The sequence below is a fragment of the Mesorhizobium sp. B2-3-14 genome (assembly GCF_006442175.1).
In the GTDB taxonomy this organism is placed as follows: domain Bacteria; phylum Pseudomonadota; class Alphaproteobacteria; order Rhizobiales; family Rhizobiaceae; genus Mesorhizobium; species Mesorhizobium australicum.
Window position 1 is genome coordinate 1 of the sequence record NZ_VFVP01000014.1, and the last position, 57671, is coordinate 57671.

Annotated in this window: 45 protein-coding genes; 17 read left to right on the forward strand and 28 right to left on the reverse strand. The window is 64.4% G+C overall.

Annotated features, from left to right (window positions below; translation table 11 throughout):
* Nucleotides 1-3 precede the first annotated feature (3 nt).
* The 13 genes from FJ950_RS26270 to FJ950_RS26335 all read right to left on the reverse strand — a co-directional run bounded on the left by FJ950_RS26270 (nucleotide 4) and on the right by FJ950_RS26335 (nucleotide 13597).
* Nucleotides 4-996, reverse strand: a complete 993-nt coding sequence (locus FJ950_RS26270) for a branched-chain amino acid ABC transporter permease (protein ID WP_181171442.1) — start codon at nucleotides 994-996, stop codon at nucleotides 4-6.
* Nucleotide 997: 1 nt separating this feature from the next.
* Entirely contained in the window at nucleotides 998-1885 is an 888-nt protein-coding gene (locus FJ950_RS26275) for a branched-chain amino acid ABC transporter permease (protein WP_140619728.1), read from the reverse strand.
* A 7-nt stretch (nucleotides 1886-1892) separates the two neighbouring features.
* Entirely contained in the window at nucleotides 1893-2603 is a 711-nt protein-coding gene (locus tag FJ950_RS26280) for an ABC transporter ATP-binding protein (RefSeq protein ID WP_015314622.1), read from the reverse strand.
* Nucleotides 2596-3390: an ABC transporter ATP-binding protein gene (locus tag FJ950_RS26285; RefSeq protein WP_181171444.1), complete on the reverse strand. Its 795-nt coding sequence runs from the start codon at nucleotides 3388-3390 to the stop codon at nucleotides 2596-2598. The genes FJ950_RS26280 and FJ950_RS26285 overlap by 8 nt, the downstream gene beginning before the upstream one ends.
* The gene (locus FJ950_RS26290) at nucleotides 3387-4595 is read right to left on the reverse strand and encodes an ABC transporter substrate-binding protein (protein ID WP_140619730.1); all 1209 of its coding nucleotides are present in this window, start codon (nucleotides 4593-4595) and stop codon (nucleotides 3387-3389) included. Before FJ950_RS26290 ends, FJ950_RS26285 begins: the two co-directional genes overlap by 4 nt.
* A 201-nt stretch (nucleotides 4596-4796) precedes the next feature.
* The gene (locus FJ950_RS26295) at nucleotides 4797-6560 is read right to left on the reverse strand and encodes an ABC transporter ATP-binding protein (protein ID WP_140619732.1); all 1764 of its coding nucleotides are present in this window, start codon (nucleotides 6558-6560) and stop codon (nucleotides 4797-4799) included.
* A gap of 208 nt (nucleotides 6561-6768) precedes the next feature.
* Nucleotides 6769-7713, reverse strand: a complete 945-nt coding sequence (locus FJ950_RS26305; protein ID WP_140619735.1) for an acetamidase/formamidase family protein — start codon at nucleotides 7711-7713, stop codon at nucleotides 6769-6771.
* On the reverse strand, nucleotides 7703-9346 hold the full coding sequence (locus FJ950_RS26310; RefSeq protein ID WP_015314627.1) for an ABC transporter substrate-binding protein: 1644 nt from the start codon (nucleotides 9344-9346) through the stop codon (nucleotides 7703-7705). Before FJ950_RS26310 ends, FJ950_RS26305 begins: the two co-directional genes overlap by 11 nt.
* Before the next feature lie 33 nt (nucleotides 9347-9379).
* Nucleotides 9380-10300 carry an ABC transporter permease gene (locus FJ950_RS26315; RefSeq protein WP_015314628.1) on the reverse strand — a complete coding sequence of 307 codons (921 nt, stop codon included), beginning with the start codon at nucleotides 10298-10300 and terminating at the stop codon, nucleotides 9380-9382.
* Entirely contained in the window at nucleotides 10297-11202 is a 906-nt protein-coding gene (locus tag FJ950_RS26320) for an ABC transporter permease (RefSeq protein ID WP_140619737.1), read from the reverse strand. The genes FJ950_RS26315 and FJ950_RS26320 overlap by 4 nt, the downstream gene beginning before the upstream one ends.
* On the reverse strand, nucleotides 11180-11827 hold the full coding sequence (locus tag FJ950_RS26325; RefSeq protein WP_140619738.1) for an ANTAR domain-containing protein: 648 nt from the start codon (nucleotides 11825-11827) through the stop codon (nucleotides 11180-11182). Before FJ950_RS26325 ends, FJ950_RS26320 begins: the two co-directional genes overlap by 23 nt.
* Nucleotides 11824-12918, reverse strand: a complete 1095-nt coding sequence (locus FJ950_RS26330; RefSeq protein WP_015314631.1) for a transporter substrate-binding protein — start codon at nucleotides 12916-12918, stop codon at nucleotides 11824-11826. The genes FJ950_RS26325 and FJ950_RS26330 overlap by 4 nt, the downstream gene beginning before the upstream one ends.
* A gap of 196 nt (nucleotides 12919-13114) precedes the next feature.
* Nucleotides 13115-13597 carry a hypothetical protein gene (locus tag FJ950_RS26335; protein WP_140619740.1) on the reverse strand — a complete coding sequence of 161 codons (483 nt, stop codon included), beginning with the start codon at nucleotides 13595-13597 and terminating at the stop codon, nucleotides 13115-13117.
* Nucleotides 13598-14062: 465 nt separating this feature from the next.
* Between FJ950_RS26335 and FJ950_RS26340 the strand changes: the two genes are divergently transcribed.
* The 4 genes from FJ950_RS26340 to FJ950_RS26355 all read left to right on the forward strand — a co-directional run bounded on the left by FJ950_RS26340 (nucleotide 14063) and on the right by FJ950_RS26355 (nucleotide 19070).
* On the forward strand, nucleotides 14063-14917 hold the full coding sequence (locus tag FJ950_RS26340; RefSeq protein ID WP_140619742.1) for a MetQ/NlpA family lipoprotein: 855 nt from the start codon (nucleotides 14063-14065) through the stop codon (nucleotides 14915-14917).
* Between the two features lie 82 nt (nucleotides 14918-14999).
* The gene (locus FJ950_RS26345; protein ID WP_140619744.1) at nucleotides 15000-16082 is read left to right on the forward strand and encodes a methionine ABC transporter ATP-binding protein; all 1083 of its coding nucleotides are present in this window, start codon (nucleotides 15000-15002) and stop codon (nucleotides 16080-16082) included.
* Nucleotides 16063-16719: a methionine ABC transporter permease gene (locus tag FJ950_RS26350; RefSeq protein ID WP_140619746.1), complete on the forward strand. Its 657-nt coding sequence runs from the start codon at nucleotides 16063-16065 to the stop codon at nucleotides 16717-16719. The genes FJ950_RS26345 and FJ950_RS26350 overlap by 20 nt, the downstream gene beginning before the upstream one ends.
* A 446-nt stretch (nucleotides 16720-17165) precedes the next feature.
* Nucleotides 17166-19070: a BTAD domain-containing putative transcriptional regulator gene (locus tag FJ950_RS26355; protein ID WP_140619748.1), complete on the forward strand. Its 1905-nt coding sequence runs from the start codon at nucleotides 17166-17168 to the stop codon at nucleotides 19068-19070.
* 28 nt (nucleotides 19071-19098) lie between these two features.
* Here FJ950_RS26355 and FJ950_RS26360 read toward each other — a convergent pair whose 3' ends face one another.
* The 4 genes from FJ950_RS26360 to FJ950_RS26375 form a co-directional block, all read right to left on the reverse strand.
* Nucleotides 19099-20229 carry an aminomethyltransferase family protein gene (locus FJ950_RS26360; RefSeq protein ID WP_140619750.1) on the reverse strand — a complete coding sequence of 377 codons (1131 nt, stop codon included), beginning with the start codon at nucleotides 20227-20229 and terminating at the stop codon, nucleotides 19099-19101.
* A 54-nt stretch (nucleotides 20230-20283) separates the two neighbouring features.
* Nucleotides 20284-21060: an ABC transporter substrate-binding protein gene (locus FJ950_RS26365; protein ID WP_140619751.1), complete on the reverse strand. Its 777-nt coding sequence runs from the start codon at nucleotides 21058-21060 to the stop codon at nucleotides 20284-20286.
* A gap of 107 nt (nucleotides 21061-21167) precedes the next feature.
* The gene (locus FJ950_RS26370; protein WP_140619753.1) at nucleotides 21168-22877 is read right to left on the reverse strand and encodes a hydantoinase B/oxoprolinase family protein; all 1710 of its coding nucleotides are present in this window, start codon (nucleotides 22875-22877) and stop codon (nucleotides 21168-21170) included.
* A 1-nt stretch (nucleotide 22878) separates the two neighbouring features.
* Nucleotides 22879-24963, reverse strand: coding sequence for a hydantoinase/oxoprolinase family protein (locus FJ950_RS26375; RefSeq protein ID WP_140619755.1), 2085 nt, complete (start codon nucleotides 24961-24963; stop codon nucleotides 22879-22881).
* Between the two features lie 220 nt (nucleotides 24964-25183).
* On the opposite strand from FJ950_RS26375, the gene FJ950_RS26380 reads away from it, so the two are divergent.
* From FJ950_RS26380 to FJ950_RS26400, 5 genes are all read left to right on the forward strand, one after another.
* On the forward strand, nucleotides 25184-26011 hold the full coding sequence (locus FJ950_RS26380; RefSeq protein ID WP_140619757.1) for a ferredoxin--NADP reductase: 828 nt from the start codon (nucleotides 25184-25186) through the stop codon (nucleotides 26009-26011).
* Between the two features lie 203 nt (nucleotides 26012-26214).
* Complete coding sequence (deoC, locus tag FJ950_RS26385) at nucleotides 26215-27261, forward strand: deoxyribose-phosphate aldolase (RefSeq protein ID WP_140619759.1); 1047 nt, start codon at nucleotides 26215-26217, stop codon at nucleotides 27259-27261.
* 69 nt (nucleotides 27262-27330) lie between these two features.
* Nucleotides 27331-29703, forward strand: a complete 2373-nt coding sequence (locus FJ950_RS26390) for an aldehyde dehydrogenase family protein (protein ID WP_140619761.1) — start codon at nucleotides 27331-27333, stop codon at nucleotides 29701-29703.
* 288 nt (nucleotides 29704-29991) lie between these two features.
* Nucleotides 29992-30723, forward strand: coding sequence for an SDR family oxidoreductase (locus FJ950_RS26395; protein ID WP_140619763.1), 732 nt, complete (start codon nucleotides 29992-29994; stop codon nucleotides 30721-30723).
* Nucleotides 30724-30887: 164 nt separating this feature from the next.
* Entirely contained in the window at nucleotides 30888-31733 is an 846-nt protein-coding gene (locus FJ950_RS26400) for a fumarylacetoacetate hydrolase family protein (protein ID WP_015314647.1), read from the forward strand.
* A 190-nt stretch (nucleotides 31734-31923) separates the two neighbouring features.
* On the opposite strand, the gene FJ950_RS26405 is transcribed toward FJ950_RS26400, so the two are convergent.
* The 6 genes from FJ950_RS26405 to FJ950_RS26430 form a co-directional block, all read right to left on the reverse strand.
* Nucleotides 31924-32922 carry an ABC transporter ATP-binding protein gene (locus FJ950_RS26405; protein ID WP_140619765.1) on the reverse strand — a complete coding sequence of 333 codons (999 nt, stop codon included), beginning with the start codon at nucleotides 32920-32922 and terminating at the stop codon, nucleotides 31924-31926.
* A gap of 64 nt (nucleotides 32923-32986) precedes the next feature.
* Complete coding sequence (locus tag FJ950_RS26410; RefSeq protein ID WP_140619767.1) at nucleotides 32987-34048, reverse strand: Gfo/Idh/MocA family oxidoreductase; 1062 nt, start codon at nucleotides 34046-34048, stop codon at nucleotides 32987-32989.
* The gene (locus tag FJ950_RS26415) at nucleotides 34045-34884 is read right to left on the reverse strand and encodes a carbohydrate ABC transporter permease (protein ID WP_140619769.1); all 840 of its coding nucleotides are present in this window, start codon (nucleotides 34882-34884) and stop codon (nucleotides 34045-34047) included. The genes FJ950_RS26410 and FJ950_RS26415 overlap by 4 nt, the downstream gene beginning before the upstream one ends.
* Nucleotides 34885-34894: 10 nt before the next feature.
* Nucleotides 34895-35824: a sugar ABC transporter permease gene (locus tag FJ950_RS26420; RefSeq protein WP_140619771.1), complete on the reverse strand. Its 930-nt coding sequence runs from the start codon at nucleotides 35822-35824 to the stop codon at nucleotides 34895-34897.
* 232 nt (nucleotides 35825-36056) lie between these two features.
* Entirely contained in the window at nucleotides 36057-37316 is a 1260-nt protein-coding gene (locus FJ950_RS26425) for an ABC transporter substrate-binding protein (protein WP_140619773.1), read from the reverse strand.
* 116 nt (nucleotides 37317-37432) lie between these two features.
* The gene (locus FJ950_RS26430; RefSeq protein ID WP_140619775.1) at nucleotides 37433-38383 is read right to left on the reverse strand and encodes an N-acetylmuramic acid 6-phosphate etherase; all 951 of its coding nucleotides are present in this window, start codon (nucleotides 38381-38383) and stop codon (nucleotides 37433-37435) included.
* Nucleotides 38384-38583: 200 nt separating this feature from the next.
* Here FJ950_RS26430 and FJ950_RS26435 point away from each other — a divergent pair, with 200 nt between their 5' ends.
* Genes FJ950_RS26435 through FJ950_RS26455 form a run of 5 tightly spaced genes read left to right on the forward strand, consistent with a single transcriptional unit; the run spans nucleotide 38584 to nucleotide 43567 of the window.
* Nucleotides 38584-39465 (forward strand): N-acetylglucosamine kinase, encoded by an 882-nt coding sequence (locus tag FJ950_RS26435; protein ID WP_140619777.1) that lies wholly within the window; start codon nucleotides 38584-38586, stop codon nucleotides 39463-39465.
* Nucleotides 39462-40244 (forward strand): GntR family transcriptional regulator, encoded by a 783-nt coding sequence (locus tag FJ950_RS26440; protein ID WP_140619779.1) that lies wholly within the window; start codon nucleotides 39462-39464, stop codon nucleotides 40242-40244. The genes FJ950_RS26435 and FJ950_RS26440 overlap by 4 nt, the downstream gene beginning before the upstream one ends.
* Entirely contained in the window at nucleotides 40241-41275 is a 1035-nt protein-coding gene (locus tag FJ950_RS26445) for an SIS domain-containing protein (RefSeq protein ID WP_140619781.1), read from the forward strand. Before FJ950_RS26440 ends, FJ950_RS26445 begins: the two co-directional genes overlap by 4 nt.
* Complete coding sequence (gene nagA / locus FJ950_RS26450) at nucleotides 41272-42444, forward strand: N-acetylglucosamine-6-phosphate deacetylase (protein ID WP_140619783.1); 1173 nt, start codon at nucleotides 41272-41274, stop codon at nucleotides 42442-42444. Before FJ950_RS26445 ends, nagA begins: the two co-directional genes overlap by 4 nt.
* A gap of 10 nt (nucleotides 42445-42454) precedes the next feature.
* Complete coding sequence (locus FJ950_RS26455; protein WP_140619785.1) at nucleotides 42455-43567, forward strand: NAD(P)/FAD-dependent oxidoreductase; 1113 nt, start codon at nucleotides 42455-42457, stop codon at nucleotides 43565-43567.
* Nucleotides 43568-43602: 35 nt separating this feature from the next.
* On the opposite strand, the gene FJ950_RS26460 is transcribed toward FJ950_RS26455, so the two are convergent.
* The 5 genes from FJ950_RS26460 to FJ950_RS26480 all read right to left on the reverse strand — a co-directional run bounded on the left by FJ950_RS26460 (nucleotide 43603) and on the right by FJ950_RS26480 (nucleotide 53377).
* Entirely contained in the window at nucleotides 43603-45129 is a 1527-nt protein-coding gene (locus tag FJ950_RS26460; RefSeq protein WP_140619787.1) for a malonyl-CoA synthase, read from the reverse strand.
* A 154-nt stretch (nucleotides 45130-45283) separates the two neighbouring features.
* Nucleotides 45284-46021 carry a GntR family transcriptional regulator gene (locus FJ950_RS26465; protein ID WP_015314660.1) on the reverse strand — a complete coding sequence of 246 codons (738 nt, stop codon included), beginning with the start codon at nucleotides 46019-46021 and terminating at the stop codon, nucleotides 45284-45286.
* A gap of 385 nt (nucleotides 46022-46406) precedes the next feature.
* Nucleotides 46407-47084, reverse strand: a complete 678-nt coding sequence (gene rpe / locus FJ950_RS26470) for a ribulose-phosphate 3-epimerase (protein WP_015314661.1) — start codon at nucleotides 47082-47084, stop codon at nucleotides 46407-46409.
* Nucleotides 47085-47304: 220 nt separating this feature from the next.
* The gene (locus FJ950_RS26475) at nucleotides 47305-51153 is read right to left on the reverse strand and encodes a hypothetical protein (RefSeq protein ID WP_140619788.1); all 3849 of its coding nucleotides are present in this window, start codon (nucleotides 51151-51153) and stop codon (nucleotides 47305-47307) included.
* A gap of 10 nt (nucleotides 51154-51163) precedes the next feature.
* Complete coding sequence (locus tag FJ950_RS26480; RefSeq protein ID WP_181171446.1) at nucleotides 51164-53377, reverse strand: hypothetical protein; 2214 nt, start codon at nucleotides 53375-53377, stop codon at nucleotides 51164-51166.
* 241 nt (nucleotides 53378-53618) lie between these two features.
* On the opposite strand from FJ950_RS26480, the gene dnaK reads away from it, so the two are divergent.
* The 3 genes from dnaK (at nucleotide 53619) to pmtA (ending at nucleotide 57596) form a co-directional block, all read left to right on the forward strand.
* Nucleotides 53619-55535, forward strand: a complete 1917-nt coding sequence (gene dnaK, locus FJ950_RS26485; RefSeq protein ID WP_140619792.1) for a molecular chaperone DnaK — start codon at nucleotides 53619-53621, stop codon at nucleotides 55533-55535.
* A 223-nt stretch (nucleotides 55536-55758) separates the two neighbouring features.
* Nucleotides 55759-56886, forward strand: coding sequence for a molecular chaperone DnaJ (gene dnaJ, locus FJ950_RS26490; protein ID WP_015314665.1), 1128 nt, complete (start codon nucleotides 55759-55761; stop codon nucleotides 56884-56886).
* A 104-nt stretch (nucleotides 56887-56990) separates the two neighbouring features.
* Nucleotides 56991-57596, forward strand: a complete 606-nt coding sequence (gene pmtA / locus FJ950_RS26495; RefSeq protein ID WP_140619794.1) for a phospholipid N-methyltransferase PmtA — start codon at nucleotides 56991-56993, stop codon at nucleotides 57594-57596.
* Nucleotides 57597-57671: the final 75 nt, after the last annotated feature.

Genomic DNA, 57671 nt, shown 5'->3' on the forward strand with positions numbered 1-57671 from the left:
AAGTCACCCCTTCCCCGCCCGCCCCAGCACCCGCGCATAAACCTCCCCGACGATCCCGCGCCGAAACACCAGCACGCAGACCATGAAGATCAGCCCGGTGGCGATGGTCACGGGGAAACCTGACGTGGCGAGCGTGTTTTCCAGGCCGACGACGAGGCTGGCGCCGATGATGGGGCCGACCATGGTGCCGATGCCGCCGAGCAGGGTCATCAGGATGACCTCGCCCGACATCTGCCAGGTGACGTCGGTGAGGGTGGCGAACTGGAAGACGATCGCCTTCAGCGAACCGGCGAGCCCGGCCAGCGCCGCCGACATAACGAAGGCGGCGAGCTTGTAGCCGGCTACGGAATAGCCCAGCGAAATGGCGCGGTTCTCGTTTTCGCGGATCGAGCGCAGGATCATGCCGAAGGGCGAATTGACGATGCGCCAGATGGCGAAGATGCCGAGAAGGACCACGACAAGCACGAAATAATAGATGTTCATCGGGGCGTTGAGGTCGAGGACACCGAACAGGACGCCCCGCGGCACGCCCTGGATGCCGTCCTCGCCTTGCGTGAACGGCGCCTGCACGCAAAAGAAGAAGAACATCTGCGACAGCGCCAGCGTGATCATGGCGAAATAGATGCCTTGCCGGCGAATGGCGAAGAAACCCATGACGAGGCCGAGCAGTGCGGCGCCCGCCATGCCGAGCAGGATGCCGGCTTCCGGCGGCCAGCCCCAGACCTTGACGGCGTGCGCGGTGAAATAGGCGGCGCCGCCGAAGAAGGTGGCGTGGCCGAAAGACAACAGGCCGGTGTAGCCGAGCAGGAGATTGAAGGCGCAAGCAAACAGCGCGAAGCACAGCATCTTCATCAGGAAGATCGGGTAGACGAAGAACGGGGCCGCCAGCAGCGCCGCTATGCCGAGCCCGACCAGCACCCATTCGAGCCTTGGCGAGGGTTTGGCCGATGCCTCGCGCAGCGAAAGCCCGGCCATGTCGGATGTCTCCTCCGCCATCTCAGGCGTCCTTTCCGAACAGGCCGGCCGGCCGGACCAAAAGCACGATCGCCATGATGACGAAGACCACCAGGTTGGAGGCCTCGGGGTAAAAAACCTTGGTCAGGCCCTCGGCGAGGCCAAGCATGTAGCCGGTGACGATGGCGCCGAGGATCGAGCCCATGCCGCCGACCACGACGACCGCGAAGACGACGATGATGAGATCCGATCCCATCAGCGGGCTGACCTGGTAGATCGGCGCGGCCAGGATGCCGGCGAGCCCGGCCAGCGCCGAGCCGAGGCCGTAGGTGAGGGTCAAAAGCAACGGCACGTTGACGCCGAAGGCCTGGACGAGGCGGGGATTCTCGGTCGCGGCGCGCAGATAGGAACCGAGCCTGGTCTTCTCGATCAGCGCCCAGGTGCCGAAGCAGACGATCAGCGAGGCGACCACGACCCAGCCGCGATAAATGGGCAGGAACATGAAGCCGAGATTGGTGCCGCCGGCCAGCAGCGGCGGCACGGCGTAGGGGTTTCCCGACACGCCGTAATAGTAGCGGAAGATGCCTTCGAGCACGAGCGCGAGGCCGAAAGTGAAGAGCAGGCCGTAGAGCGGATCGGTGTCGTAGAGCCGCGACAGCGCCAGGCGCTCGACCACGACGCCGAAGATGCCGACAATCAGCGGCGCCAGGACCAGCGCCGGCCAATAGCCGATGCCGAGATGGGTGAGCAGGAGATAGCCAATGAAGGCGCCCAGCATATACTGGGCGCCATGGGCGAAGTTGATGACGCGCAGCAGGCCGAAAATCACGGCCAGACCAAGGCTCAGCATGGCGTAGAAGGAGCCGTTGATCAGCCCGACCAGCAATTGGCCGAGCAATGCCTGGACGGGGATGCCGAAGATCATCGTCATGGCGCCATCATACACCCAGGATTTCGTGGAGCAGCGTCATGCGGTCCGCCAGTTCGCCGGTGGGAAACCCGGCCACGACCTTGCCGTGCTCCATCAGGTAGAAACGGTCGGCGACACGGCTGGCGAAGCGGAAATTCTGCTCGACCAGCAGGATGGTCATGCCGCGCTGCTTCAGCGTCGCCAGCAGCTCGCCGATGCGCTGGACGATGACAGGCGCGAGGCCCTCGGTCGGTTCGTCCAAGAGCAGCATCTTGACGCCGGTCCGCAGCATGCGCGCGATCGCCAGCATCTGCTGTTCGCCGCCCGACAGCCGCGTGCCGGGACTGTTGCGCCGCTCCTTCAGATTGGGGAACAGATCGAAGATTTCCTCGACGCTCATGCCGCCCGGGGCGACGACCGGCGGCAGCACCAGGTTCTCGTCGACGGTCAGCGTCGAGAAGATGCCGCGTTCCTCCGGCACGAAGCCGATGCCCTGGTGCGCGGTGCGGTGCAGCGGTAGCCGCATCAGGTCGGCGCCGTCGAAAACGACCTTGCCGGTGCGCCGGCGGATCAGGCCCATGATGGCGCGCAGCGTCGTCGTCTTGCCGACGCCGTTGCGGCCGAGCAATGTGACCGTCTCGCCGGCAAACACTTCGAGGTCGACGCCGTGCAGCGCATGGCCCTCGCCATACCAGGCATTGAGGCCGCGGACCGCGAGCAGGGGCGAAGCGCTAGTCATCGGCGGTGCCCATATAGGCCACCTTGACGCGCTCGTCGCGGCTGACGGTGGCGTAGTCGCCGGCCGCGAGCACCTCGCCGCGCTGCATCACCGTTATCCAGTCGCAGAGATCGGCCACCACGGTCAGATTGTGCTCGACCATCAGAACCGCGCGGTCGCTCGCCACCGAGCGGATGAGGGCGGAAACCGTGGCCACGTCCTCATGGCCCATGCCGGCCATCGGCTCGTCGAGCAGCAGCACTTTGGGATCCAGCGCCAGCGTCGTGGCGATCTCCAGCACGCGTTTCCTGCCATAGGAAAGATCGCCGGCCAGCCTGTTCGTGGCATCGTCGAGGCCGACGGACCGCAGCAGTTCCATGGCACGCGGCGTCAGCCGGTCGAGCGCCGCCAGCGAGCGCCAGAACTGGATGCCGAGCCCAGCCGACCGCTGCAGCGCGATGCGTACATTGTCGAGCACGCTGAGGTGCGGAAAGATCGCCGATATCTGGAACGAGCGCACCAGCCCCATGCGCGCCACTTTGGCCGGCGAGGTGCGGGTGATGTCGTGGCCGAGCAGTTCGATCCTGCCGCTGGTCGGCGCCAGGAATTTGGTCAGCAGGTTGAAAACGGTCGTCTTGCCGGCGCCGTTGGGGCCGATCAGCGCATGGATGTTGCCATGGCGGACATGGAGATCGACATTCCTGACGGCGACGAAGCCGGCAAAGTCACGCCGCAGGCCCCGGGCGGAAAGCACCACCCGCGGCTCTTCCGCGTTCAGATCAGGCGGCACCGTGGCCGCGCCGGTCACTGGGCGGCCGTCGCGCAGCCGCTGTCCTTCTCGCTCAGGAACGCCTCCTTGCCGGGGATGGTGGCGAGGTATTTGTAATAGTCCCAATCCTTGCTGCTCTCGCTGGGCGCCTTGACCTGATAGAGATACATGTCGTGGACCATGTTGCCATCGGCCTGGACCTTGCCGCCGGTGATGACGGCGTCGTCCACCGGCAGCGAATGGAGTTGCTTGGCGACCGCTTCGGTCTCGTCCGTGCCGGCCTTGTCGATCGCCTTCAAATACTGCGTCACCGCCGAATAGGTCGCGGCCTGGATCATGTTCGGCATGCGGTTGGTACGCTTGAAGAAGCGCTGCCCGAATTCGCGGCTCTTGTCGTCGCGGTCCCAATAATAGCCCTCGGTCAGCACGACGCCCTGCGCCGCCTGCAGCCCGAGCCCATGCACCTCGGCCAGCGTGAACAGGAGCGCCGCCAGGCGCTGGCCGCCCTGGACGATGCCGAATTCGGCCGCCTGTTTGATGGAATTGGAGGTGTCGAGGCCGGCATTGGCCAGCCCGATGACCTTGGCGCCCGAAGATTGCGCCTGCAGCAGGAAGGACGAATAGTCGGTCGCGCCGAGGGGATAACGCACCTCGCCCAGCACCTTGCCGCCATGGCTCTCGACGAACTTGGCGGTCTGCTCCTTCAGCGAATAGCCGAACGCATAGTCGACGGTGACGAAGAACCAGCTGTCGCCGCCCTGCTGCACCAGCGAGCCGCCGGTGCCCACCGCCTGCGAGTGGGTGTCATAGGCCCAGTGGAAGCCGTAGGGCGAGCACTGCTTGCCGGTGAGGTCGGTGGTCGCCGCACCGGTGACGATGTCGATCTTCTTCTTTTCCTTGGAAATCCCCTGCACGGCGAGCGCGACCGAAGAGGTCGTCAGCTCCATGATGGCGTCGACCTGCTCGGTGTCATACCACTGGCGGGCGATGTTGGAGGCGATATCGGGCTTGTTCTGGTGGTCAGCGCTGATGATCTCGACCGGCGCTCCCTGCACCTTGCCGCCGAAATCCTCGACCGCCATCCTGGCCGCCTCGACCGACCATTTGCCGCCGAAATCGGCGTAGACGCCGGATTGATCGTTGAGGATGCCGATCTTGACCTTGCCATCGGAAATCTCGGCGGCCGAGGCGGGGATAGTGGTGGCCGCGAGAAGCGCGGCGGAAACGACATAGCGTAGCTTCATGAGTTTACTTCCTCCCAATGTGGATGAATCCGCCCGCCCCCTACGATCGTCATCCGCAAGCACTATGCAACATTAGGAAAATGAGGCGGAAGGGCAAGGGGCGGCCCCGGATTTCATGACGGCGAGACGGCCCATGGCGTGCGACACGACTATGTGAAGCTCGACCTGCCGCAGACCGAGCTTGTCTGGGCCCGGATGGCCTCAGCCCTCGGCGGCGACGAGATGGCCGTTGCCGACGTCGCTGAGCGCCAGTTTCAGCGGCGCCTCGCCGATGCGGCGGGTGGCGCTGGGGATTTCCTGGTCGAGGCGGGCGAAACGGCTTCGGCGACGCGCCGGATCCGGCACCGGCACGGCTTCGATCAGGCGCCTGGTGTAGGGATGGCGGGGGTTGGAAAAAACCTGGTCGCGTGTGCCCATCTCGACGATCTGGCCCAGATACATGACGGCGACACGGTCGGAGATATTCTCGACCACCGCCATGTCGTGCGAGATGAAGAGATAGGCGACGCCGAATTCGCGCTGCAATTCCTTCAGGAGGTCGAGCACGCGCGCCTGCACCGAGACGTCCAGCGCCGAGACGCTCTCGTCGGCGATGATCAGCTTTGGCCTGAGCGCCAGCGCACGCGCGATGCAGACGCGCTGGCGCTGGCCGCCGGAAAATTCGTGCGGGTAAAGCTCCATCTGGTCCGATGACAGGCCGACGCGATCGAACAGCGCGGCGACGCGCTCGCGGCGCTGTTCCTTCGAGGCGATGCCGTGGATCAGCAGCGGCTCGGCGACAAGGTCGCCGACGCGCATGCGCGGGTCGAGCGAGGCGTAGGGGTCCTGGAAGATCATCTGCACGTCGCGGCGCACCGCCTTGCGCTCGTCCCGGCCGAGGCCGGACAAATTGCGGCCGCCGACGACGATGTCGCCGCTATACGGCACCAGCCCGGCCAGCGCCTTGGCGGTGGTCGACTTGCCGCAGCCGGATTCACCGACCAGCGCCAGCGTTTCGTTGGGCGCGATCGAAAAGCTGACGCCCTCGACGGCGTGAACGCGGCGGGTGACCCGGCCGAAGACGCCGCCGCGCAAGTCGAAGCGGACGTGGAGATCGGTGACCTCGGCGACCTTCGCCGGCGTTGCGGCTTCGGCTTCCCTAGATTTCTGACGGCCGGCGCCGCTGCCGATGCGCGGCACTGCGGCCAGCAGCTCGCGCGTGTATTCGGCTTGCGGGTGGGCGAAAATGTCCGACGTCTTGCCTTCCTCGACCATGCGTCCATGCCGCATGACGATGACGCGATCGGCCATTTCGGCGACAACGCCCATGTCGTGGGTGATCAGGATGACGCTGGTGCCGTGCTTCTGCTGCAGGTCGCGCAGCAGTTCCAGCACCTCGCCCTGCACGGTGACGTCGAGCGCGGTGGTCGGCTCGTCGGCGATCAGCACGTCCGGTTCCAGCGCTAGCGCCATGGCGATCATCACCCGCTGGCGCATGCCGCCGGAGAGCTCGTGCGGAAATTGCCTTAGCCGGCTTTCGGCCTCCGAAATGCGCACCGCCTTCAACGCCTCGATGGCGCGCTGGCGGGCCTCGTCCCGCGACAGGCTGGTGTGCGCCTCGATGGATTCGGTCAATTGCCGGCCGATCGACAGCACCGGGTTGAGCGAGGTCATCGGTTCCTGGAAGATCATGGCGATGCGGTCGCCGCGAACCCGCCGCATCCGGCGTTCGTCGAGGGCGGTCAGCTCGGTGGCGCCAAGGTGGATGGTGCCGGCCGAGATACGCGCGGCGGGCTGCGGCAGGAGCTGCATGATCGCAAGCGCGGTCATCGATTTGCCGGAGCCGGATTCGCCGGCGATGCAGAGCGTCTCGCCACGCTTGAGTGTCAGCGACAGGTCGGAGACGACCTCGCGGGAGCCCTCCTCGCCGCGCACGGAGACGCAGAGGTTGGCGATGGTGAGGATGGTTTCGGGAGTTGAGGTCATTGGGGAGGCAGCCCGGAAAGGGATTTACTCCGGCACACCCCCCTCTGCCCTGCCGGGCATCTCCCCCGCAAGGGGGGAGATTGGCAGTTCCCACGCCCCGCCTCTCTTCCAACGGTGACGATTGGCGAAAGCCCAAGCGCGATCCGATCTCCCCCCTTGCGGGGGAGATGGCCGGCAGGCCAGAGGGGGGTGCCTAGACGCTGACCTGTCATTCAAACACGCAGCGCGGGAAGTAGAACGACACCACCCAGTTGGGCATGTCGACGATCTCGCTGATGCGCAGGTCGCCGCAGACCGAGGCCAGCATGTAGGCTTCGACCGGGTCGATCTGGTAGCGGCCGGCGAGCAGGTCGACCATCTGCGCCACGGCCTCCTTCGCGCCCGCCATCAGGTCCGGCCCGATGCCGGTCGTCACCTCGTAGCCCTTGGCGTCGAGATGGCGTGTCACCGGACCCGGCGTGGTGAAGCGCGGCGTTTTCAGCCGCGCATCTTTCACCAGGTCGAGTTTCAGCACGACGTTCATCGGGCTTTCGATCGCCGTGCCGCAGACCTCGCCGTCGCCTTGCGCGGCATGCGTGTCGCCAACCGAGAACAGCGCGCCCGCCACCTCCACCGGCAAATAGAGCGTGGTGCCGGCGGCGAGATCGCGGATGTCGAGATTGCCGCCGACGCAGCGCGGCGGCACCACCGAGTGGTGGCCCATTTCGGCCGGCGCGTTGCCGATGGTGCCGGCGAATGGCTTTAGCGGCACGCGGGCGTTTTTGCCGAACAACGCCGGCTCGAGCGAGGCGGCATCGTATTTCCAGATGTTGAGCGCCGGCTCCTGGAAATCGTCGGCGAGCAGGCCGAAACCGGGAATGTTCGCCGTCCAGCCGAAGCCGGACGGTTTGAACATCTCGATCGTCACCTTCAGCGCGTCACCCGGCTCGGCGCCCTCGACGAAGATCGGCCCGGTGACCGGGTTGATCTGGCCAAAGTCGAGCTTGGCGATGTCGGCGACGGTGCTGCCGGGCTGCAACTGGCCGCCCGAGGAATCCAGGCACTGGAACTCGATGGTCGAGCCGGGCGCCAGCCGCTCAGCCGGGACAAACGAATTGTCCCAGCCGAAATGGTGATGGCGCCCGTGGATGGTGTAGTCGCAGTTATTGCACATCTTTTACGTACACATTGTCATAGTTGATCGGGATATGGACCGGGTCGACATAGAGGTTGTCGGCGCCGCCCATGCGGGCCGACTTCATGGTGAAGCGCTGTTCGTTGAAGACCGGCGCCCAGGGGGCGTCCTCCATCACCTTGTCGTAGATGGCGCTCCACATCTTGTCGCGCTCGGCGGCCTTGGCCGGGTCGACCACCGAATCGGCCTCGGCCGCCTTGGCGTCGAGATCCTTGTTGCAATACCACGACCAGTTCCAGCCGCCCGGTACCGCACCGGCGCAGCCGAGGATCGGGCCGTAGAAGTTGGACGGATCCGGGAAGTCGGCGATCCAGGCCATGCCGCCCGACCAGATCATCGGCGCGCCGGCCTTGTCGCCGCCGGCGGCGATGACGTTGGCCTGGGCCAGCGACTGGATGCTGGCCTTGATGCCGATCGCCGCCAGGTCCTGCTGGATCGCCTGGGCGATGCGCGGGTTGGGGTCGGTGTTCATGGCGAACAATTGCGTGTCGAAGCCATCGGGATGACCGGCCTCGGCCAGCAGCGCCTTGGCCTTGGCAACGTCATAGGGGTAGCCCTTGTACGCCTTGTCGTAGCCGGGCATCGACGGCGGCAGCGGCTGGTTGGCCGGCACGGCGCGGCCGTTGATGATCTGAATGATGCGCGCCTTGTTGAGCGCCATGTTGACAGCCTGTCGCACCTTCACATTGTCGAACGGCGCCATGGTGGTGTTCATGGTGACATAGCCGGTGTGCAGCTGGCCTCCTTCGACGACACGCGCCTTCTGCTCGGGATCGGCCATCACCTCCTGGAATTTGGCCGGCGGAATGCCGTCGCCGGGCACGTCGATCTCGCCCTTCTGCAGGCGCAGCAGCGCCACGATCGGCTCCTGGCCGATCTCGAAGGTGATCTTGTCGAGATGCGGCAGGCCCTTGTGCCAATAGTCCGCGTTGCGTTCGAACACGATGCGCTGGCCAAGGGTCCATTCCGCCAGCTTGAAGGCGCCGGTCCCGACCGGATGCTTGCCGAAATCGGCGCCGTATTTCTCGACCTCTTCCTTCGGCACGACATGGGAAAAGTTGATGGCCATGACATGCAGGAAGGTGGCGTCCGGGCGGGTCAGCTCGAACTTGACAGTGTAGGGGTCGACGACGGTGACGCCGGAAAGCGTCTCGGCCTTGCCGGCGGCGACATCGTCATAGCCCTTGATCGAGCCGAAGAAGCCGGCGCCGGGGCTCTGCGTCTTCGGATTGGTGACGCGGTCGAGCGAATATTTCACGTCTTCGGCGGTCATCTCGCGGCCATTGTGGAACTTCACGCCATGGCGCAGCTTGAAGGTGAAGGTCTTGCCGTCGGGCGAAATCTCGTAGCTTTCGGCGAGGTCGGGCTTGAGGTTGGTGGTGCCGGGCTCGTAGTCCATCAAGCCGTCGAACAGGCTCTTGATCATCGACCAGTTCTGCCAGTCATAGCCGATGGCCGGGTCGAGGGTCGCGACGTCGTCCTTGTAGGTGATGGTGATGGCGCCGCCCTGCTTGGCGTTCGGGTCGACGGTGTCCTCGGCGCGGGCGCTTGTCATGCCGAGCATCAGCGCCAGCGCCGATGCCGCGACGGTCGATGCGAGAAACTTCTTCATTGTCCTGTTCCCTTTCTCTGTTTGTTTTCTGGTTCATCTGAGCTTGATGCGGGGATCTATGAAGGGCGCGATGATGTCGGCCAGGAGATTGCCGAGCACGATGGCGAAGGCCGAGACCAGCGTGACGCCCATGATGATCGGGATGTCGACGCGCTGAATGGCTTGCCAGGCGAGCTGGCCGATGCCGGGCCAGCCAAACACGCTTTCGACCACGACGATGCCGCCCATGAAGATGCCGATGTCGATGCCGATCATGGCGACGACCGGCAGGATGGCGTTGGGCAGCGCATGGCGGAAAATGATGGCGCCCCGAGCCAGGCCCTTGGCACGCGCGGTGCGGACGTAGTCCTGGCGCAGCACGTCGATCATCGACGAGCGCATCATGCGCGCGTACCAGCCGGCGCCGAGGATGCCCATGGTGAGCGACGGCAGCACGAGATGGCGCCATGTGCCATAGCCGCCGATCGGGAACCAGCTCAATCTGACCGCGAAGACATAGAGCAGCAGCAGGCCGACGACGAATTGCGGCGCCGAGACGCCGATGAAGGAGGCGACCATCAGGGTCTGGTCGGTGGCGGTGCCGCGCTTGACGGCGGCGATCAGGCCCATCGAGAGGCCGATCAGCAGCTCGCACAGGATGGCCCCGACCATCAGAAGCAGGCTCGCCGGCAGCCGCGAGACGATGAGTTCGGTCACCTCCGAGCGCTGGATGTAGGAGCGGCCGAGATCGCCGCTGACGAGCTTCGTCAGATAGTGCCAGTACTGGACGACGAAGGGCTGGTCGAGGCCGAGCTGCTGGCGGATGTTCTCGACCGTCTGCGGCGTGGCGCTGCGGCCGGCGATCTGGCGCACCGGATCGGCGGGCAGGAGATAGAGCAGCGCGAAGGTGATCAGCGAGACGCCGAGCAGGATGAGCAGCGACTGGATCAGCCGGCGGCCGAGATAGGCGATCATGCCCGGCCCCTTTGCGTCGGATCGAGAATGTCGCGCAGCGCGTCGCCGATCAGGTTGAAGGCCAGCGCCAGGGCCAGGATCGCGGCGCCGGGGAAGAACACCAGCCAGGGTGCCGCCTGGAAATAGGTCTGGTTCTCGAAGATGATATTGCCCCATGACGCCGTCGGCGGCTGCACGCCGATGCCGAGGAAGGAGAGCGTGGCCTCGAGCAGCACCGTGGTCGAGATGCCGAGCGTGCCCCAGACGATGATGGTCGGCAGGAGATGCGGCAGGATGTGGCGAAACAGGATGCGCGGCGCGCCGGCCCCGATGGTGCGTTCGGCATCGATGAACTCGCGTTCGGCGAGTGACGAGGTCTCGGTGTAGACGACGCGGGCGGTCTGCACCCAGTTGACCAGCGCGATGACCATGGCGACGATCCACAGGCTCGGCTGGAACACCGCCGCCAGGCAGATGGCGAGCAGCAGCGCCGGAAACGCCATCATCAAATCGGTGAAGCGCATCAGCGCGCCGCCGATCCAGCCGCGGAAATAGCCGGCGGTGACGCCGACCAGCGTGCCGATCAAAAGCGCGACGCCGTTGGCGACGATGCCGATGATCAGCGAGGTGCGCGCGCCGTAGAGGATGCGGGTCAACAGGTCACGCCCGAGCAGGTCGGTGCCCAGCCAAAATTTCGCGCTCGGCGGCAGAGGCGAGCCCTCGATGGTGAGACCGTCGAACATCTGTTCGTTGGGATCGTAGCCGGTCAGCCATGGCGCCAGGATCGCACCGGCAACGACAATGGCGACGATAACCAGGCCGAGCAGCGCCAGGCGGCGCTTGACCAGCCGGCGCCAGACACCGGCGCGCGGTCTGGCCGGCATGCGCCCTGCCATGAGATCAGGCGCGATGGGGCTGGTCATCGCCGCTCTCATCTCCGATGTGGTCTTCCCCGGTCCTGGCTTCCCCGGTCTTGGCTTCCTCCATCATCGCCACGATCCGGCGCGCGGCGTCCTCGACGCTGATCTGCCAGCTCATTGCCAGCGAGCGCAGCTGTGCATAGGCGCGGTCGTCGTCGCCGCCTTTCGACAAAGCCGAGACAGCCCGCACGACGGTCTGGCGTTCGGCGACCCGCTGGCGCAATGCGGCAATTTCGCCGGCTAAATGTTTTCTCGCCTCGAAACTCTGGCGCGCGATCAGCAGCGCGCTGTAGACGCCGGCATTGCCGACCGGCTTCAGGAGCTGGGCGTCGGCCTTGTGCGACAGCGCCCATTCGATGCGGCCCGGCGCCTCGGAGCCGATCAGCGCCACCAGCGGCATCGGCGCCTCGCCCGGCTTCCAGGGGAATTGCTCGTCGAAGCCGAGATCGGCGTCGAAGAAGACGAAGTCGGCGGCCAGCGCCTCCGGTGCCAGTTCCGGCCAGCAACCCACGGTGACAAGGCCGATGGCCGACAACTGCCTGGTGATCGCTTGCGTCGTCGGGTGCGGGCGATGCAGGACAAAGGCCCTGGCGCCGCCGAGATTGGGGATGCGCGGGGTTCTGGTCACGACACCACCCGCAAGCGCGGCCGGCCGAATGTCTTTGCGGGGTCATAGCGCGACAGGTACGGGTCCGGCGCGACCTCGTGCTGCCGGCTGACGACTTCGAAATAGCCGTCCGCGATCCGGCCGATGATGACAGGCAGCGTGGCGTGCTGGGAATGGGCGTCGATGGCGATCGGGCCGAGCCGCGTGGAGAAGCGCCGCTCGGCGAAGGCCTTGGAAAATTCCGCCGGGCCGGCGTCGGGATCGCGCGACAGCACGTCGGCCATTACCTGCACCGAGGCATAGGCGGAGGCTTCGAAGGACGACGCGAAGGCGGCCGGCCGCGGCGCGAAATACGGTCCGACCGACAGATGACCCTTGCCCGTTTCGCCGATCGCCGGCAGTTCGCCCTCGGTCAGGTTGCAGGAGATCACCGGGCAAGATTCAGGACTGAAAGCCGCATCCTCGCCCGCCAGATCACGATAGGCCGCCAGGAAGGCATAGGACGAGGTGCCGATCAGGTTGTTGAGGATGAAGTTCGGTCGCGTCGCGCGTATCTCGGCGATCAGCCGCGACACGTCGGTCTCGCCGATGCGCAGATAGCGCTCGCCCAGCACCTTGCCGCCGGCATCGGCGATGAGGTCGCGCGCAACACGGTTCATCTCCCAGCCCCAGATGTAGTTCGACCCGAGCAGGAAACCGTTGGCGCCGAAGCGCGGCACGACATGAGCCATAAGCGGCACCAGATGCTGGTTGGGACAAGCGTGCATGTAGACGACATGCTCGTTGGCCTCGAAGCCCTCATAGGGGCAGGCGTACCAGAGCATGCCGCCCGCCTTCTCCAGCACAGGGATTGTCTCCTTGCGGCTCCAGGAGGTGACGCAGCCGACGACATGGCGTGCACTGCTGGTCCTGAAGATGTCTTCGCACAGCGTCGCGTAACGGTCGGCATTGCTTTGCGGGTCGCGCTCGACCGGCACCAGTTCGATGCCTGAGCTCCTGTCGGCGTTGATGTCGGCGATGGCGCGCATGGCGCCCATCCGGCACGCGTCGGAGACGAGCTGATAGCTTCCCGAGCGGGAATAGAGGATGCCGATCTCGATGCGCCGTTTCAAACCGATCCCCAAAATGACAATGCCCCGCAGCCAGCGCCGCAAGGGCGAGGCATACGAGGCATATTTGCCGCCCGGCGATCAGAGCCGGTATTTTGCCCTAGCGTATTCGGTCCGGCGGGTCAGTCAAGCCCTCAACGCCATCCGCGTCAAACACCGAGTGTCCGGCCATCGCTGGTTCCCGCGAAATCCGCTGCCGCTATCTGGCCGCCGGCCTGTGTTGGCGGGCATAGGCCACGCAGGCATCCACGGTGCTGACACAAAGCGCGTCGCGCTTGTTCGGCAGGTTGTTGTCGCCGGCGTAGGCAACTTCGGCGACACGGCCGCCGACCATGCGAACCTGCGTGTCGCAGTAACCGCCGGGAGCGACATTGACGGAACCGCCGACCGTCGGGATCGCCCCCACGGCCAAGGCAGGAACGACGACGCTGAGATTGCCGCGCTGGACGACGCGCTTATAGGCCCAGATCTGCCCGAACTGGCCGACATCCGCGGTGGCGGTCGGAAATCCCGCGCACATTCGAACATCGGCTTCGCTGAGGCCGACCATCTCCTTGCGTGCCGCAGCCGCCGTTGGATCGACCTTGGCGATGCGCGACGTGTCGTCGGGAACGACGCAGGAGGACTGGATGACGACGAGGAGGCCAGAAAGGGCAAGCTTTCGAATGCAGGAAAATGTCATACCGGTTATTGAGATCGCGTGGCGCCCGGCCGCCCTCTCTACCTAGGCAAGCCAGCGGTCGGATCAACCCGCACAGCTTCACGAAAAAGTGGCTGAGCAAGCCGCAAAGCTTTTTGACTTCGCCGTGGATGAACCCGGCAGCCAACGAGGGCCGTCCATCATTTTCGGGCGATGTCCTCGAAGCTCAAATCGACCGTATGAGATGTTTGCGCAGCCCGCCGGCAGAGGCGGGCTCGTTGAAAACTTGACTGCCTTCCCGACATCTCCGGATGGCGGCGCGGCGCCGTCATGGTCGACCCGGCGGCGTCCTGTGCTCACATCCCTGAGTTTTTTGAGAGAATATTCCCGGCTTTGCCGAGAACGGCGAAACACGTTCTTTGATAAAATCAGTAGAATTTCTGACGATGTGAACAAGCCTCGGCAATCCGCCTTGCTGCCATGACTTCACAATCGCAGAGATCAATCATGTCCGATCCCAACAACACTTTGCCCTCTTCCCCACGGTCACCCCTCACCCGCCGCAGCGGCCTCGCTCTGCTGTTCGCGTCGGCCGTCGCGATCGGCAGCCTGATGGCGCCGCATGCGTCCTTGGCCGAGGACAAGAAGGCGATCAAGGTCGGCATCATCAGCGGCGAGGACGAGGATGTCTGGCGTGTCGTCGTCGCGCAAGCAGCCGAAAAGGGCCTCAGCATCGAGACCGTGGTGTTCAACGACTACACCCAGCCCAACGAGGCGCTGGAGCGCGGCGAGCTCGACGCCAACGCCTTTCAGCACCAGCCCTATCTCGACAACCAGATCAAGACGCAGGGCTACCACATCGTGCGTGTCGGCTATACCGGCGTGTGGCCGATCGGCCTCTACTCCAAGAAGTACACCAAGGTTGCCGATCTGCCGGAGGGCGCGGTGATCGGCGTGCCGAACGACCCGTCCAACGAAGGCCGGGCGCTGCGCGTGCTGCAGAATGAGGGCGTGATCAAGCTCAGGGATGGCACCGGCATTCTCGCCACCACCGCCGACATCGCCGAAAATGCGAAAAAGGTCGAGATCAAGGAGTTGGATGCCGGCATCGTCGGCCGCTCGGTCGAGGATCTCGACGCCGCCGTGGTCAACACCGACTGGGCGCTGAAGAGCGGCCTGACGCCGGAGAACCGCATCGCTCAGGAGCCGATCGCGGACAATCCGTACCGCAACTTCATCGCGGTCAAGGTCGGCAATGAAGACGAGGCCTGGGTGAAGACGCTGGTCGCGTCCTACCAGAACGAGGCTGTGAAGGCCGAGTTCGACAAGGTCTACAAGGGCACCGGCCTCAGCGCCTATTGAGTTATGCGGGCACCGACGTGCCTTTGACAGCTTAAGCGGTCCGCGCGATGCGCGGGCCGCGATCGCGTTTCGGGACCTGCCCATGAACCAGCATTTTATCGCAACCACCGAGGCCGCGGATCAGGCCGCCACGCAGGACGTGGTGCGCCTTGTCGACCTGAAGCGCCGCTTCGGCCAGACGGCGGCGCTCGACGGCATTTCCTTGACGGTGCGCAAGGGCGAGGTTCTCGGCATCATCGGCCGCAGCGGTGCAGGCAAGTCCACCCTGATCCGCTGCCTGAACGGACTGGAGCGGCCTGACACCGGCGAGGTGTTCATCGAAGGTCGCGAGATCAGCCGACTTGGCGAGCGCGAGTTGCAGCCGCTGCGACGGCGCATCGGCATGATCTTCCAGCATTTCAACCTGCTGTCGGCCAAGACCGTCCAGGACAATGTGACGTTGCCGCTCAAGATCGAGGGCCGGCCGAAGGCGGAGCGGCTGAAGCGGGCGGCGGAGCTGCTCGATCTCGTCGGCCTGTCGGAGAAGGCAAAAGCCTATCCGGCTTCGCTGTCCGGCGGCCAGAAACAGCGCGTCGGCATTGCCCGAGCGCTTGCCGCGCGGCCAGCACTGCTTCTGTCGGACGAGGCGACCTCGGCACTCGACCCGGAGACGACGCGCTCCATTCTCGCCCTGCTGAAGGATATCAACCGCCAGCTTGGCCTGACCATCCTTTTGATCACCCACGAGATGGAGGTGATCCGCTCGATCGCCGACCGCGTGGCGGTGATCGACGCCGGGCGCATCGTCGAGGAAGGGCCGGTCTGGTCGGTATTTGCCGATCCGCAATCGGACATTACAAGACGCCTGCTCGGGACCATCCGGCCGCAACTTCCGCCGGAGCTGGCGGCGCGGCTGCTGCCGGGAGCCGGCACCGAAACGGTCTTGCGCGTCGACGTGGCGGGCGAGGCGGCGCGCGAGCCGCTGCTGTCCGACCTTGCGGCCGCCGTGCCCGGTCCCTTCCGCCTCGTCCATGGCGGCATCGACCACATCCAGCAGCAGCCGGTCGGAACGCTGTTCATTTCCGTTCCCGGCAGCGATGCGAACCATCTCGCAGAAATCATCACATTCCTGAAATCCCGCCAGGCGCGGGTGGAGGTGCTTGGCCATGTCGCCGGTCCTGTTTGAGCTTCTGTTGCGATCGATCTGGGAGACGGTGCTGATGACGGCCGCCTCCGGCCTGATCTCGCTGGTGTTCGGCCTGCCGCTCGGGCTGGCCCTGATTGCCACCGAACGCGGCGGCATCGCCGAAAACCCTTGGGTGAACCGCGTGCTCGGCGCCGTGATCAACGGCTTCCGCTCGGTGCCGTTCATCATCCTTCTGGTGGCGCTGATCCCGGTGACGCGGCTGATCGTCGGCACCTCGATCGGCACATGGGCGGCCATCGTGCCGCTGTCGATCGCCGCCACGCCCTACTATGCGCGGATCGCCGAAGTGTCATTGCGCGAAGTCGACCACGGACTGATCGAGGCGGCGCGCGCCATGGGCGGCAATCGCTGGACCATCATCCGCGAAGTGCTGGTGCCCGAGGCGCTCCCCGGCATCGTTGCCGGCTTCACCGTGACGCTGGTGACGCTGGTCGGCGCCTCGGCGATGGCAGGAGCCATCGGTGCCGGCGGCCTCGGCGACCTTGCCATCCGTTACGGCTACCAGCGCTTCGAGACGTCGGTGATGATCGCCGTGGTGATCGTGCTGACCATCCTGGTCTGCGGCGTCCAGTGGGTCGGTGACCGGCTGGTGGCGCGGCTGGATCGAAGAGGTTGATGACTGCCGACGATCTGGGCGACGTTGGCTCCCATACTGGCCTGTAGCGGTGCCTCTGAACCACAAGAGATCGCCGATCGTGGCTTGGACGAGGTCTGCGTCACGGCGTTGGACGAGGAAGTTCAGTATTTGCCCACGTCGTCGCCAGGTTGACCTCCGGGACTATTCGTACCGAGACCAACAGCCGCCCCATAGGCCTTCCAGGTCGCAGAGGCATATGCCTCTGCTATGCTGTACAAGAAACGGCCAAGGTGGGCTTTGCGCCGCTTCGGCATCTCGTTCGTGAGCGTTTCGGCTGCCTTTCCCAAGACCTCTGTATCAATGGACATTGGAGTTTCCTCTCAGATGTTGTTAGCTGCGAGAGGCAACATCGGATGCGAGGCGTGAGACGCCTGTGAAAAGCTCGTGAATACCGCGAAAAAAGCAGAAATTCAGAGTATATCGCGATGAGCCTGGTGCGGCTCGATCTGCTTGGTGGTTTTCACCTGACATCGCCGCAGGGAAAACCCTTGGAGATGCCCGCCAAGAAGAATAGAGCACTTCTGGGCATTCTCTCGGTAGCGCCGAACCAGGAGGCGACACGTCACAAGCTGGCTGCTCTTCTGTGGAGCGATCGAGGTGAGGAGCAGGCGAGAAACAGCCTGCGGCAGGCCCTGGCTGCTATTCGCAAAGACTTTGCCGGGTCGGGAGCAGATGCCTTGGTCCTGGTCGGGGATCGCATCGCGCTCAACCCGAAATTGTTCGCCGTCGACGTCACTGAATTCGTCGCTGCGTCCGCGAGCCGTGACGTGGCCGAGCTTCGGCGGGCTACCACCCTCTATGCCGGCCCTTTTCTTGACGGGTTGAGCACGTCAGACAACACTTTCGAGGATTGGCTGCGCGAAGTCCGCGCCGACCTGTCCTTACGCGCAATCGATGTGTTCCAAGCCTTGGCTGAATCGGTGAGCGGTACCGAGCGCATTGCTATTTCCGAAAGGCTGGTTGCTCTTGATCCGCTGCGGGAGCCGTCTCATGTCGTGTTGATGCGGGCGCATATCGCCTTGGGCGAGGCCGCGCTCGCTATAAAGCGGTATGAGACGTGCAGGCTGTTGCTGAAGCGCGAACTGAACGTGGAGCCTGGTGACGAGCTTCGGCAATTGCGCAGGAGCATGGACGATACGTCCACACAGCAAACCCGTGGCGCATCAGGCCACGTGCCAGTCGTTGCGGTTCTTGCATTCGAGAACATGAGCAGCGACGCCAGCCAGGAATACTTCAGCGACGGCGTCACCGAGGATATCATCACCGAACTGGGACGATTCGGCGAACTTCATCTCATAGCGCGAAACTCCTCCTTTGTGTTCAAGGGAAAGATCGTCGACGCCGTCACCATCGCGAAGCAGTTGTCCGTCGACTATTTGCTTCGGGGTAGCATTCGCCGTGCCGGCGACCGAGTCCGAATCTCATCGCAACTCATAGAGGCCAGATCCGGCAATCAAATCTGGGCCGATCGATTCGATCGGGAGCTGACGGACATTTTCGAGCTCCAGGAAGAGATCGCCAGAAGTGTCGCTATCACTGTCGTCGGCACAATCCGAACTTCGGGTGTGGAGAAGATACGGCGCCTTCCGATCACCCAGCTCGATGCCTACGATCTGTATCTCCAGGCTCGCGTCCTGATGGTTCGCTATGACACAACCCTGGAAGCAGAGCCCTATCTTGCCAAGGCGATTGAGCTCGACCCGAATGTCGCTACCATCCATGCGATGATGGCGACTGTACTCACAAGCAAATGGCTGCTTGAGGGAGACGGAAACACGCTCAAGATCGCTCTTGCCCACGGTCACCGTGCTCTAAAACTCGAGCCGAAACAGGCATGGAGCCATACAGCGGTGGGTCACACGCTCATCTTCATGGGACATTTGGAAGAGGCGTTGCTGCATCTCGAGCAGGGTGTGAACCTTAATCCGAACGAAACCCGCGCGAGAGCAATACGGGGCTTGTGCTGGAGCTACCTCGGTCGACATGAGGAAGCTTTGTCCGATCTGGACGTCTGTATCGCCCGTGATCCCCTGAACTACGACTGGTTCTGGGACCTACGCGGACAAGTTCTTCTGGTTCTCGGGCGGTATCCGGAGGCGATAGCCTCCTACAGGAATCTCCATTCCTATGCATTTTGGGCCTATGCGTTTCTAGCGGTCTGTCATTGGAGAATGGGCGACGGGCATCTCGCTGCTCAGGCAGCTAGGCAGTGTCTGGCAGCAAGGCCCGGTGCGACTGTAAACACCATTTTAATCGATCCGTATCGCGACCCCAAAATCCTGGAGGATCTTCGGAGAGACCTGCTTGCTGTCGGCATACCCGATGGATGAATACCGGCCCTCAAAGCAACAAGCCGCGCTAGCCCCTCAGCCTCGCCCCTTCCGGGTCGAAGAACGGCATCGGCACCACCACCGCGCGGGTCGGTTTGCCGTCGATAGCGATGCTGAGCTTTGTTCCAACGCCCGTGAACGGCAACCGCAAATGCGCTGTCGCCAGCACCTTGCCCAAGGAATAGCCGTGGTCGCTGTAGGTGACCACGCCGGCGTCCTCACCGTCGGCCATCACCCGTGCATCCGTCGCGGCCGGCTTGTCGCCGTCGAGGACCAGCCCGGTCCAGCGCTCGTCGAGGCCCTTGTCGCGCACCTTGAGCAGCGCGTCCCGGCCGATGAAATCGCTCTTATCGAACTTGATCCAGCGGTCGAGGCCGACATGGAACGGCGTGCGCGTCTCGTCCATGTCGATGCCGTGCGCGGGATAGGCCTTTTCCAGGCCGAGCGTGAACATGGCCAGCACGCCATAGGGTTTCAAGCCGAAAGCTTGGCCAGTGCGCATCAGCGCGTCCCAAACCGAGGTCGCCTCGTCGGCCGGCACGAACAGCTCGAAGCCGAGTTCGCCGGTCACGCCTGTACGGGAGATCAGGACCCGCGTTCCGTTGATATGGCCTGATGTGAAGGCCCAGCGCTTCAATCCGTCGAGATCAGCGTCCGAAATCATCGCCTTCAAGAGATCGCGCGAGCGTGGGCCCTGGATGGTCGGGAAGGCGACGGCGGCCGTGATGTCGGTGACATAGGCCCTGCGCCCTTGCGCATGATGCTGGAGCCAGGGCAGCATCTTGAGGCGGTTGACCGAACCGGTGACCAGCATGAAATGCTCCGCGCCCAGCCGGAACACGGTGAGGTCGTCCATGATGCCGCCGTCCTCCCGACAGACGGTGGAATAGCGTACTTGGCCCGGCTTCATCGCCGCGGCGTCATTGACAATGACATGGTTGACCAGCGCCTCGGCGTCGGCACCCTTGATGTCCATCTTGCCCATGGTGCTGAGGTCCTGCACGCCGGCATTTTTACGCGTATTCAAATGTTCGTCGGCGATGCCGGAGTAATATTTGGCCGAGATGAAATCGCCGCCGACCCGACCCATGGCCGCACCCAGCCCGACGATGCTGCTGTAGAAAGGGGAGCGCCGCTCAGCCACGAAAATCTCCATCATTCATAAAAAATCGGCAGCGCCGGGTGGCGCCGCCGAGCTCGATTGGTACCGGGATCAACTCCCGTAGACGTCGAATGAAAAATACTTGTCGTTGATTTCCTTGTACTTTCCGTTGGCGCGCAGCGCGTCGATTGCCGCGTTGAACTTGTCGGCCAGTTCCTTGTTGCCCTTCTGCAGCGCAATGCCGACCCCCGGGCCGTGAATGGCCGGATCGGCCGTCAGCGTGCCGAGCAGCTTGCAGCAGGCGCCGTCGGGCTTCTTCAGCCATTCGGTGAGGATGATCGAGCCGTCCATCATCGCGTCGAGGCGGCCATTGGCCATGTCGGTGCGGGCGTCGTCGCCGGTCGGGTAGGCCTTGACGGTCGAGCCCGAATATTTCTGCTCGGCGAAATTCTGGTGGATGGTGGCGCTCTGCACGCCCAGCACCTTGCCTTTCAGGTCGTCCGGCGAGGTGCCCGCGATGGCCGAGTCCTTCGGCACCGCGATGGCCGGCGGCGTCTGGTAGTATTTGTGGGTGAACTCGACCTTTTCAGCCCGCTCGGGCGTGATGGTGATGTTGATGATGGCATCGAACTTGCCGGCCTGCAGCGCCGGAATAGAGCCGTCGAAATCCTGTACGGTGAACTCGCATTCGACCTTCATCTGCGCGCACAGCGCCTTGCCGAGATCGATGTCGAAACCGCCGAGCGTGCCATCGGCATTGGCGTGGTTGAAGGGCGGATAAGCACCCTCGGTACCGAGCCTCAGCTTTTTCTCCTGGGCGGAAGCAGCACCGGTTGCGAGCGCAAAAGCTACGGAAGCGGCAAGCACGAAACGACCGAAAAGACGCATGGTCCAGATCTCCGTTGACCGGCGAAGTCTACGGGCTTTCATGCTCCCGGCGGAGACGGAAACGACATGTGCCGCGGCGATCACGGCGCGGGGCAGTCCGCGTCCGGTCAGGTTCCTTGTGCCGCGGCCCCGAACAGAGCCCTAGCTTGCTCCGTCGTGTAATAACCAAGCTGGACGTCCCGCGCGACCAGTTCCGGATCGCGCTCACGCGGATCGCCATAGCCGCCGCCACCCGGCGTGCCGACGCGCACGCGGTCGCCGGCCTTCAGTGGGATGTCCTGCTCCTTGGAGAGGTGCGGCGGCACATGCTCCTCGCCGTTGCGGAACACGGTCACGCTGTTGGGCTCGCCATCCCGACCGCCAAGGGCGCCCTGCGGACCGAAACGGCCATGGTCCATGACAAAGGAGGCGCGCGCCTCGCCGCGCAGGATCTCGACCTCATAGGCGAGGCCAAAACCACCACGATGCTTGCCGGCGCCGCCCGAGCCTTCGCGCAAGGCATAGTGGCGATAGAGCACCGGAAAGGCCTGCTCCATGATCTCGACGGGGGGCGACTTCGAAATGCCGATGGTCGAGCAGCCATTGGTCAGCCCGTCATGCCCCGAATTGCCGCCATAGCCGCCGCCGGATATCTGGTACATGACGTAGTCGCGGCCGCGCGCCGGATCGTTGCCGCCGAGCGCGAAATTGCCGCTGGAGCCGGCTGGGGCCGCCGTCACCTTGTCGGGCAACGCCTGCACCATAGCCGCGAACACCGCCTCGGCGATGCGCTGCGACACTTCCGCCGCACAGCCGGACACGGGGCGGGGATATTTGGCGTCGAGGAAAGTGCCTTCCGGCCGCTTGACCTCGAGCGGCTCGAAGGCGCCGGCGCTGATCGGCACGTCCGGAAAGATGTGGCGCATGGCGAGATAAACCGAGGACAGGGTCGTCGCCAGCACGCTGTTCATTGGTCCCGCACAAGGCTTTGACGAACCTGAAAAATCGAAGGTCAGCGTGTCGCCCTTCTTGTCGACTGCGAGCGCTATGGTCAGCGGTTCGTTGACCACCCCGTCGGAATCGACAAAAGCCTTGGAGCGGTAGGTGCCATCGGGAATGGCCGCTATATTGGCGCGCATCTGCTCGGCGGCGCGGCGGCGTAGCTCGGCGATCGCCTCGACAACGGTTTTGTCTCCGTAACGATCCAGGATTCCATTGAGCCTGTCCTGGCCGATCAACAGCGCGGCGGCCTGCGCCCGGATGTCGCCGATGCGCTGGTCGGCGACCCTGATGTTGGAGCAGATGATGGCGTAGATTTCAGGGTCGAGCATGCCCTTCTTGAACAGTTTTACCGGCGGCAGCCGCAGACCCTCCTGCTCGACAGCGGTCGCGGATGCGGAGAAGCCGCCGGGCACGGAGCCGCCGATGTCGGGCCAATGGCCGGTGTTCGACAGCCAGCAGAAGATCTTTCCGCCGCGGTAGACCGGCATGGCGAAGCGCACGTCCATCAGATGCGTGCCGCCGAGATAGGGATCGTTGACGATGTAGATGTCGCCCGGCTCCGGGGCCAGGCAGCGGCCGTCGGCAATCATCTCGATCACCGTCCTGGTCGAATATTGCATGACGCCGACAAACACCGGCAGGCCCTGACTGCCCTGCGCGATCAGCGAACCGTCAATGGCGGAATAGATGCCGTCCGAGCGGTCATTGGCCTCGGCGATCACAGGCGAGAAGGCGGCGCGGGAAAAGGTCAGGTCCATCTCGTCGCAGACCTGCTGCAAAGCGGCCTGGAGCACCGAAAGCGTGATGGCGTCGAGCTTTGCGCTATCCACTGACATGTCAGGCCTCGCCAATGTCGATGATGATGTTGCCGTCTGCATCCGAGCGCGCGCGGTCGCCGGGTTCGAGCACGGTGGTCGCATCCATCTGTTCGAGGATCGCCGGCCCTTCGATGACTGCATCGAGCGGCAGCTTTTCCCTGCTGTAAACCGGCGTGTCGTGCCAACGCCCGGCGTACCAGACCGGTCGGATCTCGCGCCGCGCCGCGTCGAGCGTCCTTGCCCGCCCGGCCGGGTCGATCAGCCGCGACAGGTCGATCGCCGGTCGCACGCCGGTGACCGAGGTGTTGAGGTTTACGAGGTTGGCGCGGATTTCCGGCAGTTCCACCTTGAAGCGGGCGAAATAGGCTTTCTCGAACAACGCCTGCAATTGGCTCCGGGTCACCGACGCGGACGGAAGCGGCACGTTGATGATGTGGGTCTGGCCGACGAACTGCATGTCGGCGGAGTGGGTGACGCGGATCGTTTCCGGCTTCACCGCTTCCTTGGCGATCAGCTCCTCGCCTTCGTTCCGGTGCCGTTCCAGTACCTGGTGAAGCTGGCTTTCGTCCAGCACGGCCACCGGCTGGTTGATGGTGTTGACGAAGTCATGGCGCAGATCGGCGACGACGCAGCCGAGCGCGTTGGTGATGCCGGGCCGCGCCGGCACCAGCACTTTGGGCAGGCCGAGTTCGCGCGCGAGCGCCGTCGCATGCAGCGGCCCGGCGCCGCCGAAGGCGAACAGCGCGAAATCGCGGGGATCATGGCCGCGCGACACCGACACCATGCGGATGGCGCCGGCCATCTTCATGTTGCCGAGCCTGAGGACAGCGCCCGCCGCCTCGACACCCGACAGGCCGGTTGCCTTGCCGATCCTGTCCTCGAAACTCCTGGTGACGCGCTCCGGTGTGACCGGGTTTTCGACGGCGAGCAGCTTCTTCGGCGCCAGCCGGCCGAGCACGAGGTTGGCGTCGGTGATCGTCGGCTCGGTGCCGCCGCGCCCATAGCAGATCGGGCCGGGATTGGCGCCGGCACTTTCCGGGCCGATCTGGATCAGGCCGGCCGCATCGACGCGGGCGATCGAGCCGCCGCCGGCGCCCACCGTGTGCACCGCCACCATCGGCACATGGATGGGCATGGCATATTCGATCTCGATCTCGTTCGAGACCGCCGGTTCGGCGTTGCGGATCAGCGCCACGTCGGTCGAGGTGCCGCCCATGTCGTAGGTGACGAGGTTTTCAAAGCCTGCGCGCTTGCCCGTATAGGCGGCGGCGATAACGCCGGAGGCGGGGCCCGACATGACCGTCTTGGCCGATTCACGTGTGACGAAGCGGGCCGAGATCATGCCGCCATTGCCGTTCATGATCAGGAAGTCGCGGGCATAGCCCTTGTCGGCCAATTCCTTGCGTAGCCGCTCGACATAGCGCTCCAGGATCGGCTGCACCGAAGCGTTGACCGAGGCCGTCACCCCGCGCTCGAATTCGCGCGCTTCCGACAGCAGCGCGTGGCCTGACGTGATGTAGCCGTTCGGCCAGGCTTCGGCGGCGATCTCGGCCGCGCGCCGCTCATGCGCGGGGTTGGCATAGGAGTGGAGGAAATGGATGACGAGGGATTCGCAACCGGCCGCGATGAGCGCCTGTACCGCCTCGCGCATCTCGGCTTCATCGAGCGGCGTGCGCACCGCACCCGACGCCTCGACGCGCTCCGACACTTCGAGGCGCAGGTTGCGCGGAATGATTGGGACGAAGGTTCCGGTCATGCCATAGGGTTGCGGCCGCGTCCGCCGGCCGAGTTCGATCACGTCGCGAAAACCGCGCGTGGTGATCATGCCGGTCTTGGCCAGCCGGCGCTCCAGCACCGCATTGGTGGTGGTGGTCGTACCATGCACGATGAGGCCGATTCCCTCGATCGGAAAGCCGGTGGCGCCAAGCGCCGCAACCACGCCAAAGGCCTGGTTGTCGACAGTGGTCGGGGTCTTGGCCAGATACACCTTGCCACCGTCCTTGCCGTCGATCAGGAGCAGGTCGGTGAAGGTTCCGCCGACATCGATGCCGGCGACGACGCTGCCCAGGGAATCCGGCGGCTGCACCGAAAAATTCTCTTTCATTGTCGAAACCCGAAATGCTGAGACTACGGATATGCCGCAGTTTGGAAACGTGTTTTACGGCGGCATCTTGACGCAAATATCGTTTGTATACTAATAAATTCCGCACACAAGAGCTTACCGCTTCGGTGGCGTGCATGGCATGCCGGAACCTGAATGGTTCGGGCGCGCACGGGAAGGTTTTGGCGCCCGCGTCTCTCATTGGGCGAGAAGGTTGGAATCGATGAACACCACGCCCGCGTTCAACACCGCTGAAGCCCGTCCGCTACAGTTTCCGATTCCGGCCAACGTCTATGCCGAGACCGTCGTCTCGGTGAAACACTATACCGACCGGCTGTTCTCGTTCCGCATCACCCGGCCGCAGTCGCTGCGCTTCCGCTCGGGCGAATTCGTCATGATCGGCCTGCCCAATGCCGAGAAGCCGGTATATCGCGCCTACTCCGTCGCCAGCCCGGCCTGGGACGAAGAGCTGGAATTCTTCTCGATCAAGGTGCCGGACGGCCCGCTGACCTCGGAACTGCAGAAGATCCAGGTCGGCGACACGGTCATCATGCGCCAGAAGTCGACCGGCACGCTGGTTGTCGACGCGCTGACCCCGGCCAAGCGCCTGTTCATGATCTCGACCGGCACCGGCATCGCGCCCTTTGCAAGCCTGCTGCGCGACCCCGACACCTACGAGAAATTCGATCAGCTGATCCTGACCCACACCTGCCGCGACAATGCCGAGCTGATCTACGGCCAGGAGCTGGTGGCGGCGCTCGAAAGCGACCCGCTGATCGGCGAGCTGACCACTGGGCGCGTCACGCTCTACAATTCGACGACCCGCGAAGTGTCGGCGCGCATGGGCCGCATCACCGCGCTGATCGGCTCCGGCAAGTTCTACCGCGACCTCGGCATCGAAAAGCTCAATCCCGAAACCGACCGCATCATGATCTGCGGCTCGATGCACATGCTGAAGGACGTCAAGGAGCTGGCCGAAAGCCTCGGCTTCCAGGAAGGTTCGCTCAGCCATCCCTCGAGCTTCGTCGTCGAACGCGCCTTCGTCGGATGAGGCCAGCGCGTCTCCCAGAAAGCTGGTTTTGACCTTCCGGTCAAAAATCAGCTGCTTTCGCGGCCTTTTTCAGCTATCCCTCGCCTGAGGACTCGTGAAGCGCGGCTTCGCGGGTTATCGTCGTGCGTGTCGCCCAAAAGTGTCTAGGTTTTGGGAGAACGATGCGCACCAAGAGCGCACGCCGCTGAACGAAAGGGCAGGAGATGAGCAGCACAATCCGCGAAGCCGGTCTTGGCACCAAGGTGACGCCGCTGCCGGCACGCGCAGCCGCCAATACGCCGGTGCCGCTGGACCATCACATCGCACGCAATCCGGGCCTGAAACTCGATCTCGGTTTTCTGGAATCGGTACGCAGCGTCAACCGCTCGGCGCTGGAGCGCCGCGTCGCCAGCCTGACCAAGCGGCGCTCGATCAAGGCCGACAACCAGGCAGCCTGGCTGCTGCGGGCGATCGCCTGCATGGACCTGACGACGCTCAACTCCAACGATACCGAGGAGCGCGTGCGCCGGCTCTGCGCCAAGGCGATCAACCCGCTGCGCCGCGACATCATGGAAGGCCTCGGCATTGCGGGCGAGACCATCCGGCCCGCCGCCGTCTGCGTCTACCATCCCTTCGTCGCCACGGCCGTCGACGCGGTGCGCGGCACCGGCATCCATGTCGCCGCGGTCTCCACCGCCTTCCCGCATGGGCTGGCGCCGCTGTCGACCCGGTTGCAGGAGATCGAGACCTCGGTGAAGGACGGCGCCGACGAGATCGATGTCGTCATCCCGCGCGGCCTGGTGTTCGGCGCCAAGTGGCGCGAGCTTTATAATGAAATCGTCTCGATGCGGGCCGCCTGCGGTGACGCGCATCTCAAGGTCATTTTGGGCACCGGCGACCTCGCAACGCTGCGCAACGTCATGCTGGCCTCGATGGTGGCGATGATGGCGGGCGCCGATTTCATCAAGACTTCGACCGGCAAGGAAAGCGTCAATGCCACACTGCCTGTCGGCCTCGCCATGGTGCGCGCCATCAGGGCCTATTTCGAGGAGACAGGCTATCTCATCGGCTTCAAGCCGGCCGGCGGCATTTCGACCGCGAAAGTCTCGCTCGACTGGCTGGTGCTGATGAAGGAAGAGCTCGGCCGTCCATGGCTGGAGCCCGAGTTGTTCCGCTTTGGCGCCTCGAGCCTGCTGACCGATATCGAACGTCAGCTCGAGCATCATCTGACCGGGCATTATTCGGCCAATCACCGCCACGCGATGGCTTGAGCACCCCCACCCCGATCGGCTTTGCCGATCGACCCCTCCCCACAAGTGGGAGGGTGAAGGAGGAACCTGATGAACATCCTTGAACGCTATCACGCCATGGAATACGGCCCGGCGCCGGAGGCTCGCAACGAGGCCGATGCCTGGCTGGCCGGGCGCGATTTCTCCAAAGCCTTGTTCATCGGCGGCGCCTGGAAAGCGGCCGGCGGCGGCAAGACCTTCGACACCAGCGAGCCGTCTTCCGGCAAGCTGTTGGCCAAGGTGTCCGATGCCAATGCCGCCGACATCGACGCGGCGGTTGCGGCCGCCGCAAAGGCGCTGCCGAAATGGAGCGCCAGTTCCGGATACCAGCGCGCGAAAGTGCTCTACGCCATCGGCCGCGCCATGCAGCGCCACCAGCGGCTGTTCGCGGTGCTTGAGACGATCGACAACGGCAAGCCGATCCGCGAAAGCCGCGACATCGACGTGCCGCTGGCGATCCGCCATTTCATTCACCATGCCGGCTGGGCGCAGGCGCTGGACAGGGATTTTCCCGGCCAAAAGGGTGTTGGCGTCGTCGGCCAGATCATCCCGTGGAATTTTCCCCTGCTGATGCTGGCCTGGAAGATCGCGCCGGCGCTCGCGGCGGGCTGTACCGTGGTGCTGAAGCCGGCCGAGTTCACGCCGCTCACCGCCATTCTGTTCGCCGAGATCTGCGAACGCGCCGGCGTGCCGAAAGGCGTCGTCAACATCATGCAGGGCGGCCCGGATGCGGGCGCGGCGATCGTTAACCACCCCGGCATCCAGAAGATCGCCTTCACCGGCTCTTCCGAAGTCGGCAAGATCATCCGCAAGGCCACCGCCGGGTCAGGGAAAAAACTGTCGCTGGAGCTTGGCGGCAAGTCGGCTTTCATCGTCTTCGAGGACGCCGATCTCGACAGCGCTGTCGAGGGCCTGGTCGACGGCATCTGGTTCAACCAGGGCCAGGTCTGCTGCGCCGGTTCGCGGCTTTTGGTGCAGGAAGGCATCGCCGATGCCTTGATCGCCAAGGTCAAGACACGGATGAGCCGGCTGCGTGTCGGCAGCCCGCTCGACAAGAACACCGATATCGGTCCGCTGGTCGACCTGACCCAGCTCGACCGGGTCAAGGGACTGATCGCCGAAGGTGCCCGGCAGGGCGCCGTCTGCTGGCAGCCGGACGCAACGCTGCCGTCTTCCGGCTACTATCACCTGCCGACGCTCGCCACCGGTGTTTCGCCGGCTAATATTCTAGCGCAGGAAGAGGTGTTCGGGCCGGTGCTCGCCACCATGACCTTCCGCAACACCGAGGAAGCGATCGAACTCGCCAACAATACGCGCTATGGCCTCGCAGCCTCGGTGTGGAGCGAGAACGTCAACCTGGCGCTCCATGTCGCGCCGCAACTGAAGGCTGGCGTGGTCTGGGTCAACGGCACCAACATGTTCGATGCCGCCTGCGGCTTCGGCGGCTATCGCGAGAGCGGTTTCGGCCGCGAGGGCGGGCGCGAGGGGATGTTCGAATATCTGGCGGCGAAACTGCCGCTCGGCCCGATCATCAAGCCGGCGACATCGTCGGTGCAGCCCGTGGAACAGGCGGACGGCGTCGCTATCGACCGCACCGCGAAGCTGTTCATCGGCGGCAAGCAGGTGCGGCCGGACGGCAATTACTCGCTTGCCGTCGCCACCGCCAAGGGCAAGCTCGCCGGCGAAGTCGGGCTCGGCAGCCGCAAGGATATCCGCGATGCGGTTTCGGCTGCCCGCGCCTGCAAAAGCTGGCCGGAGGCGACCGCTTATAACAGGTCGCAGGTGCTTTATTACCTGGCCGAGAACCTTTCCGGCCGCTCGGAAGAATTTGCCGCCCGGCTCACCGAACTGACCGGAGCCAACGCCAAGGCCGCGCGGGACGAGGTGGAGCTCTCGGTCGAACGGCTGTTTCTCTATGCCGGCCTCGCCGATAAGTTCGAGGGACGCGTGCACCAGCCGCCGGCGCGTGCCGTGACGCTGGCGCTGCATGAGCCGGTCGGCGTCGTCGGCATCGTCGCGCCGGACAATCAGCCCCTGCTCGGCTTCATCTCGCTGGTCGCGCCGGCACTGGCCATGGGCAACACGGTGGTCGCCGTGCCGTCGGAACGGTATCCGCTGCTTGCCACCGATCTCTATCAGGTCATCGAATATTCCGATGTGCCGGCCGGCGCCGTCAACATCGTCACCGGACGCACCGCGGAGCTTGCCGGCGTGCTGGCCAAGCATGACGACGTCGACGGACTGTGGCTGGTCGCCGACGCGGATACCTGCGCCAAGGCGGAAGCCGAGTCCATCGGCAACCTCAAACGCGTCTGGAGCGGCAACGGCCGCAGCCTCGACTGGGCCTCGGAAGAAGCCGCCGGCGACGTTTTTCTGCGCCGCGCCATCGAGGTGAAGAATGTCTGGGTGCCTTACGGCGACTAGAGCATGATGCCGAAAAGTGTGAAGCGGTTTTCGGACGACATCATGCTCTATCCCTTTGATTTAGAGATGAATTCAGCTTTCAGGTCGACTCGACCTGAAATCATCGGGCTCTAGGGCATGTCACACAGGGATCGCGATCGGGCTTGACGCCTGGCCATATGTTCTTTAACGAGAAAAAACATCTTTATCAGTGAACTGGCACAGGCCGCACAATCGCGCCTGACTGGCACATGACGCTTTCGCCGGCCGCCGATAAAGGCAATTGACCCAAGCAGGCGAGGAAAAAGCATGGCGGATCTGACAGGCAAGGTCGTTGTCATCACGGCAGCGGCGCAAGGCATCGGCAAGGCGAGCGCGCTGGCCTTCGCCAAGGCTGGGGCCACCGTCCATGCCACCGACATCAACGAGACGCTGCTGGCGGAACTCGCCAAGACATCAGGGATCAAGACCCGCAAGGTCGACGTGCTCAACGACGAGGCGGTCAATGCCGCCTTTGCAGAGATCGGCGCCGTCGACGTGCTGTTCAATTGCGCCGGTTTCGTCCATTCGGGCTCGATCCTGGAGATGAAGGACAGTGATCTCGATTTCGCTTTCAATCTCAACGTGCGCGCCATGATCCGAACCATCCGGGCGGTGCTGCCCGGCATGCTGGAGCGTGGCGACGGGTCGATCATCAACATGGCTTCGCTGGCCAGTTCGACCAAGGGCGTGCCGAACCGCTTCGCCTATGGCGTCACCAAGGCCGCCGTCATCGGGCTGACCAAGGCGGTCGCGGCCGACTATGTCGGCAAGGGCATACGCTGCAACGCCATCTGCCCCGGCACGGTCGAGAGCCCGTCGCTGCAGGACCGCATGCACGCCCAGGGCGATTATGACGCCGCCCGCGCCGCCTTCATCGCCCGCCAGCCGATGGGCCGGCTCGGCACGCCGGAGGAGATCGCCGATCTTGCCGTCTACCTGGCCGGCGCCACCTACACGTCCGGGCAGGCCTATAATATCGACGGCGGCTGGTCGATCTGAGCGCTGCCTTGAGACAACCGGACATCGGATCGCCGGCCGCCAATACAGGCTGTTCGCGCTTGTCGTGAAGCAGGCCGATGGCTAGGGTCCGCCCGGTTCCAGAGACGGCCGCCCCGGCGGAGAGTTTGTAGAACGGCCACGAGGCCGCAATCAGGAGAAGATGCATGAAACTGCTGCGCTATGGCGAGGTGGGAAGCGAACGGCCCGGCCTGCTCGATGCGGATGGAACGATCCGCGATCTCTCCGCCCATGTTGCCGATATTGCCGGCACGACACTTCATCCGGCCTCGCTGGACATGCTTTCGAAGCTCGATGCGAAGTCGCTGCCGGCGGTTTCCGGCAAGCCGCGCCTCGGCGCCTGCGTCGCCGGCACCGGCAAGTTCATTTGCATCGGCCTCAACTATTCCGACCATGCCGCCGAGACCGGGGCCACCGTGCCGCCGGAGCCGATCATCTTCATGAAGGCAAGCTCGGCCATCGTCGGCCCGGACGACGACGTGCTGATCCCGCGCGGCTCCGAGAAGACCGACTGGGAAGTCGAGCTCGGCGTGGTTATCGGCAAAACCGCCAAATATGTCAGCGAAGCCGACGCGCTCGACCATGTCGCCGGCTATTGCGTCTCCCATGACGTGTCCGAGCGCGCCTTCCAGGCCGAGCGCCAGGGCCAGTGGACCAAGGGCAAGAGCTGCGACACGTTCGGCCCGACCGGACCGTGGCTGGTGACCAAGGACGAAGTATCAGACCCGCAGAACCTGAAGATGTGGCTGACGGTCAACGGCAAGACGATGCAGAACGGCTCGACCAAGACCATGGTCTATGGCGTTGCCTATCTCGTTTCCTACCTCAGCCAGTTCATGTCGCTGCACCCCGGCGACATTATTTCGACAGGCACCCCGCCCGGCGTCGGGCTCGGCATGAAGCCGCCGGTGTTCTTGAAGGCCGGCGATGTCGTGGAGCTGGGGATCGAAGGTTTGGGGCAGCAGAAGCAGACGTTCAGGGCTGACGTGTAGACACGCGGGGGTTGCGCTGCTGCCTCATGGCCTACCGCGCTGTGAGGCCCCCTCATCCGGCCGCTTCGCGGCCCCATTCTCTTCTCCCCGTGGGGGAGAAGAGAATGGGGCCGGCGCCGATGATCTCCTCTCCCCCTCGGGGAGAGGTCAGCCCAGCGAAGCGGAGGCTGGGTGAGGGGCTGCGCCATCCCTACTTTATCGTCTTCCCATCAGCGCCAAATCGATAGGTCTTCGCCGCATCCGGCGTTGCGTAAAGCGTCGTTCCCGGCTCCGCGTCGTACACCCCGAAAATCCGTACGGTGATCAGGCCGGCTTTCTCGCAATCCAGATATAGATTGGTGTCGGCGCCGAGATGCTCGGCGTGGACGACCGTGCCCTTCCAGGCGCCGGACTTCGGATCGACCGTCAGGTGCTCCGGCCGCACGCCGATGGTCCTGGCTGTCTCGCCGAGCCGGGCGCCGTCGACGAAATTCATCTTCGGCGAGCCGATGAAGCCGGCGACGAACTCGTTTGCCGGCGAATTGTAGAGTTCCATCGGGCCGCCGATCTGCTCGATTTTTCCGGCATTGAGCACGACGATCTTGTCGGCCAGCGTCATCGCCTCGACCTGGTCGTGGGTGACGTAGATCATCGTCGCCTTCAGCCGGCGATGCAGCTGCGCGATCTCCAGCCGCGTGTTGACGCGCAGCGCCGCGTCGAGGTTCGACAGCGGTTCGTCGAACAGGAACAGTTTCGGCTCGCGCACCACGGCGCGGCCGATGGCGACGCGCTGGCGCTGGCCGCCGGAAAGTTCCGCAGGTCGTCTTTCGAGATAGGGCTCGAGCGACAGCATGGACGAGGCGATGCCGATGCGGCGGTCGATTTCCGCTGCCGGCGTGTTCGCCTGCTTGAGCCCGAGCCCCATATTGTTCTTCACCGTCAGATGCGGATAGAGCGCATAGGTCTGGAACACCATGGCAATGCCGCGTTTCGCCGGCGGGGTGACCGAGACATCCTCGCCATCGATCAGCACCCGGCCCGAGGTCGAATCCTCCAGACCGGCGATGACCCGGAGCAATGTCGACTTGCCGCAACCCGAAGGGCCGACAAAGACGACGAACTCGCCATCCGTCACTTCGAGGTCGATGCCCTTCAGCACCTCGACCGGCCCAAAGGCCTTTTTCACGTTCTCGATTTTCAGCGAGCCCACGGCAGTCCTCCAAATTGATGAGTGGGCGCCAGGCCCCTGTACGGCGCGGACGACGACAGCCTGATCACAGTCGCACCGCCTTCCCGCCGCGCACGCTCTCGTCGGCGGCAAGGCAGACGGCAAGCGACCGCACCGCGTCGTCCATATGTCTGGTGAGATCGATATCCTCGCGGATCGCCTTGAGGACAAAAGCCTGTTCGAGATCGCAGAGATCCTGATGGCCGGGTTCGCCTTCCATCGACAGCATCTCGTCCGCCTTTAGGAACTTGCCGTCCGTGCCGGTCGCGGCGCTGTGCAGGCGGATGGTCGAGGTCTTGGTGTGGGTGTCGATGTCGTCGGACTTAACGCCCTCCTTCATAACGATCGACACACAGCCCTTGGGCGAAATCACGTCCTTCACGAAGAAGGCGGTTTCCGAAATCATCGGGCCCCAGCCGGCCTCGTACCAGCCGACCGAACCGTCATCGAACAGCACCTGCAGATGGCCATAATTGTACATGGAGGGCGCGACTTCCTCGGTCAGCCGCACGCCCATCCCGCGCACCTCGACCGGCTTGGCATCGGTGATCTGCAGCATGACGTCGAGATAATGCACGCCGCAATCGACGATCGGCGATGTCGTCTGCATCAGCTGCTTGTGCGTCTCCCAGGTATGGCCCGAGGATTGCTGGTTGAGGTTCATGCGGAACACGTAGGGACCGCCGAGCTTGCGCGCTTCGGCGATCAACCGGATCCAGGACGGGTGGTGGCGCAGGATATAGCCGATCACCAGCTTTCGGCCGTTGGCCTTGGCTGCCGCGACGACACGCCTGGCGTCGGCCACCGTCGTTGCCAGCGGCTTTTCGACGAAGACATGGCAGCCGGCCTCGAACGCTTTCACCGCATAATCGGCATGGCTGTCGGAATAGGTGGCGACGCAGGCGACGTCGGGCTTTTCGTCGCGCAGGGCGTCATCGAACGAACGCCTGATGCCATAGCCGGACAGCCCCCCAGGCAAAGGCACGTCGGAGCGGTTGACCAGCGCGGCGATCTGAAAACCGGTATTGGTGTGATAGGCCAGCGCATGGCTGCGGCCCATATTGCCGAGGCCGGCGACGACAACGCGAAGGGGTCTTTCTGAACTCACTTGACGGCTCCGGAAGTAATGCCGCGGATCAGCTGCCGCGAGAAGATGACATAGAGGACCAGCACCGGCAGGATCGCCAGCGACAGTGCTGCCAGGATGGCGTTCCAGTTGGTGACGAACTGGCCGAGGAAAAGCTGGGCGCCGAGCGTCACCGTCTTGGTCTCTTCCGACGGCGCCAGGATCAGCGGGAACCACAGATCGTTCCAGATCGGGATCATGGTGAAGACGGCGACGGTTGCCATCGACGGCCGCACCAGCGGCACGACCAGGCGGAAGAAGATGGTGTATTCCGACAGGCCGTCGATGCGGCCGGCGTTCTTCAGATCGTCGGACACCTGCTTCATGAATTCGGACAGGATGAAGACGGCGAGCGGCAGGCCTTGCGCGGTGTAGACCAGGATCAGCGCCGTCAGCGTGTTGACCAGCCCGCTCGCCACCATCAATTGCAGGATGGCGACGGTGGCGAGGCGGATCGGGATCATGATGCCGAGCGCCAAATAAAGCCCCATCATCGTGTTGCCGCGGAAGCGATATTCCGACAGCGCGAACGCGGCCATGGCGCCGAACAGAAGCACGAAGAACAGCGAGCCGACGGTGACGACGAGACTGTTCTGGAAATAGTGGATGAAGTCGCCCTGGCCGATCACCGTGGTGTAGCCGATCAGGTCGAAGGTCTTTGGCGTCGGCGGCGTCAGCGGCGCGCCGAAGATGCCAGCGCGGGACTTGAACGAATTCATGATGACCAGGATCACCGGAAACAGCGCGATCGCCGTGTAGGTCAGCAGGATCGCGTGGGCGCCGATGGTGCGGGGCAGTGAACGGGTGGCGATGCTCATCTCCGTCCCCTCAGAACTGGTAGCGACGCAGGCGCGTCTGGATGAGGAAGAGGTAGACGCAGACACCGCCCAGGATGATCAGGAACATGATCGTGGCGATGGTCGCGCCCATGTTGGGATCGCCGACCTGCAGCTGGAAGCCGAAGAAGGCGCGATAGAGGAAGGTGCCGAGAATATCGGTCGAATAGTTCGGACCGGCGAGAGCCCCTTGAGCGGTGTAGATCAGGTCGAAGGCGTTGAAGTTGCCGACGAAGGTGAGGATCGAGATGATGCCGATCGACGGCAGGATCAGCGGCAGCTTGATCTTCCAGAACTGCGACAGGCCGGTGATGCCATCGCATTCGGCCGCCTCGATCACCTCTTCGGGGATCGACAGCAGCGCGGCATAGATCAGCATCATCGGAATGCCGATGAATTGCCACACCGAGATCAGGCTGAGCGCGGTCAGCGCGTACTGCTCCTTGCCGAGCCAGGGCGTGAACAGGCTTTTCAGGCCGACGAAGTCGAGCAGATGCGGCGCCACGCCCCATAGCGGCGACAGGATCAGCTTCCAGGCAAAGCCGACGATGACGAAGGACAGGATGGTCGGCACGAAGATCGCGGTGCGGTAGAAGGCGGCGAACCGCAGCCTGGGGCTGGAGAGAATTGCCGCCAACAGCACGCCGACCGGGTTCTGCACCAGCATGTGGATGATGAAGAACCAGACATTGTTGCGCAACGCATTCCAGAAATTGACCGACCAGTTGGGATCGCCGAACAGGGTGCGGAAATTGTCCAGGCCGACGAAGATCTGGGACTGGTCGACATTGCGGAACAGCGAGAGCTGCAGCGTGCCGGCGAGCGGCAGGATCATGATCGCCGTATAGACGAGCACCGCCGGCGCCAGGAAGACGGCGAGATGCCAGCGGAATGGTCTTTTGGGTCGTGTTTGTGCGGCCATGAGTTCGGTCCCCGCCGTCTCTCGGTTCCAGACGATGTGATGCTAGATGATGCCTCGATGCATGGCCCAACCTTGCCCGGCGCGGCAAGACAAAGGCCTGCGACTGATCAGCCAGCCTTCCCCAACAACAGCAAGGGTAAGGCCGTGAGGCAGAGCCGACAATCGCAATATGAAGACAGGATAATCCGGAACCGGCCGGGCATGCGCCCAGCCGGCTCCGCTGCCTGAGCTCTTACTTGGCCGGCTTATACCAGCTGTCGAGACCGGTCTGCAGCTTCTTGGCCGCGGCTTCGGGCGTCTCGGTGCCGTTGATGACGTTGGCCGATTCAACCCAGGTCTCGTTTTCGAGGTTCGGCGTACCGCGCGACAGGATCTGGTAAGTCGAGCGGATCGTCGACTTGCACTTGCCGCGCCAGGAGACGAATTCCTGCGCCAGCGGGTCTTCCATCTTCACCGGCGAGGAGTTCAGGCTGAAGAAGCCCGGCAGCGCGTTGGCGTAGATGGTGGCGAAGTCAGGCGAAGCCACCCAGGACAGGAAGGTCTTGGCCGCGTCCGCGTGCTTGGAGGCTGCGTTCAGGCCCATGCCGATATCGGTATGGTCGGAGATGTAGCAGGTGTCGCCGGCCTTCTCGACCGGCGGCGGGAAGGCGCCCATCTTGAACTGTGCCTGGGTGTTGAACAGGCCGATTTCCCACGAGCCGGCCGGGTAGATGGCGGCGCGGCCGAGCGTGAACAGGTTCTGGCTGTCCGGATAGGTTTGGGCCTCGAAGCCGTCGCCCAGATAAGGCTTCCACTTGGCCAGTTCCTCATACGGCGCGACCCAGTCCTTGTCGGTCAGCTTCTGATCGCCCTTGATCAACGCCTTGCGGCCGTCCTCGCCCTTCCAGTAGTTGGGGCCGATGTTCTGATAGCCCATGGTCGCGGCTTCCCAGAGGTCCTTGGTGCCCATCGCCATCGGGATATAGGTGCCGTCGGCCTTGATCTTGTCGAGCGCGGCGAAGAACTCGTCACGGGTCTGAGGCACCTTTATGCCGAGCTTGTCGAAGGCGTCCTTGTTGTAGATGAAGCCGTGGATGACGGATGCCATCGGCACGCAGAAGCTCGCCTTGCCGTCATCGGTCTGCCAGGCGGACTTGGCGACCGGCGAGAAGTTTTCCATGCCGGGCAGCGCCGAGAGGTCGGCAAGGTTGCCCTTCTTGAACAGTTCGAGCGACTTGTCGAACGGGCGGCAGGTGATCAGGTCGCCCGCCGAACCGGCGGCGAGCTTGGCGCCGAGGGCGGCGTCATATTCGGTCGGGGCCGATGGGGCGAACACCACCTTGATGCCGGGGTTCTTGGCTTCGAAGGCCGGGATCAGCTTATCCTTCCAGATGGCAAGGTCGTCGCCGCGCCAGCTTTCGATGTTGAGCGTTACGTCCTCGGCGTGAGCCAATCCGGCCGAGCCGAGAATGCTGGTGCCCAGAAGCAGTGCCGTCAGTAGTTTCGTTGTCATGCTCAGTCTCCCTGTTGACCTTTTTCAGGTTCGGTTTTGATGAGAACCCAGGCTTTGGAGCCCTTGTTCCCCTCGCAAGCCCGTTTCACCCCGATGGGAATCGGGATGAAACTGGCCTATTTCTTTGTTCGAGCGTGATCTTTTCCGAAAAGCGGTTTCCACTTCTCGGGATCATGCCCCAGCGCGGAAAGGGCTGGCCGCAGCTTCTGGCCTGTCCGTTCCAGTATCTTCCGCGCCGCATCGGCGCTGTCGGCGCCTGCGGCGAGCAGAATGGCTGTCTTGACCGCGCCGCCGCTCTTTTCGAGCAGGCTGGCGGCCTCTTCCTGGCCGCGGCCGCTGACGGCGGCGACGATGCGAGCCGCCCGGTCGCGCAGCTTCATGTTATCGGCCATGAGGTTGACCATGTAGCCGTCATGGACATGGCCAAGATGAACGGCGGTCAGCGTCGACAGCATGTTGAGCGCGATCTTCTGCGCCGTTCCGGCGCCCATGCGGGTCGAGCCGGCGATGACTTCCGGGGGTGTCTCGAGCAGGATGGCGGTGTCGGCCTGCTGGAGCAGAGCCGAACCCGTGTTGTTGGCGATGCCGACGGTGGCGGCACCCCGGCGCCGCGCCTCCTCGATGGCGCCCACCGCATAGGGCGTCGTGCCGCTGGCGGAGAGGGCGATCAGGCAATCGCCCACGCCGACACCCGCATTGGCAACCGCCGTCGTGGCCTCCTCGGCGTCGTCCTCGGGCCCGCCGGCCAGTGTCCTCAAGGCGTCGTCGCCGCCGGCGATCAGGATGGCGATGCGGTCGCGCTGGATGCCGAACGTGCCCGGCAATTCCAGCGCATCGGCCAGCGCCATCAGGCCGGAGCTGCCGGCCGCGGCATAGGCAAGCTTGCCGCCGCCGCTCAGGCGACCGGCAATGATCTCGGCCGCCTTGGCGATGGAGGGAATGGCGTTGCGGACCGCTTTGGCGGCCTCGACCTGCGCATCGGCCAGCGAAGCAAGGATGACTTCGGGAGCCTGGATATCCAGCCCCTCGGCATTCCCATGCAGCGCTTCGGTGCGCGTTTCGGCCATCCCAGTTCCTCCGATCCACAAAACAATACCAAAAAAATACCACTTGTCCACATGCATTAACGAATTCGCGGTCAGGAAATCGCTAAGCCGACGAATTGCGGAAGCTTTTCAATAAAATACGGCTTAATCTTTTTGAAACGGGAATTAACTCTTGGCTATTGGTATTTTATTGGTATTATCCTGCCGGAGGAGAAAATCGCGTGAAATTCGTGCTCGGTATCGATGGCGGCGGCACCAGCTGCAGGGCCGCACTGGCAACGGCGGACGGCGCTGTTGTCGGCCGCGCCAAAAGCGGCGCCGCCAACATCCGCACCGACCTCACCGGCGCCCGCTCGAACATCGTCGATGCGGCGCGGCAGGCTTTCATCGCCGCCGGGCAAGATCCGGACCTGATCCCGCAAACACCCGCCATCCTCGGCCTGGCCGGCGCCAATGTCGGCACTTACCGGCAGCAGCTCGAGGCGATCCTGCCGTTCAGCACCAGCCGCGTGGAGACCGATGCGGAGATCGCGCTCGAAGGCGCGGTCGGTTCCGGTGACGGCGCGATGGCGATCCTGGGCACCGGCACCGCCTATATGGCGCGCAAGGCTGGCAAATCGCGCGCCATCGGCGGCTGGGGATTCCAGGTCGGCGACCAGGGCAGCGGCGCCCGCATCGGCCGCGACCTGCTGGAGCAGACCCTGCTCGCGCACGATGGCGTGCGCCAGGCCTCGCCGCTGACCGACAGCATGATGGCCGTTTTCCGCAACAATCCCGAGGACGTCGTCGAGTTCACCACCAACGCCAAGCCCGGCGACTTCGGCGGCTTCGCGCCGAAAGTGTTCGAGCACGCGCAAAAAGGCGACAATGTCGCCAACTGGATCCTCGACAAGGCGGTCGCCGATGTCGAGGCCTCGCTCGGCGCGCTCGACCTCGCCGCCGGAGCACCTCTCTGCCTGCTCGGCGGGCTGGCGCCGCTCTATGCGCCGCGCCTGTCGGCGCGCTACCGCGCCCTGCTGAAGGAACCGCTCGACGATGCGCTAGGCGGTGCCGTGCAGATGGCGGCACGCCTTTTCGCTGGGCGCGCGGAGGCTGCGCGATGAGCGATGCCGCCGACCAGATCTTCGCCACGCTCAAACAATCCTCGCAAAGCGGCGCGCCGCTTTACCTGCAGCTCAGGAAAAGCATCGAGGACGCCGTCAATCGCGGCCTGATCGGCCCGGGCGACGCGCTGCCTTCCGAGCGCGACATCGCCACCAAGGCCGACATTTCGCGCGTCACCGTGCGCAAGGCGGTGCAAGACCTGGTCAAGGGCGGCATATTGGTGCAGCGCCATGGCTCGGGCACCTTCGTGGCGCCGCGCATGGAGCGCGTCGAGCAGTCGCTGTCGCGGCTGACCTCCTTCACCGAAGACATGGCGCGGCGCGGCATGGCGGTGCGCTCGGCCTGGCTCGACCGTGGCCTTTACGCGCCCTCGCCCGACGAGATGATGGTGCTTGGCCTGTCGTCGAGCGAACTGGTGGCGCGCGTGGCGCGCCTGCGCATCGCCAACGACACGCCGCTGGCGATCGAACGCGCTTCGCTGTCGGCCAGCGTGCTGCCGGACCCGGCTGGAATTGGCTCCTCGCTCTACGCGGCGCTGGAATTGACCGGCAACAGGCCGGTGCGCGCGGTGCAGCGCATCTCCGCCGCCAATCTCGGCGAGGGCGATGCGCGCCTGCTCGAAGTGCCGCCGGGCATTGCCGGCCTGCATATCGAGCGTATTTCCTACCTGGCGAGCGGCAAGGTGATCGAGTTCACCCGCTCCATCTACCGGGGCGACGCCTATGATTTCGTCGCCGAACTGCGGCTGACAGGGCCGAGCGAAGAGGGCCGATCATGATTGCCAACACCACGCATATGCAGCGCGAGATCGAGGAGATCCCGCAAGCCGTCGCCCGCCTGCTCGACGGCTCCGGTGCCGTGCTGGCCGAAGCAGGGCGCGGCATCAAGGAGCGCGACCCGCATTTCGTCGTCACCGTGGCGCGAGGCTCGTCCGATCATGCCGCCACCTTCATGAAATATGCCGTCGAATTGACCGCGGGCCTTGCCGTCGCCTCGGTCGGACCGTCGATCGCCTCGATCTATGGCCGCAAGCTCCGGCTTGACGGCTCGGCCTGCCTGGCGATCTCGCAGTCGGGCAAGAGCCCCGACATTGTCGCGATGGCCGAAACCGCACGAGCCGGCGGCGCGCTGACCATTGCCGTCACCAACACCGCCGATTCGCCGCTCGCGCGCGCCTCGGACTATGCGATAGACATACTCGCCGGGCCGGAGCGCAGCGTCGCGGCAACCAAGACCTTCATCAATTCCGCCGTTGCCGGTCTTGCCCTGATGGCGCATTCGACCGGCGACGACGCGCTTCTCGCGGCCCTGGCCCGCCTGCCCGAGCATTTCGGCAAGGCGATCGCCTGCGACTGGATGAACGTGCTGGCCGAGACGATCGAGAAGCAGAAGTCGCTGTTCATTCTCGGCCGCGGTCCGTCGGCGGCGATGGCAAACGAGGCGGCGCTGAAGTTCAAGGAGACCTGCGGCATTCATGCCGAGGCTTATAGCGCGGCCGAAGTCATGCATGGCCCGCTGGCGCTGATCGGCCCCGACTTTCCGGTGCTGGCGCTGGCCGCTCGCGACGCGTCCGAGCCCTCGGTCGCCGACGCCGCCGACAGCCTGGCGGCCAAGGGCGCGCCGGTTTTCGTCACCTCGGCGCTCGCCAACCGCGCCACGCGCCTGCCGCACGTCGCCACCGGTCACCCGCTGACCGATCCGCTGACGCTGATCGTTTCCTTCTACATGTTCGTCGAGGCCTTTGCCCGCCATCGCGGCCTCGATCCGGACGCGCCGCGCAACCTTCGCAAGGTGACGGAGACCGTATGAGCGACCGTTTTGCCCTGACCGGCGCCCGCATCTTCGACGGCGACGACTGGCATGAAGGCGCGGCCCTTGTTGTGCGCGACGGCCTCGTCGAGGCCATGCTGCCGCAAGGCGCGCTGCCCGGGGATATCCGTGCCGTCGACACCGGCGGCGGCATGCTGGTGCCGGGCTTCGTCGACATCCAGGTCAATGGCGGCGGCGGTGTGATGCTCAACGATCATCCCGATGTCGCCTCGATCGAAACCATCTGCCGCGCGCACGCGCCATTCGGCACGACGGCGCTGCTGCCGACGCTGATCACCGACACGCCCGCAATCACCGCCGCCGCGATCGCCGCCGGCGAAGCGGCAGCGCTGCAAAAAGTGCCGGGTTTCCTCGGCCTTCACCTGGAAGGTCCGCATCTGTCGATTGCCCGCAAGGGTGCGCATGATCCGGCGCTGATCCGGCCGATGACGGACGCCGACCAGGCCATGCTGATCGCGGCGCGCCAGAAGCTGCCGGTGCTGCTCACCACGATCGCGCCCGAATCCGTCGATCCTGCCCGCGTCAAGGCCTTGGCCAAGGCCGGGGTCATCGTCAGCGTCGGCCATTCCGACACTCGCCATGCCACGGCTAAAGCCTTTGCCGAGGCCGGCGCCAGCGTCGTCACCCACCTGTTCAACGCGATGAGCCAGATCGGCAACCGCGAGCCCGGGCTGGCGGGCGCCGCCATCGACATCGGCGCCTTGTCGGCGGGGCTGATCGCCGACGGCATCCATGTCCACCCCGCCACGATCAGGATCGCGCTCGACGCCAAGCAGGGACCGGGCAGGATCGTGCTGGTCACCGACGCGATGGCGACGATCGGCACCGAGATGAGTTCGTTCACGCTCAACGGCCGCACCATCTACCGCAGGGATGGCAGCCTCAGGCTTGCCGACGGGACGCTGGCCGGCGCCGACCTCGACATGATCTCGGCCCTCCGGTTCATGCACCGCACTGTCGGGCTCGAGCTTTCCGAAGTCTTGCGCATGGCCTCGCTATACCCGGCCCAGGCGATCGGCCAGTCGCACCGGCTTGGCCGCTTCGCCAATGGCACGGCGGCGGACATCGTTGCGCTGTCGGACGATCTTGACATAGGAAGCGTCTGGATCGGCGGCGACAAGGTGTTCGAGGCTGTCGCTCCGCGCTGAGAGCGAGGCCATGCAGACAATCGATTGTGTCGTCGCCGGAGCAGGCGTCGTCGGGCTTGCCGTCGCCAGGGCGCTTGCCTTGTCGGGCCGCGAGGTGGTGGTGATCGAAAAGGCCGACGCGATCGGCACCGTCACCAGTTCGCGCAATTCCGAAGTCATCCATGCCGGGCTCTATTATGTGCCCGGCAGCCTGAAGGCCCGGCTGTGCGTCGAAGGGCGCCGGCAGCTCTATGCATACTGCGCCGAACACACTGTCGGCCATCGCCGCGCCGGCAAGCTGATCGTCGCCAGCGAACCCGGCCAGACGCACGGGCTGCGGGCGATCGAGGTCAATGCGAAACGCTGCGGGGTCGACAATCTCCAGCTTTTGACACGCGCCGAGGCCGAAAGCCTGGAGCCGGCGCTGAGATGCGCCGGCGCGCTGCTGTCGCCATCGACGGGCATTGTCGACAGCCACGCGCTGATGCTTTCGCTGCGCGGTGACGCTGAAGCCGCAGGCGCGTCCTTCGCTTTCCTCACCTGCGTTGCCGGGGCGGCGATCGAAGCCGATGGGATCCGGATCGACACGCTCGACGCCAATGGCGAGACCTTTGCCGTGGAGGCCGGCGCTTTCGTCAATGCAGCCGGCCTGGATGCGCAGGCCGTGGCCAGTCGGATCGAGGGTTTCCCAAGGGATCTCATCCCCCGGCAGTGGCTGGCGCGTGGCAATTATTTCGCGCTTCCCGGGCGGTCGCCGTTTTCGCGGCTGATCTATCCGGTTCCGGTCGAAGGGGGCCTCGGCGTCCACCTGACGCTCGACCTCGCCGGCAATGCGCGCTTTGGCCCCGATGTCGAATGGATCGACAGCGTGGATTTCACGGTCGACCCCGGCCGAAGCGCCGTCTTCTACGAGGCGATCCGCCGCTATTGGCCCGATCTCGCGAATGGCGCCCTGCAGCCGGCCTATGCCGGCATCCGGCCGAAGCTCTCGGGCCCCGGACAGCCAGCGGCGGACTTCGTGATTCAGGGACCGGCCGATCACGGCGTGGGCCGGATCGTCAATCTGTTCGGCATCGAGAGCCCCGGCCTGACGGCGAGCCTGGCCATCGCCGACCATGTCGCCGAACTGTTGTACCCGACCTGAGCCAGCGTTCGCGCGCGCCGGAGCGCGACATCTGCTTAGCCGGCTTTATTTGAGACGTAGAGATCCTTGTAGCTGTCGCGCAAAAGGTTCTTCTGTACCTTGCCCATCGTGTTGCGCGGCAGGTCGTCGACGAAGATCACCCGTTTGGGATGCTTGTACTTCGCCATGCGGCCGGTGACGGCGTCGAGAATCTCGGCCGCGCTGATCCGCGACGCGGGCGAGCGCACGACGACCGCGGTGACGCCTTCGCCGAAGTCCGGATGGGCAAGGCCGATGACGGCGCTTTCCAGGACGCCGTCGAGCGCATCGATCTCGCTTTCGAGTTCCTTCGGATAGACGTTGTAGCCGCCTGAGATGATCAGGTCCTTGCCGCGACCGACAATGTGGACATAGCCGTCGGCGTCGATCATGCCGAGGTCGCCGGTGATGAAGAAGCCGTCGGCGCGGAATTCCGCCTTGGTCTTTTCCGGCATGCGCCAGTAGCCGCCGAACACGTTCGGACCCTTGACCTCGATCATGCCGACCTCGCCCTGGGCGAGCGGCTTGCCGGAATCGGGATCGGCGATGCGCAGCGACACGCCGGGCAAGGGGAAGCCAACCGTGCCGGCGCGCCGCTCGCCCTCATAGGGGTTGGAGGTGTTCATGTTGGTCTCGGTCATGCCATAGCGCTCGAGGATGGCGTGGCCGGTGCGCTCGCGCCAGGCGTTGTGCGTTTCGGCCAGCAGCGGCGCCGAACCAGACACGAACAGCCGGATGTTTTTCGCCGCCTCGCGATCCAGCCCGTCCTGCTGCAGCAGCCTGGTATAGAAGGTCGGCACGCCCATCAGCGCGGTGGCGCGCGGCAGCAGCGAGACGATGCGGCTCGCGTCGAATTTCTGCTCGAACAGCATCGAAGCGCCGGCCATCAGGGTGACGTTGGTGGCGACGAACAGGCCGTGCGTGTGGAAAATCGGCAGCGCGTGGATCAGCACGTCATCCCTGCTGAAACGCCATTGCTCGACCAGCACCCGCGCGTTCGAGGCGAGATTCTCATGGCTGAGCATGGCGCCTTTCGAACGGCCGGTCGTTCCCGACGTGTAGAGGATCGCCGCAAGGTCGTCGGCGCCGCGCTCCACATCGTGGAACTCGGAAGACTGACGCGATGCCTGGTCCGCGAGGGATCCCTGGCCACTGCGGTCGAGCGTGACCACGACGGCACCGGACGGCTCGACCATCCCACGGATGTCCGCCGACCGTGCCGGATCGCAGACGATCACCCGAGGTGCGGCATCCCCAAAGAAATAGCCGAGCTCGGCCAGCGTATAGGCGGTGTTGAGCGGCAGGAAGACGGCGCCGGCGCGCAAGCAGGCGAGATAGAGCAAAACCATCTCCGGGCTCTTCTCGACCTGCACGGCAACCCGGTCGCCGGGCGCGACATCCATTTGCAGGAGCGCATGCGCAAGCTGCGCCGACCGTGCCAGCATGTCGCCATAGGTGAGCGAGCGTCCATCATCGGTTTCCATCAACAGGCGCCCAGGCGCCGGCATCCGGGACCGGAACGCATCGAACAGATGATTGCTCATGAAATCTTCCCAGGTGACGCCGGCCGCGATCTTGGGCGGCACGCGACGAAGAGTTCGCGTTTCCCAGCCCTGCCGTCAAGGCCGCAGCCGGCTGCCCGGCGTCCACCGAAAGATTCGAGGGATGGGACGGCAGAGAGCGCCGACCAAACAGCCGTCAACGCTGGGCGCGCTTACCCGGACCGGCGGGTGCCTCGCCTTGCCTGAAGCGTTCCATGCACATGGCGGCGGTCAGCTGGTAGTGATCGATCAGGGCCTGGACGGCACCATCCGCATTGCCGTCCAGCGCATTTTCAGCAATCAGCCGGTGTTCGGCGAAATCGTCGCGCTGGATGCTCTCCCCGTCATTGGCCATTTGCCTGTAGCGGTAGGCGTGATCGGAAAGCTGGTCGCAGAAACCAACCAGCCAGTGCGACCGGCACGCCGAGATCAGCACCCGATGGAAAGTGCGATGCACTTTCTCCCACTCCGGATTGAGCGACGAGCTACTTTGCGGTGAAAGCCGTGAGGCCCGCCCCAGGCGATGCAGCGCCAGCACCAATTGTTCTTCCCATTCGGCGGTGCGGTGGGCAATGGATTCGCGCAGCGCCCGCTCCTCGAGCCAGCAGCGCGTGCGCGTCAGTTCCTCGAGTTCCGTCGCGCTGACCGGCATGATGAAAAAGCCACGCTGGTCATGGCGGCCAAGGAGACCTTCGGAGGCAAGGCGATTGAGGGCTTCACGAACCGGAGAGGCACCGGCGCCATACTTGGAAACGACCCACTCGACGCGCAGCTTGCTTTCGGTTTCAAGAGCGCCGCTGAGAAGATCATCACGCAATTGGTGATAGACCGTGCTGGCAAGCGTGCTCTTGGCTCCTGTGCCGTCGTCGTTCAGATTGGCAGCTCCGTATGTCAAAAGCGACTCCTTGTCCCCTTACTGTCGTCCTGGGCAATTCGAGTCCGAAATTCTCTCTCCGTACGCGTACCATATAGCGTGACGCTTCCGGCACTCAAGCAGAAGATCGCGCTATTGTACTTTAGGACAATGGAATATACCCAATCCGCGGGGCCGATCGCGAGAATTCGAATATTCTACAACCAGCAGAAGTTTAACGTGTTTTGTATGCACGCAGGATCATCTGTTTCTTGTGCTCCCATGCGAGCATCTTTTCTGTCGCGCGCAAAGACAGCGGGCGACTGCCCGAATCAGATCGTCGCGCAACCTGATTCGGACGCGCGGCAGACCACGCCCTCCAACGACGCCGATCCGTAGCAATTGGTGCCGGAATGACCGCGCTGTGTCAGCCGGCGGCCTTGTCGGCCGCCGCCCTGATCGCTTCGATGTTGGCGCGGTAAGCCTCGACACTGCCACCCCTGAAGATGGCAGCACCGGCCACCAGCACGTCGGCGCCGGCAGCGGTGACCAAGGGGGCGGTTTCCGGCGAGACGCCTCCGTCGATCTCGATGCGGATCGGCCGGTCACCGATCAGCGCCTTGATCCTTCTCACCTTGTCGACCATCGCCGGGATGAAGGCCTGCCCGCCGAAACCCGGATTGACGGTCATGATCAGGATCAGGTCGAGCCGGTCGAGCACATATTCGATCGCCGTTTCCGGGGTCGCCGGATTGAGCGACACGCCCGCCTTCTTGCCGAGGTTCCTGATTGTCTGCAACGAGCGGTCGAGATGCGGCCCGGCCTCGGCATGCACCGTCATGCCGTCGCAGCCGGCTTCGGCAAAGGCGGCGAGGTAGGGATCGGCTGGCGCGATCATCAGGTGGCAGTCGAAAAAGGCCTTGGTGCGATTGCGGATCGCCTTGATGACAGGCGGGCCGAAGGTGATGTTTGGCACGAAATGCCCATCCATCACGTCGAGATGGATCCAGTCGGCACCGGCCGCCGCCACCGCCTCGACCTCGTCACCGAGCTTCGAGAAATCCGATGCCAGCACCGACGGTGCGATCAAGGTTTTTTTGCTCATGTCGCGGCCTTTCCGGGCGCCCTTTTGATACGATCGCTGCGTACCGACTGCCTAAAGCGCTCCCGGGGACTTGTCGAGAGCGCCAGTACAGCGGCTCCACAGGCAGGGGTGACGTCGCGGCGTTCCCGATCCTGTCGCCGCCAACCTCCGCCTGCCTGGATCATGAAGAAAGACCCGCCGGATTGCTCCAGCGGGTCTTTGTTTGGCGTCGCGCGGGTGCCTATTGCTGCTGAAGCTTCAGCACCCTGTTTGGCACCGGGTCCTGCTGCTGGTCGATCGGCTGCCTGCGCCGCGGCAGCAATTGCAGCAACTGGCCCGGATCGATTTCCAGCGATGGTTGCCCGCGCATCGGCCGGCAGTTCGGATACCGCCCGACCATGCCTTCCGGACAGTGCCGCGTGAAGATCGGCTGGCACTGGCCGTTGACCATCTGCGAGCCCGGCGCGCATTCGCTCTCTTGCCTGGGCTTGCGGCATGCGCCGTCGATCACCTCGGTCCCACGCGGGCAGACGCATTCGCCGCGCTTGTTGTGGACCTGGCCGCGTATGTCGCACTGCTCCAACTGCGGCTGCTTGCGCCGACAGGCATTGCCTTGCACCTCGGTACCCCTCGGGCAAACGCAATTGCCGTCGGAGTCATGGACCTGGCCACGGATGGTGCACTGGTCAGGCTTCGGCCTGATCGGCCGGCAGGCCCGGTCTCGCACCTCTGTGCCTTGCGGGCAGACGCAGTCCCCGTCCGCATTGTGGACCTGGCCACGGATGGTGCACTGCTCGGGCTTCGGCCGGACCGGACGGCAGGCGCCATTGCGCATCTCGGTGCCTTGCGGGCAGACGCAATCGCCATCGGCATTGCGGACCTGGCCAGGAATGCGGCACTGCTGCGGCTTTGGCCGGATCTGGCGGCAGGCCCGGTCTCGCACCTCGGTGCCTTGCGGGCAGACACAGTCCCCGTCCGCATTGTGGACCTGACCACGGATGGTGCACTGCTCGGGCTTGTCGGTCCCGACGCATTTTCCGTTCTCCAGCTCCGTGCCGCGCGGGCAAACGCAACGTCCGTCCTCGGTGCGGATCTGGCCTTCGAGCAGCACGCAGCGCGGCGGAGGTGGCAGCGGCAGAAGGTTGGTGCATTGCCCGTTGCGGAAGGTGGTGCCTTCCGGGCAGACGCAGCGGCCGGCATCGTTCATGACGAAGCCCGGCGAGCACTGGTTCTTCACCTCATGCGTGATGATGAAGGGATGGCACGCATAGGCCTTGCCGCGATCGCCCTGCACGTTGGTCGCGTCGTTGGACAGCACGTCGCCGCCGCCCTGCACCCGTGTGTCGGGAGAGAGCACGCCTACGCAGTTCCGGCCGTTGACGTTGCCCTGCAGGTTGGCAAGACGCCCATCGTCGGGGATGACCACGGTCACACGGTGCGAGCGGCTTTCGCCGGCGCCGAGCGTCAGGTTGGCGATGCAGGAGGCCGGCAAGGTCGTCGGTTCCGGCGAACAGCCGAAGGGCGGCTCGATCGAAGTGATCGCGACGCCTTCCAGCCGGCCAAGCCCATCGACGCCGATCGCGTCGCCGATGCGGACCGGGCCCGAGAAGGGGCTCGTTCCGTCATTGGTGATGGTGATGTCGAACGAGCAGGGCTGGCCCAGCCTGCATTCGCGGTCGCCGGTCTTCTCGACACGGATGGTCGAGGAGCCGCCGCCCTTGGCGCAGGCCTGGCCGATCGGGTAGACGACGTCGTCGCCCTGCGCCGGCCCATAGGAGCCGCGCGCGCAGTTCTCGAATTCGCCATTGGCCGAAACCGTCACGTCGAAGTGCCTGGAGGTTCCGGGCGTCATGACGGCGCCTGGTATCTGGCACGACAACGCATTGGCCGGAACCGGTCCGCATGCCCATTCCGCGCCGTCAGGGGTTACGGTCTGGATCTGGACAGGCGCTCCGCCCGACACCAGCGTGGCGGCATCGTTGACCCGCACCGGACCGGTGGGGGCAGCCGTGCCGACATTGGCGACGGTGATGCGGCAGGAAACCAGCGCCGCGCCGGCCAGCGAGCCGTTGCACAACTTGGTGATGCGCAAGGCCGGCTGGCCGCTGTTGGGATGGCGGATGCGTTCCTTGGCGCAGGCCTTGTTGTTGGTGAGATCGACCTCACCGGGGATGGCCTTCACCTCGGCGCAGTTCTCGACCGTGTCGGACCGGTAGCCGGCCGGCATGACCGCCTTGACGAAGATCGGTGTCGAGGCGCCCGCGGGCAGCGAGATGCCGGCATTGTCGCAGCGGAACTGGCCGGGGCCGTTGGGGCCGCATGTCCAGGGCGGGCTCGGGCCGAAGGTGGAGGACGCCGGCGCGCCGCCGGGGTAGTTGTCGATCACCGTCAGCGGCCCATTGTAGGTCGATGTGCCGTTGTTGATGATGTCGATGATGAAGGTGCAGACGCCGTCGGCGGTGCAGACTTCGGTGCGGGCACGCTTCTTGAGAATCAGGTCGACCTTCTTCTCGACCGGCGGCTGGCAATCCGGATTGCGGTCGCCGCGCCGGCAGATCGGGATCGACGCGCAGCCCCGGTCATTGGCCTGGCTGCCGAACAGCGGCTTGCCGCTGGCGCCGTAATTGTAGGTGGCGCAGTTGCGCAGCACGCTGCCTTGCCAGCCTCCGTCTGGCTTGAAGCCGAGCTTGAGGTCGACAAAGGCTCCCGGAGCGAGCGTGGTCACCGGGTAAGTGCACGTCATCGGGGTGGTTCCCGGCGCGCAGACCCAGGGCAGATTAGGCCCCGAACTCAGCGTCGAGCCGGCCGGCAGCGTCACCTCGTCGAGCACGATCTTACCGTTGTAAGGCGCTGTGCCGACATTGGTGACCCGGATGGTGAAGTCGCAACCGCCGCCCATCGTGCAGCGTGTGACGTCGGCATGCTTTTCGACCTTGAGGTCCGGTTCCTTATCCCTGGGTGGGCACCTCTGGTCACGCGGGATGACGATGTCGATGGTTTGCGTGCAGCACAGGCCCCAGCCCTCCTTCGGTCCCGCATAGGTCTCGATGCCGGTGACGATGAGGTGGATGACATCGCCGGGTGACGCGCCGACGATCTTCCAGTTGAGCACGCCGCCGCCCGCCGGCACCTTCTGGGTGTCGGGGATGATGCTGATGCCTGGCGAGGTCGTCGACACCTGCACCCATTTGCCGCCCATCTCGGGGCCGACAGGCATGTGGTAGATGAAGGCACCGCCGCCGGGCACGCAGTCGACCGTGCCGCGTTCGACCTTGAAACACTCATGGTCGGTTGGAGGCGGAGGTTGCTTGTCGCATTTGGTGAGGTCGATCCGGATCGAGGTCTTTTCCCCGGTCGCGATGTTGCCGTCGTCCGGCTTGCCCGGGTCCTGCGACGGGATGATGGTGCCCGTGCCGGTGCCGCCGGTAACCTTGATCATGCCCTGGTTGTCGACGTTGACCGGCGCTGCAAACGCGGCGTGGTCGATCTTGGCGGTGATGCGGAAGGTGATGACGCGTTCGTTCAGTGCGCCCGAGCCATCGAGATCGCTGGCGGAAATCCGGAAATCGGAAACCGTTGCCGTGTCGTTGGGGCCGGCCGAAACGCTTACGACAGCGCCCGGCAAGGCCCCACCCGATGCATCGGTGCCGTCGCCGGAGACGGTCACATTGACGATCGAAAGACCGTGCGGAAGCTGGTCCCTGAAGTCGAGCTTGGCTTTCTTCAGCGCCGCCTCGAGGGCAGGATTGGCAAGGCCTTGCGGATTGCCGCGCAGTCCGAAGGTCAAGGTATAGAAGACATAGTCGCAACTGCGCTGGCCACCGGTCTTGGTGAAGAACGGCACGACACGTCCGGGTTCCGGGTTGATGATGCGCGGATTGTCGAGCTGCAGCGGCTGCACATCCTGGCCGGTGACAGCCTGGACGGTCTGGGCGGCGGATGCCGGCAGTGCGGGCGCAAGGGCGACCGCGATCCCGGCCGCCATCAGCCAGCGCGCGCCGCGCCTGGCGAGTGACACGGGTTTCATGATCGTCTCCATGACGGTTTTTGGGGATTTGGTCGCGAGCGGGGATGGGGCAAGACTGTTCATCTTTGCCTCCTCAACGTTCGCAGCTGACGGCTGGGGTCCGGAGCGGCAAGGTCATCTTGCAGCAAGGGTAGTAGCCACCCTTGTCCTTGTCGGACTTCCTGTAGAAGCAAAGTCCAACATCCACTCTGTCGCCCGGATAGTGGCCGGTGATGTCGATCGTGTAAGGCTTGCCCGGTGCATGCGACATAGGTGAGGTCACAGCGACGCCTGGCGTCCTGGATTGGGCCTTGATCGAATCGCCGCCGAAGCCGGCATGGTCATGGAGATAGAGATCGGCCTCGAGACCGCGCGGCGTGCAGTAATACTGCACGTCCTCGACATCGAGACAGGGAGGCAGATTGCCCGGCGGTAGGAAATCCGGCGGGTAGAAGGGGGGCTCATAGCCGCCCGGTATTTCCTCATAATAGCCGGCCCGGCCCTCGCAGGGATGCCAGACGGCGACGTCGCCGACATGGCCTTCCACTTCGGGATCCTCGAAATAGCCGTCGAAATCGACGAACCAGGAGCCGAAGGGCGGCACGTTGGCCGGCTTGACCAGCTCCTTGGACGTGATCTGCACGCCGTGCACGGCAAGCGGCCCGTCCGCGGCGAGCCTTTCGGCGAACTCGGGGTTGTCGCGCAATTTGTCGCCTGTGTTGACCAAGGTCTGGGTGCAGACCGAGGTGTCGAGATTGCCGTCGGCATCGTAGCCATATTGCAGATCGAGGCCGCCGGCCGACTGCCTGTTGCCTTGCGGGAAGCCGACCGCATATTCCTGCGGCGCTTCCACCCAGACCGATTCCGTCGAGGGATCGTCGGGATTTTCCCTGAAGTAGCGGATGGCCTCGCCCTTGCCGGAATCGGCGAAGCGGCTGTAATCATAGCGGTTTTCGATCGGGCCGCGCTGGGCGAGATACATGAAGCCGCTGTTGTCGAAAGCGATGTCGGTGACGGCGTAGTCCTTGTCGGCCTTCACAGTCAGTTCCCAGCGGGGATCGCCGGCGAAGGTGCCGTCTCGGGCAATGCCCACCGACCAGATTTCCGACTTTTCGCCAACCGAATAATAGAGCCGGCCACCATGATAGGAGACGGCCCAGACGCGGCGCTCGTCCTGGGTGTAGCCCCAGCTGTCGGGGTCCTCGGTATCGAAGGCCGCGCCCTGTACGTCCATCACCGCGCCATCGTCGGCGACCGGGGCCAGCCCATGCGCCGGCCGGCCGGCGCCGCCATGGTCGAACGTGTCGACCAGTCTGCCGTCGGCGTCGATGCGATCGATCAGGCCGGTGTCGAGATCGGAGGCAAAGAACTGGCGGTGGGCGGGATCGAAGGTGATATTGCCGATGCCAGGTCCGCTGTTGGTGTCGATGTCGGCGAATTTGGCGACCTGGCCGGTGATGCCGTCGATCTTCCAGATGGTGCCCGGTCCGCCGCCGTTTTCGGTGCCGAACTGGCCCTCCATGAAGGTGGCGCCCGCCGTGCCGCGGCGCTGCCGCTCCGGCCTGCCGTCCTTGTCTGCGTCCGGCGTGACGATCTCAATGCCATGCAGCGAGGTGGCGGCGGCATAGAGGTTGGGAACGCCAGAGGGCACACCGTCGCGCACGCCATCATCATAGGTGAGGCCGAACACCTCGCCGATCTGGCCTGCTGTCACCTCGAAAGGCGGCGGCGTGAAAACGAGCTGGCCCGAGGCCGGACCACCCAGGTGTGAAACGTCGAAGACGCGCAAGGTGGCGCGCGAGATGTCGATGAAGGTCTCGTCGACCGGATCGACGCCGGGCGGCAACCCCTCGTCGACATTGGGGATGATGGTGCCGGGAAAGCCGGTGACCGCCATCGAGCCTGGATAGATGATCTGGGTTTCCTGCGCTTGGGCGGCCGCGCCCAGCCACAGGCTGGCGGCAAGCGCCAGAGCCAGCAGGCCGGCGGCCTGCAATGCACCGCGCAAGCGGTTGTCGAACTCAAGAAAAGGCACGAACGCGCCGCGGATGCGAGACATGACACTACCCCCGTAGTCCAGGGGAGAGACGTCCGGACTTGCCGCGCAAATCAGGGCAAGGCGCGGTGGTCCGGCTCGTTCTTCCCTGATCGAATTGTCTGCTTTCCTCATAGTGACGATACGCCTGCTCCTGCGCAGGGTCAACGGAATCAGCGGGAAGCCCAGCGCATCGACCCCGTCCCGAAGGCGGTGGTCGCGCCGAGCTCCTGTTGGTCCCGGAGACCATGGAGCCTCTGGGTTGCTGGTCATGGGGGGCTTCCTTTCCGGGGCCGCACCATGCGGCACCTGGACATCAGTCGCGGGCCGGCGCGGAAAGGTTCATGGAAGCGTTGCGCAGAATGCTTGCGCGCGATGCCGCCTGTTCTTATATACGCGCCAAGCCGTGCGGCGCCGGAGAACCGGTGGGTGGACGGTATTTCTTGTGAACAGGGGCTTTCGTCGGAACGCCTTACCGGGTCCTGAGAGCCTGCTTAGCGGAGAGACTAGAAAAATGGCAAAAGTAATCGGTATCGATCTCGGCACCACCAACTCGTGCATCGCCATCATGGATGGCAAGGAGCCGAAGGTAATCGAGAATGCGGAAGGCGCGCGCACGACGCCTTCCATCGTCGCCATCTCGGGCGACGGCGAACGTCTCGTCGGCCAGCCGGCCAAGCGCCAGGCGGTCACCAATCCTGAAAACACCATCTTCGCGGTCAAGCGCCTGATCGGCCGCCGCTATGACGATCCGGTGACGGAGAAGGACAAGAAGCTTGTCCCCTACAAGATCGTCAAGGGCGACAATGGCGATGCCTGGGTCGAGGCCGGCGGCAAGAAGCAGTCGCCCTCGCAGATCTCGGCCATGATCCTGCAGAAGATGAAGGAAACGGCGGAAGCCTATCTCGGCGAGAAGGTCGAGAAGGCGGTCATCACCGTTCCGGCCTATTTCAACGACGCCCAGCGCCAGGCCACCAAGGACGCCGGCAAGATCGCCGGCCTGGAAGTGCTGCGCATCATCAACGAGCCGACAGCGGCAGCGCTCGCCTATGGCCTCGACAAGAAGGAAGGCAAGACCATTGCCGTCTATGACCTTGGCGGCGGCACGTTCGACATTTCGGTGCTCGAAATCGGCGACGGCGTGTTCGAGGTGAAGTCGACCAATGGCGACACGTTCCTCGGCGGCGAGGACTTCGACATGCGCCTGGTCGAGTATCTGGCGGCCGAGTTCAAGAAGGAACAGGGCATCGACCTGAAGAACGACAAGCTCGCCCTGCAGCGCCTCAAGGAGGCGGCTGAAAAGGCCAAGATCGAGCTGTCGTCGACGACGCAGACCGAAATCAACCTGCCCTTCATCACCGCCGACGCGACCGGACCGAAGCACCTGACGCTGAAGCTGACGCGCGCCAAGTTCGAAAGCCTGGTCGAAGACCTCGTCCAGCGCACCATCGAGCCCTGCAAGGCGGCGCTCAAGGATGCCGGCTTGAAGGCTGGCGAGATCGACGAAGTGGTCCTGGTCGGCGGCATGACCCGCATGCCCAAGATCCAGGAGATCGTGAAGCAGTTCTTCGGCAAGGAGCCGCACAAGGGCGTCAACCCGGATGAGGTCGTCGCACTCGGTGCCGCCATCCAGGCCGGCGTGCTGCAGGGCGACGTCAAGGACGTGCTGTTGCTCGACGTGACGCCGCTGTCGCTCGGCATCGAGACGCTGGGCGGCGTTTTCACCCGGCTGATCGAGCGCAACACGACGATCCCGACCAAGAAGAGCCAGGTGTTCTCGACGGCCGAAGACAGCCAGTCCGCCGTGACCATCCGCGTCTTCCAGGGCGAGCGTGAAATGGCCGCCGACAACAAGGCGCTCGGCCAGTTCGACCTGGTCGGCATTCCGCCGGCGCCGCGCGGCGTGCCGCAGATCGAGGTCACGTTCGACATCGACGCCAACGGCATCGTCAACGTCTCGGCCAAGGACAAGGGCACCGGCAAGGAGCACCAGATCCGCATCCAGGCTTCGGGTGGACTTTCCGACGCCGACATCGAGAAGATGGTCAAGGATGCCGAGGCCAATGCCGATACCGACAAGAAGCGTCGCGCCGTGGTCGAGGCCCGCAATCAGGCCGAAGCCCTGGTGCATTCGTCGGAGAAGTCGCTGAAGGAATATGGCGACAAGGTCTCGGAGACCGAGCGCACGGCGATTTCGGACGCGATCGCGGCGCTGAAGGCCGCTGCCGAGGGCGACGATCCGGCCGACATCGAGGCCAAGAGCCAGGTGCTTGCCGAAGCTTCCATGAAGCTTGGCCAGGCCATGTACGAGGCCTCGCAGAAGGAAGCGGCGGAAGCCGACGCCAAGGCGGATGCCGCCAAGGACTCTGACGTGGTCGACGCCGATTTCGAGGAAATCGACGAAGACGACGACAAGAAGAAGTCGGCCTGAGCGGCCTGACGGCAAGATAATGCGAAAAGCCCGGCGCAAGGCCGGGCTTTTTTTGCAACCCTCGCTGAAAAAGTGCGAGCACCGCCGAAAAAATCACTGAAAACCACGGACAAGTTCGCGCCGGCCCTAGCATACGGGCAGCACCGCTCCTAAATCGAAACAACGTGCCGGCAAACGACGCAACATTGCATCACGACGTTGAGCATCCGGACTGCGGGAAAAAATGAAAGCTGATTTCTACGAAACGCTGGGCGTGCAGAAGGGCGCCGACGAGAAGGAGCTCAAGAGCGCTTTTCGCAAGCTGGCCATGCAATTCCATCCCGACCGCAACCCCGGCGATCATTCCTGCGAGCACAAGTTCAAGGAAATCAACGAAGCCTACGAGACGCTGAAGGACCCGCAGAAGCGCGCGGCCTATGACCGTTTCGGCCATGCCGCCTTCGAGCAGGGTGGGATGAATGGCGCGCAGGGCTTTGGCGCCGGCGGCTTCGCCGACATCTTCGAGGACATTTTCGGCGACATGATGGGCGGCCGCCAGCGCCGCTCTTCCGGTGGCCGCGAGCGCGGCGCCGACCTGCGCTACAACATGGAAATCTCGCTGGAGGAAGCCTTCGCGGGAAAGACCGCGCAAATCCGCGTGCCGGCTTCGATCTCCTGCACCGAATGCTCCGGCAGCGGCGCCAAGCCGGGCACCCAGCCGGTCACCTGCTCGATGTGCAACGGCCACGGCAAGGTGCGCGCCACGCAAGGGTTTTTCTCGATCGAGCGGACCTGCCCGCAATGCCAGGGCCGTGGCCAGACAATCAAGGATCCCTGCCCGAAATGCGCCGGCCAGGGCCGTGTCACCGAGGAGCGTTCGCTGTCGGTCAACATCCCGGCCGGCATCGAGGACGGTACCCGCATCCGCTTGGCCAATGAGGGTGAGGCCGGGCTGCGCGGCGGGCCATCGGGCGACCTCTATATCTTTCTGGCGGTCAAGCCGCACGAATTCTTCCAGCGCGACGGCGCCGATCTTTATTGCAAGGTGCCGATCTCGATGACCACCGCTGCCCTTGGCGGCTCCTTCGAGGTGACGACGCTCGACGGCACGCAGACCAAGGTGAAGGTGACCGAAGGTACGCAGAACGGACGCCAGTTCAGGCTCAAGGGCAAGGGCATGCCGGTGCTGCGCCAGCCCAATGTCGGCGACCTCTACATCCAGACCGCGGTGGAGACGCCGCAGAACCTGTCGCGCCGCCAGCGCGAATTGCTGGAAGAGTTCGAACAGCTTTCCTCGCAGGACAATTCGCCCCAATCGAGCGGCTTTTTCGCCCGCATGAAGGACTTTTTCGAGTCTTTCGGCGAGCGTTGAGACGCGACGAAAACTATCTTATCCACGCCATAGGCAAGGCCGCGCCTTGCCTTGCGTCATCCAGATGTTAAGTAGTTTCAAGGGGCGCGCTGAGGAGAGCTTGCATGGCACGTGGTCACGGACTGCGGAAGGCGTTTGCCGAGAAGTTCGACGATGAACTCAAATTCTTCAAGGGCTGGATCGACAAGCCGAAGACGGTCGGCTCGATCGTTCCGACCAGCTCGATCACCGCGCGCAAGATGGCCTCGATCGTCAATCCCAAGTCCGGCCTGCCGGTGCTCGAGGTCGGCCCCGGCACCGGTGTCATCACCCGCGCCATCCTCGCCCAGGGCGTGCGGCCCGAAAACCTCTACGCGATCGAATATTCCACCGATTTCGTGCGCCACCTGCGCCAGCTCTACCCCGGCGTCAACGTCATCGAGGGCGATGCCTTCAACCTCAACGCCACGCTTGGCGAGAGGAGCGGGATGATCTTCGACAGCGTCGTTTCCGGCGTGCCGCTGCTCAATTTCCCGGTCGCCCAGCGCATCGCCTATATCGAGAGCCTGCTCGACCGCATTCCGGTCGGACGGCCGATCGTGCAGCTGACCTATGGTCCGATGTCGCCGATCCCGGCCGGCCGCGGCGACTACACGGTGAAGCATTTCGACTTCATCTTCCGCAACATCCCGCCGACGCAGCTGTGGATCTACCGGCGCGAGGCGCATTAGAAGAGAAGGCAGTAGGGGAGTAGGGGGGAAAAGATTGGCCAGGGAAACGTTCCTACTGCCCTACTGCCCTACTGC

Bases quoted from the DNA above. Each gene is read 5' to 3' on its own strand.
- FJ950_RS26315 (WP_015314628.1), bottom strand. From the start codon at position 10,300: ATGATCGCCTATCTCGGCCGCCGGCTGATCCAGTCGCTGCTCATCCTG.
- FJ950_RS26420 (WP_140619771.1), bottom strand. From the start codon at position 35,824: ATGGCCGCACAAACACGACCCAAAAGACCATTCCGCTGGCATCTCGCC.
- FJ950_RS26375 (WP_140619755.1), bottom strand. From the start codon at position 24,963: ATGAAAGAGAATTTTTCGGTGCAGCCGCCGGATTCCCTGGGCAGCGTC.
- rpe (WP_015314661.1), bottom strand. From the start codon at position 47,084: ATGAGCAAAAAAACCTTGATCGCACCGTCGGTGCTGGCATCGGATTTC.
- FJ950_RS26395 (WP_140619763.1), top strand. From the start codon at position 29,992: ATGGCGGATCTGACAGGCAAGGTCGTTGTCATCACGGCAGCGGCGCAA.
- FJ950_RS26425 (WP_140619773.1), bottom strand. From the start codon at position 37,316: ATGACAACGAAACTACTGACGGCACTGCTTCTGGGCACCAGCATTCTC.
- FJ950_RS26400 (WP_015314647.1), top strand. From the start codon at position 30,888: ATGAAACTGCTGCGCTATGGCGAGGTGGGAAGCGAACGGCCCGGCCTG.
- FJ950_RS26355 (WP_140619748.1), top strand. From the start codon at position 17,166: ATGAGCCTGGTGCGGCTCGATCTGCTTGGTGGTTTTCACCTGACATCG.
- FJ950_RS26460 (WP_140619787.1), bottom strand. From the start codon at position 45,129: ATGAGCAATCATCTGTTCGATGCGTTCCGGTCCCGGATGCCGGCGCCT.
- FJ950_RS26295 (WP_140619732.1), bottom strand. From the start codon at position 6,560: ATGACCTCAACTCCCGAAACCATCCTCACCATCGCCAACCTCTGCGTC.
- FJ950_RS26445 (WP_140619781.1), top strand. From the start codon at position 40,241: ATGATTGCCAACACCACGCATATGCAGCGCGAGATCGAGGAGATCCCG.
- nagA (WP_140619783.1), top strand. From the start codon at position 41,272: ATGAGCGACCGTTTTGCCCTGACCGGCGCCCGCATCTTCGACGGCGAC.
- FJ950_RS26275 (WP_140619728.1), bottom strand. From the start codon at position 1,885: ATGACGATGATCTTCGGCATCCCCGTCCAGGCATTGCTCGGCCAATTG.
- deoC (WP_140619759.1), top strand. From the start codon at position 26,215: ATGAGCAGCACAATCCGCGAAGCCGGTCTTGGCACCAAGGTGACGCCG.
- FJ950_RS26270 (WP_181171442.1), bottom strand. From the start codon at position 996: ATGGCGGAGGAGACATCCGACATGGCCGGGCTTTCGCTGCGCGAGGCA.
- FJ950_RS26370 (WP_140619753.1), bottom strand. From the start codon at position 22,877: ATGTCAGTGGATAGCGCAAAGCTCGACGCCATCACGCTTTCGGTGCTC.
- FJ950_RS26320 (WP_140619737.1), bottom strand. From the start codon at position 11,202: ATGACCAGCCCCATCGCGCCTGATCTCATGGCAGGGCGCATGCCGGCC.
- FJ950_RS26280 (WP_015314622.1), bottom strand. From the start codon at position 2,603: ATGACTAGCGCTTCGCCCCTGCTCGCGGTCCGCGGCCTCAATGCCTGG.
- FJ950_RS26480 (WP_181171446.1), bottom strand. From the start codon at position 53,377: ATGACCAGCAACCCAGAGGCTCCATGGTCTCCGGGACCAACAGGAGCT.
- FJ950_RS26335 (WP_140619740.1), bottom strand. From the start codon at position 13,597: ATGACATTTTCCTGCATTCGAAAGCTTGCCCTTTCTGGCCTCCTCGTC.
- FJ950_RS26360 (WP_140619750.1), bottom strand. From the start codon at position 20,229: ATGATGGAGATTTTCGTGGCTGAGCGGCGCTCCCCTTTCTACAGCAGC.
- FJ950_RS26365 (WP_140619751.1), bottom strand. From the start codon at position 21,060: ATGCGTCTTTTCGGTCGTTTCGTGCTTGCCGCTTCCGTAGCTTTTGCG.
- dnaJ (WP_015314665.1), top strand. From the start codon at position 55,759: ATGAAAGCTGATTTCTACGAAACGCTGGGCGTGCAGAAGGGCGCCGAC.
- FJ950_RS26430 (WP_140619775.1), bottom strand. From the start codon at position 38,383: ATGGCCGAAACGCGCACCGAAGCGCTGCATGGGAATGCCGAGGGGCTG.
- dnaK (WP_140619792.1), top strand. From the start codon at position 53,619: ATGGCAAAAGTAATCGGTATCGATCTCGGCACCACCAACTCGTGCATC.
- FJ950_RS26415 (WP_140619769.1), bottom strand. From the start codon at position 34,884: ATGAGCATCGCCACCCGTTCACTGCCCCGCACCATCGGCGCCCACGCG.
- pmtA (WP_140619794.1), top strand. From the start codon at position 56,991: ATGGCACGTGGTCACGGACTGCGGAAGGCGTTTGCCGAGAAGTTCGAC.
- FJ950_RS26305 (WP_140619735.1), bottom strand. From the start codon at position 7,713: ATGTGCAATAACTGCGACTACACCATCCACGGGCGCCATCACCATTTC.
- FJ950_RS26455 (WP_140619785.1), top strand. From the start codon at position 42,455: ATGCAGACAATCGATTGTGTCGTCGCCGGAGCAGGCGTCGTCGGGCTT.
- FJ950_RS26475 (WP_140619788.1), bottom strand. From the start codon at position 51,153: ATGAACAGTCTTGCCCCATCCCCGCTCGCGACCAAATCCCCAAAAACC.
- FJ950_RS26380 (WP_140619757.1), top strand. From the start codon at position 25,184: ATGAACACCACGCCCGCGTTCAACACCGCTGAAGCCCGTCCGCTACAG.
- FJ950_RS26390 (WP_140619761.1), top strand. From the start codon at position 27,331: ATGAACATCCTTGAACGCTATCACGCCATGGAATACGGCCCGGCGCCG.
- FJ950_RS26310 (WP_015314627.1), bottom strand. From the start codon at position 9,346: ATGAAGAAGTTTCTCGCATCGACCGTCGCGGCATCGGCGCTGGCGCTG.
- FJ950_RS26345 (WP_140619744.1), top strand. From the start codon at position 15,000: ATGAACCAGCATTTTATCGCAACCACCGAGGCCGCGGATCAGGCCGCC.
- FJ950_RS26290 (WP_140619730.1), bottom strand. From the start codon at position 4,595: ATGAAGCTACGCTATGTCGTTTCCGCCGCGCTTCTCGCGGCCACCACT.
- FJ950_RS26350 (WP_140619746.1), top strand. From the start codon at position 16,063: ATGTCGCCGGTCCTGTTTGAGCTTCTGTTGCGATCGATCTGGGAGACG.
- FJ950_RS26340 (WP_140619742.1), top strand. From the start codon at position 14,063: ATGTCCGATCCCAACAACACTTTGCCCTCTTCCCCACGGTCACCCCTC.
- FJ950_RS26440 (WP_140619779.1), top strand. From the start codon at position 39,462: ATGAGCGATGCCGCCGACCAGATCTTCGCCACGCTCAAACAATCCTCG.